At 47.0% G+C, this 57,671-nt stretch carries 47 protein-coding genes (2 of these 47 only partly in view); 6 read left to right on the top strand and 41 right to left on the bottom strand.

The window, feature by feature from the left end:
* The 3 genes in view from DFR60_RS11265 to DFR60_RS11275 are tightly spaced (at most 36 nt apart) and all read left to right on the top strand, a layout consistent with a single transcriptional unit that may run on beyond the window.
* Window positions 1-242, top strand: the end of a protein-coding gene (locus DFR60_RS11265) for a carbohydrate ABC transporter permease (RefSeq protein WP_110322993.1). 637 nt of this gene lie to the left of the window's left edge; only the last 242 of its 879 coding nucleotides appear in the window; its start codon lies beyond the left edge, outside the window; the stop codon is at window positions 240-242.
* Window positions 239-1,057, top strand: coding sequence for a carbohydrate ABC transporter permease (locus DFR60_RS11270; protein WP_110322994.1), 819 nt, complete (start codon window positions 239-241; stop codon window positions 1,055-1,057). The genes DFR60_RS11265 and DFR60_RS11270 overlap by 4 nt, the downstream gene beginning before the upstream one ends.
* Before the next feature lie 36 nt (window positions 1,058-1,093).
* Complete coding sequence (locus DFR60_RS11275; protein WP_110322995.1) at window positions 1,094-2,416, top strand: sulfatase family protein; 1,323 nt, start codon at window positions 1,094-1,096, stop codon at window positions 2,414-2,416.
* Between the two features lie 35 nt (window positions 2,417-2,451).
* On the opposite strand, the gene DFR60_RS11280 is transcribed toward DFR60_RS11275, so the two are convergent.
* The 6 genes from DFR60_RS11280 to DFR60_RS11305 all read right to left on the bottom strand — a co-directional run bounded on the left by DFR60_RS11280 (window position 2,452) and on the right by DFR60_RS11305 (window position 16,260).
* Entirely contained in the window at window positions 2,452-3,777 is a 1,326-nt protein-coding gene (locus DFR60_RS11280; protein WP_110322996.1) for an ABC transporter substrate-binding protein, read from the bottom strand.
* 18 nt (window positions 3,778-3,795) lie between these two features.
* Window positions 3,796-5,403 (bottom strand): response regulator transcription factor, encoded by a 1,608-nt coding sequence (locus DFR60_RS11285; protein ID WP_110322997.1) that lies wholly within the window; start codon window positions 5,401-5,403, stop codon window positions 3,796-3,798.
* Between the two features lie 48 nt (window positions 5,404-5,451).
* A complete protein-coding gene (locus DFR60_RS11290) occupies window positions 5,452-7,221 on the bottom strand; it encodes a sensor histidine kinase (protein ID WP_341457942.1) in 1,770 nt (589 codons plus the stop codon).
* Window positions 7,222-7,249: 28 nt separating this feature from the next.
* Window positions 7,250-8,284, bottom strand: coding sequence for a hypothetical protein (locus DFR60_RS11295; protein ID WP_110322999.1), 1,035 nt, complete (start codon window positions 8,282-8,284; stop codon window positions 7,250-7,252).
* A 13-nt stretch (window positions 8,285-8,297) separates the two neighbouring features.
* On the bottom strand, window positions 8,298-14,003 hold the full coding sequence (locus tag DFR60_RS11300) for an Ig-like domain-containing protein (RefSeq protein ID WP_110323000.1): 5,706 nt from the start codon (window positions 14,001-14,003) through the stop codon (window positions 8,298-8,300).
* Window positions 14,004-14,232: 229 nt separating this feature from the next.
* The gene (locus DFR60_RS11305) at window positions 14,233-16,260 is read right to left on the bottom strand and encodes a DUF2264 domain-containing protein (RefSeq protein WP_110323001.1); all 2,028 of its coding nucleotides are present in this window, start codon (window positions 16,258-16,260) and stop codon (window positions 14,233-14,235) included.
* Window positions 16,261-16,526: 266 nt separating this feature from the next.
* On the opposite strand from DFR60_RS11305, the gene DFR60_RS11310 reads away from it, so the two are divergent.
* Entirely contained in the window at window positions 16,527-17,444 is a 918-nt protein-coding gene (locus tag DFR60_RS11310) for a helix-turn-helix transcriptional regulator (protein ID WP_110323002.1), read from the top strand.
* Between the two features lie 79 nt (window positions 17,445-17,523).
* On the opposite strand, the gene DFR60_RS11315 is transcribed toward DFR60_RS11310, so the two are convergent.
* The 13 genes from DFR60_RS11315 to DFR60_RS11375 form a co-directional block, all read right to left on the bottom strand.
* Window positions 17,524-17,865, bottom strand: a complete 342-nt coding sequence (locus tag DFR60_RS11315) for a rubredoxin-like domain-containing protein (RefSeq protein WP_110323003.1) — start codon at window positions 17,863-17,865, stop codon at window positions 17,524-17,526.
* Entirely contained in the window at window positions 17,843-18,040 is a 198-nt protein-coding gene (locus DFR60_RS11320) for a hypothetical protein (RefSeq protein ID WP_110323004.1), read from the bottom strand. The genes DFR60_RS11315 and DFR60_RS11320 overlap by 23 nt, the downstream gene beginning before the upstream one ends.
* Window positions 18,041-18,216: 176 nt before the next feature.
* A complete protein-coding gene (locus DFR60_RS11325; protein WP_110323005.1) occupies window positions 18,217-19,233 on the bottom strand; it encodes a DUF7309 domain-containing protein in 1,017 nt (338 codons plus the stop codon).
* Window positions 19,234-19,427: 194 nt separating this feature from the next.
* Complete coding sequence (gene deoC / locus DFR60_RS11330; RefSeq protein WP_110323006.1) at window positions 19,428-20,081, bottom strand: deoxyribose-phosphate aldolase; 654 nt, start codon at window positions 20,079-20,081, stop codon at window positions 19,428-19,430.
* Entirely contained in the window at window positions 20,068-20,607 is a 540-nt protein-coding gene (locus DFR60_RS11335; RefSeq protein ID WP_110323007.1) for a nitroreductase family protein, read from the bottom strand. The genes deoC and DFR60_RS11335 overlap by 14 nt, the downstream gene beginning before the upstream one ends.
* Before the next feature lie 6 nt (window positions 20,608-20,613).
* A complete protein-coding gene (locus tag DFR60_RS11340) occupies window positions 20,614-21,081 on the bottom strand; it encodes a hypothetical protein (RefSeq protein WP_110323008.1) in 468 nt (155 codons plus the stop codon).
* 53 nt (window positions 21,082-21,134) lie between these two features.
* Window positions 21,135-22,460, bottom strand: coding sequence for an amidohydrolase family protein (locus tag DFR60_RS11345; RefSeq protein ID WP_110323009.1), 1,326 nt, complete (start codon window positions 22,458-22,460; stop codon window positions 21,135-21,137).
* A 15-nt stretch (window positions 22,461-22,475) separates the two neighbouring features.
* Window positions 22,476-23,411 (bottom strand): ribokinase, encoded by a 936-nt coding sequence (locus tag DFR60_RS11350; protein WP_110323010.1) that lies wholly within the window; start codon window positions 23,409-23,411, stop codon window positions 22,476-22,478.
* 13 nt (window positions 23,412-23,424) lie between these two features.
* Entirely contained in the window at window positions 23,425-24,315 is an 891-nt protein-coding gene (locus DFR60_RS11355) for a dihydrodipicolinate synthase family protein (protein ID WP_110323011.1), read from the bottom strand.
* A gap of 22 nt (window positions 24,316-24,337) precedes the next feature.
* Complete coding sequence (locus DFR60_RS11360) at window positions 24,338-25,483, bottom strand: BMP family protein (RefSeq protein WP_110323012.1); 1,146 nt, start codon at window positions 25,481-25,483, stop codon at window positions 24,338-24,340.
* Window positions 25,484-25,588: 105 nt separating this feature from the next.
* Window positions 25,589-26,524, bottom strand: coding sequence for an ABC transporter permease (locus tag DFR60_RS11365; RefSeq protein ID WP_110323013.1), 936 nt, complete (start codon window positions 26,522-26,524; stop codon window positions 25,589-25,591).
* Window positions 26,521-27,600 (bottom strand): ABC transporter permease, encoded by a 1,080-nt coding sequence (locus tag DFR60_RS11370; RefSeq protein WP_243005044.1) that lies wholly within the window; start codon window positions 27,598-27,600, stop codon window positions 26,521-26,523. Before DFR60_RS11370 ends, DFR60_RS11365 begins: the two co-directional genes overlap by 4 nt.
* Window positions 27,578-29,155 carry an ABC transporter ATP-binding protein gene (locus tag DFR60_RS11375; RefSeq protein ID WP_110323015.1) on the bottom strand — a complete coding sequence of 526 codons (1,578 nt, stop codon included), beginning with the start codon at window positions 29,153-29,155 and terminating at the stop codon, window positions 27,578-27,580. The genes DFR60_RS11370 and DFR60_RS11375 overlap by 23 nt, the downstream gene beginning before the upstream one ends.
* Before the next feature lie 314 nt (window positions 29,156-29,469).
* On the opposite strand from DFR60_RS11375, the gene DFR60_RS11380 reads away from it, so the two are divergent.
* Together DFR60_RS11380 and tnpB are read left to right on the top strand one after the other, a co-directional pair.
* Window positions 29,470-30,249 (top strand): DeoR/GlpR family DNA-binding transcription regulator, encoded by a 780-nt coding sequence (locus tag DFR60_RS11380; RefSeq protein WP_110323016.1) that lies wholly within the window; start codon window positions 29,470-29,472, stop codon window positions 30,247-30,249.
* Window positions 30,250-30,829: 580 nt separating this feature from the next.
* Window positions 30,830-31,186 carry an IS66 family insertion sequence element accessory protein TnpB gene (tnpB, locus tag DFR60_RS11390; protein WP_110323017.1) on the top strand — a complete coding sequence of 119 codons (357 nt, stop codon included), beginning with the start codon at window positions 30,830-30,832 and terminating at the stop codon, window positions 31,184-31,186.
* A gap of 387 nt (window positions 31,187-31,573) precedes the next feature.
* On the opposite strand, the gene DFR60_RS11395 is transcribed toward tnpB, so the two are convergent.
* The 22 genes from DFR60_RS11395 to DFR60_RS11500 form a co-directional block, all read right to left on the bottom strand.
* On the bottom strand, window positions 31,574-32,755 hold the full coding sequence (locus tag DFR60_RS11395; protein WP_110323018.1) for a DUF262 domain-containing protein: 1,182 nt from the start codon (window positions 32,753-32,755) through the stop codon (window positions 31,574-31,576).
* Window positions 32,755-33,372 (bottom strand): hypothetical protein, encoded by a 618-nt coding sequence (locus tag DFR60_RS11400; protein WP_110323019.1) that lies wholly within the window; start codon window positions 33,370-33,372, stop codon window positions 32,755-32,757. Before DFR60_RS11400 ends, DFR60_RS11395 begins: the two co-directional genes overlap by 1 nt.
* Window positions 33,373-33,401: 29 nt before the next feature.
* Entirely contained in the window at window positions 33,402-34,517 is a 1,116-nt protein-coding gene (locus DFR60_RS11405) for a DNA cytosine methyltransferase (protein ID WP_110323020.1), read from the bottom strand.
* A 106-nt stretch (window positions 34,518-34,623) separates the two neighbouring features.
* Complete coding sequence (locus DFR60_RS11410) at window positions 34,624-35,061, bottom strand: very short patch repair endonuclease (RefSeq protein WP_110323166.1); 438 nt, start codon at window positions 35,059-35,061, stop codon at window positions 34,624-34,626.
* Between the two features lie 188 nt (window positions 35,062-35,249).
* Complete coding sequence (locus DFR60_RS11415; RefSeq protein ID WP_110323021.1) at window positions 35,250-37,721, bottom strand: DEAD/DEAH box helicase family protein; 2,472 nt, start codon at window positions 37,719-37,721, stop codon at window positions 35,250-35,252.
* Window positions 37,685-38,311: a class I SAM-dependent methyltransferase gene (locus DFR60_RS11420; protein ID WP_243005045.1), complete on the bottom strand. Its 627-nt coding sequence runs from the start codon at window positions 38,309-38,311 to the stop codon at window positions 37,685-37,687. The genes DFR60_RS11415 and DFR60_RS11420 overlap by 37 nt, the downstream gene beginning before the upstream one ends.
* A 129-nt stretch (window positions 38,312-38,440) precedes the next feature.
* Complete coding sequence (locus DFR60_RS11425) at window positions 38,441-39,073, bottom strand: SMI1/KNR4 family protein (RefSeq protein WP_146218596.1); 633 nt, start codon at window positions 39,071-39,073, stop codon at window positions 38,441-38,443.
* Between the two features lie 63 nt (window positions 39,074-39,136).
* Entirely contained in the window at window positions 39,137-39,880 is a 744-nt protein-coding gene (locus tag DFR60_RS11430) for a metallophosphoesterase family protein (RefSeq protein WP_110323023.1), read from the bottom strand.
* Between the two features lie 286 nt (window positions 39,881-40,166).
* Entirely contained in the window at window positions 40,167-40,751 is a 585-nt protein-coding gene (locus DFR60_RS11435) for an RQC domain-containing protein (protein ID WP_207659524.1), read from the bottom strand.
* Between the two features lie 91 nt (window positions 40,752-40,842).
* Window positions 40,843-42,204, bottom strand: a complete 1,362-nt coding sequence (locus DFR60_RS30165; protein ID WP_146218597.1) for a YecA family protein — start codon at window positions 42,202-42,204, stop codon at window positions 40,843-40,845.
* A gap of 168 nt (window positions 42,205-42,372) precedes the next feature.
* Complete coding sequence (locus DFR60_RS11445) at window positions 42,373-43,233, bottom strand: MBL fold metallo-hydrolase (protein WP_110323025.1); 861 nt, start codon at window positions 43,231-43,233, stop codon at window positions 42,373-42,375.
* Window positions 43,234-43,262: 29 nt separating this feature from the next.
* On the bottom strand, window positions 43,263-44,222 hold the full coding sequence (locus DFR60_RS11450) for an ABC transporter permease (protein ID WP_110323026.1): 960 nt from the start codon (window positions 44,220-44,222) through the stop codon (window positions 43,263-43,265).
* Window positions 44,209-45,711, bottom strand: coding sequence for a sugar ABC transporter ATP-binding protein (locus DFR60_RS11455; RefSeq protein WP_110323027.1), 1,503 nt, complete (start codon window positions 45,709-45,711; stop codon window positions 44,209-44,211). Before DFR60_RS11455 ends, DFR60_RS11450 begins: the two co-directional genes overlap by 14 nt.
* A gap of 82 nt (window positions 45,712-45,793) precedes the next feature.
* A complete protein-coding gene (locus tag DFR60_RS11460; protein WP_110323028.1) occupies window positions 45,794-46,831 on the bottom strand; it encodes a sugar ABC transporter substrate-binding protein in 1,038 nt (345 codons plus the stop codon).
* Window positions 46,832-46,925: 94 nt separating this feature from the next.
* The gene (locus DFR60_RS11465; RefSeq protein ID WP_110323029.1) at window positions 46,926-47,834 is read right to left on the bottom strand and encodes an ABC transporter permease subunit; all 909 of its coding nucleotides are present in this window, start codon (window positions 47,832-47,834) and stop codon (window positions 46,926-46,928) included.
* Window positions 47,831-49,219: a sugar ABC transporter ATP-binding protein gene (locus DFR60_RS11470; RefSeq protein ID WP_110323030.1), complete on the bottom strand. Its 1,389-nt coding sequence runs from the start codon at window positions 49,217-49,219 to the stop codon at window positions 47,831-47,833. The genes DFR60_RS11465 and DFR60_RS11470 overlap by 4 nt, the downstream gene beginning before the upstream one ends.
* Window positions 49,216-50,064 (bottom strand): sensor histidine kinase, encoded by an 849-nt coding sequence (locus tag DFR60_RS11475; RefSeq protein WP_110323031.1) that lies wholly within the window; start codon window positions 50,062-50,064, stop codon window positions 49,216-49,218. The genes DFR60_RS11470 and DFR60_RS11475 overlap by 4 nt, the downstream gene beginning before the upstream one ends.
* 15 nt (window positions 50,065-50,079) lie before the next feature.
* Window positions 50,080-51,681: a response regulator transcription factor gene (locus DFR60_RS11480; protein WP_243005046.1), complete on the bottom strand. Its 1,602-nt coding sequence runs from the start codon at window positions 51,679-51,681 to the stop codon at window positions 50,080-50,082.
* A 57-nt stretch (window positions 51,682-51,738) separates the two neighbouring features.
* Window positions 51,739-55,116 (bottom strand): DEAD/DEAH box helicase, encoded by a 3,378-nt coding sequence (locus DFR60_RS11485; protein ID WP_110323033.1) that lies wholly within the window; start codon window positions 55,114-55,116, stop codon window positions 51,739-51,741.
* Between the two features lie 58 nt (window positions 55,117-55,174).
* Window positions 55,175-56,308 carry a Gfo/Idh/MocA family protein gene (locus tag DFR60_RS11490; protein ID WP_110323034.1) on the bottom strand — a complete coding sequence of 378 codons (1,134 nt, stop codon included), beginning with the start codon at window positions 56,306-56,308 and terminating at the stop codon, window positions 55,175-55,177.
* A 20-nt stretch (window positions 56,309-56,328) separates the two neighbouring features.
* Entirely contained in the window at window positions 56,329-57,123 is a 795-nt protein-coding gene (locus DFR60_RS11495; RefSeq protein ID WP_110323035.1) for a nucleotidyltransferase domain-containing protein, read from the bottom strand.
* Window positions 57,113-57,671, bottom strand: the 3' portion of a protein-coding gene (locus DFR60_RS11500) for a nucleotidyltransferase domain-containing protein (protein WP_110323036.1). The gene runs 479 nt beyond the window's last position; only the last 559 of its 1,038 coding nucleotides appear in the window; the start codon falls outside the window, past its right edge; it ends in the stop codon at window positions 57,113-57,115. Before DFR60_RS11500 ends, DFR60_RS11495 begins: the two co-directional genes overlap by 11 nt.

Below are 57,671 nucleotides of genomic sequence, written 5' to 3' on the forward strand. Positions count from 1 at the left end.
TAATTATCAGCGTGACCGTATTAAACATCACCTACGGCTTTCGCGTATTTGACTTAATCTACAGCCTGACCAACGGCGGTCCCGGCAATTCTACAGGCGTTATCAACACGGCGGTTTACAGCGAATTTTCCAAGGGCAATTACGCCATGGGCACCACGCTTTCCAGCCTTCTCTTTATATTTGTCATGATGATTTCCTATTTCATCTTAAAAGCAGTGGGCAACAAGGAGGTGGAACAATGAAAAAGAGACTCTGTACCGTACTGGCCAATCTGGCGGCATGGATCGCCAGCCTGATTGTCCTGGTACCCATGCTGGTAGTTTTGGTAAATTCCTTCAAATCACAGAAAGAATCCATGGTCATGACGCTGACTCTGCCGGAAAAATTCATGTTTGAGAACTATACCACCGTGATTGAACGCGGAAAACTGCTTTCATCCTTCTTTAACAGCGCTCTGTATGCAACCTTCAGCGTACTGCTGATTCTGGCTGTTGTCTCCGCGGCCTCCTATGTGCTGTCGCGGAACCGCAGCCGGCTGCACCGGGTTATTTACTATCTCATTGTGCTGGGAATCGCCATGCCGGTAAACAATGTGGCGCTCATGAAGATCATGAAGGCCACCGCGCTTATTAACACCCGGTACGGGCTTATCTTTCTCTATGTGGCCATGAATATTCCGCTGGCGCTGTTTCTCATGTTCGGCTTCGTGGAAACGCTTCCACGAGAGATTGACGAGGCGGCTGTCATCGATGGAGCCGGTCCCATGAGGCTGTTTTCCAGCGTTATCTTTCCGCTGATGAAACCAACCATCGTCACCGTGGGAATCTTAAATTTTATGGCGATCTGGAATGACTTTTCCATGCCGCTTTACTTTATGAACAATTCCGGGAAATGGCCCATGACACTGGCTGTATACAATTTCTTCGGCCAATTTGAGCAGAGCTGGAACCTGGTGAGTGCGGACATCACTCTGACCGCCCTGCCGGTTCTCATCATCTTCGTGTTCGGCCAGAAGTATATTGTAGGCGGTGTCTCAGCAGGAGCCGTCAAAGGCTGACAAAACGGAGGACAAAACATTTGAAAGGAGTATTCTGTGAAAAAAAACATTCTATACCTACATACCCATGACAGCGGCCGTTATTTAGAGCCGTTCGGCGCAGCTGTAAAGACGCCGAATCTGATGAAGCTTGCACAGGAAGGAACGCTGTTCCGTCAGGCCTACTGTGCCGCCCCCACCTGTTCTCCCAGCCGGGTTGGACTGCTATCAGGGCAGTCTCCTCACAGCACCAATATGCTGGGGCTGGCACAGAGAGGATTTCAGATGGATTGTTACGATACACATCTGTCAAATTTCCTCCGAAATCAGGGCTACCATACCTGCCTGTTCGGTGTTCAGCATGAGGCGCCAGAGCCTTCCATGCTGGGATATGACTACTGGTTTGACGAGGACTGCCACCACTCGGAGTTTATTCTCAGAGACACCGCCGCCAGTACTCATGCGGCTGACTATCTGCTGAATTATCAGGAAGACAAACCGTTTTTTATGTCCGTGGGATTTATCAATACTCACCGGCGGTATCCCAAAGCGCCCGATGATTTTGTGAATCCGGATTACGTGAAGCCTCCGATGACCATACCGGACACAAAAGAGAATCGGAAGGACATGGCCGACTTTATGTATTCCGCAAAAATCGCCGATGATTCGGTCGGTGTTGTGCTGGATGCACTGAAACGCTCCGGTCGTGAAGACAATACCATTATCATCTTCACCACTGACCATGGAATCGCATTTCCATTTATGAAATGCAATTGTTACGATACCGGGATCGGCGTGACGCTGATCATGAAATTCACAGGAAACCAGGCGGCGGGAAAAGTCAGCGATTCTCTGATCTCCCAGATCGATGTTTATCCCACACTCTGTGATATGCTTGAGATAAGAAAACCGGACTACCTTCAGGGACGTTCCTTTGTCGGGCTGTTTACGGACCCGGAGCAGGAGATCAACAGCGAGGTTTTTGCAGAAGTCACCTATCACGCGGCCTATGAGCCCATGCGCTGTATCCGTACCAGCCGATATAAGCTGATTCGGTATTTTGACTGCCACAACGGATACGTTCCGGCCAATATAGACGCCTCGCCCAGCAAGGATGACATGATAGACGCCGGACTGCTGCGTCAGACCCATGAACGTGAAATGCTGTTCGACCTGGCCTTAGATCCGCTGGAGCGGAAGAACCTGGTGAACAGCAATGACTGCAAAGATATATATGATGATCTGCGGCTGCGCCTGGAAAACTGGATGGAACGAACCGGTGATCCGCTTCTCCGTGTCGGATACCGGGTGCCGAAGCCGGAAGGTGCATGGGTGAACCGGCTCTCTGACCTGGATCCGGGTTGTACCATAAGCGAGTAATAGAGAGTCCGGTGAGCCGGACTCCCGCGGAGAGGCTATCTGCTTCTGGCCTCCTCCGCCCTTTCATTCATGTTGGCAATGCCAGTATCAATGTCTTCCTCCCCGATCATGATGGCGTCGTGCTCTTCCTCAATCACCTTGCGCACCGCTGCCATCTTCGCATCTACCGGGCGGTCGAACACAAAATTCTTCACGGAAAGAGCTGCCTTTCCGTCTTCCGGAAATCCCTCGATGGAAGCCAGACGGCTCACCACGCCCGGGGTGGTGATGGCAGGAAACACGCTGTTATCGGCCAGAACCTCGGCCCCCGCCTCGCTGGTGGCAAACCGGACGAATTCCCAGGCCTGGTCCGGCACATCGGATTTCGCATTGACGGCGATCGGGGTGACTGAGCCAACCGTGCTTCCTGCCGGTATTCCCGCCGAGTGCGGAATTCTCGTCACTCCCCAGTTAAAATCAAAATTTCCCGCCTTCCGGTCCTGAACCAACGTTGCAATAAACCAGGTTCCCATGGGAACCATGGCGCACTGCTGCTGTTCAAAGACACTGGTGTAATGGATATTGCTTACTTTCAGGCTGGCATAGTTCTGTATGACGCCCGCGTTCTGCATTCTAAGCGCCTGCTCATAATACGGCTTTAAGAAAGAGTAATCCCCGCTCATCAGCGTATGTTTCCCGTCCTGCACCGCCCAGTTGGAGACCAGTGCCATCCACGTATGATGGTGCGTTCCGTAGACTGCCTCTCCATCTTTGATAAATGTCATCTTTTCCGCCAGTTTCTCATACTCTTCCCAGGTCATATCATCCGCAGGATACGATATCCCCGCCGCGTCAAATAAGTCTTTATTATAGAACAGAACATACCAGTCCTGGCGAAACGGCAGCGTATACTGCTTCCCATCCATCTGAAGCTGTTCCGCCGCTCCGTTGTAAATGCTTAAATCCACGCCGTCTCTGGCAAGGTAGCTGGTCAGATCGAGAATCTGTCCCTTTTCTCTCATAGATATCTGTGTGTCCGCGTCCTTGATCATAATCACATCCGGGTCAGATTCATTTCCCGCCAGCAGTACAGTCAGCTTATTATTGTATTCATCCGACCGGATATCGACCAGTTCTACATCAATGTCCGGATTTTTCTCCATAAATGCCTCCGCCATAGCCTGAAACTGCGGAGAGTTGGCGTTATCCCAGACAGACACCGTTATTTTTACACGTCCCTCCTTCACTCCATCCGCCGCGCTCCTTCCCTCTGCAACAATGCCGCTGTCGGCCTCCATGTTTCTGCCAAGGCTGCATCCCGCGGCGCCTGCGGCCACGAATGCCAACAGAAATAGTGCTGACGCAATCCTGCTGATTTTCATAAGATTCCTCCCCAAAACTTACATAAGTGATTTTTTTACCACCAGATTCTCGTATTCCTTCGGCGTATACCCTGTTATCTTCTTAAAAACCGAGCTGAAGTAATACTGCGTATCAAAGCCCAGCATATCGGAGATCTCATACATCATGTACTGGTACGATTCGATCAATTCTTTCGCCTTCTCTATCTTCATTTCCGTCACATAATCAGAGAAATTCTTTCCCACCTGTTTCTTAAATGTACTGCTCAAATGTCCCTGGCTGACATTCAGAGCGGCCGCGGCCTGGCTCAGCGTAATCTTCTCCTGATAATGCTCCTTTACGTATTCAAGAGCCAGTTCCACCAGCTTATCCCTGCGTGCCTCCTGATGGTCCTCCAGCACCCTGACCACCTGGTCCCGGAAGCCCTCAAGCCAGGTGAGCACCGTACTTAAGTTGGCCATTCGGTTTAACTGGCCTACAATGTCCACCGCATAAGGAAAGTCCTGATCGCCCCAGTTTTCAATCAGAGAGGTGATAAAGTAATAGAGATTATTGCACGCGTTCACCGCCTGCTGTCTGGAAGGCCTGCACTCGGAAAACAGCTGGATCATCTGATTCATAATGGTTTTAAAGGCTTCGCAGTCATTCTGGCGAATCGACTCCGTAATGTTCTTCTTCAGAAAATTAATATTGAAATTACTGCTGTGGCTTATGTTATCCTCGCACATGGCCGAGTAGAACACCGCGCCGCCGGAATTGTCGTAAAAAGTCAGATTCATGGCGCTCATGGCCTGATACAGAAGATCCTGGATTTCCTCCACACCGCTTCCAGGCAGGCTCACCGCAATGGATATGGGCACCTCGAAGTAATCCTTCATGACCTGGCGGAATTTTACGCTCATGACGCCGGCCTTCTTCTTAAAATCATCGGTTCCTTCCGTCGAAAGCACCAGGACAAATCCGCTCTGCTCCCGCCGCAGAACGCAGCTGTTGTCAAAGAATCCCTTTACCATGCCATTTATAATATCTTCCGCGATGCCCATGACCTTTTTCTGGTCTGCCCTCGTAAACGCCTCAGAAAATCCCTCGAATCCATAATTAAAATTAATCAGCATCAGCGCCGGCCTGGGATACCGCTCCCGGATCAGGCCGGAAAGCTCGTCCTCCGCCTCCACGTCCGTGTTATAGATGAGAACCCGCCGGAAGTAGTTTAAAATCCGCTCGTCCACGGTCAGCGGTTCTTCCGCAAGGTGTGTCATGCGGTAATTCATGTTGCACCGATCTATGGCACACCCCAGAGCCTGAATCAAACTTTCTTCACTGAGTTCCAGCTTTACCAGATAGTCGATCGCCCCCAGATGAAGCGCCTCTTTTGCCAGGGAAAACTCTTCTAAATTCGTAAGAAGAATGAAACTTGCCGCACAGCCGTTTTTCATGGCTGTCTTCATAAAGGTAATTCCGTCCATGGCCGGCATTTTTATATCTGTAATTACGATATCCGGCCGGAGCGTATCCAGAAGGGCCAGAGCCTGCTGCCCGTTTGATGCTTTTCCCACGATCCGGCACTGATATTCCTCCCAGTTCAGAAGCGAAGCTATACCCGCCAGAATTAACGGTTCATCATCTACAATCATAATCCGGTACATAAGCGCTCTCCCCCCTTAAATTTCTGTCTTCCAGACTGGTATTCCCTATTAATATTCCAGAGGAATTGTGACGGTAATCTGTGTATACTCTCCCTCCCGGCTCTCCACAGAAAGTCCGTACACTTCCCCATAGATCAGTTTCAGCCGTCTGTCCACATTCGGCATCCCGATACTGCTCATCTGGTCGCCTTTTAACTTCTCCGAATGGTTCAGCAGTTCCGGTATCTTTTCTTCCGGGATCCCGATTCCATCGTCCCGCACATCAATGCAGAGACATTTATCCCTCTCATACGCGGAGATCTGAATGGTTCCGTTCTTTCCTCCCGGTTCGATTCCGCTGAAAATCGCATTCTCCACCAGCGGCTGCAGCGTCAGCTTCACGATTCGCGCATCGTACAGCGTCTCCTCCCGGATATCAATCTCCAGGTCAAACATTTCCACATATTTCAATTTCTCAATGGTTACGTAGTCGCGAACAAAATCCAGCTCCTCTCGCAGCGTAACACGCTGGTCCACCCCTTTTGCCATGTTCTTAAGCAGCTTCGACAGCGCGGTTACCGCCTTCACGATACCGCTGTTCTTCTGGATCACGGCAATCCATTTGATCGAGTCCAGGGTATTGTAGAGGAAGTGCGGGTTAATCTGCGCCTGCAGCATCCGGATTTCCAGACTGCTCTTCTCTTTTTCATCCTCTAACCGTTTGTCCATCAGCTGTTCGATCTGGCTGCTCATGGAATTCACGGCCTTTCCGATGAGTCCGATCTCATCCTGGCTTTCCAAAGATTCCTCCTGACTAAAATCCCCCTTTGCAATCCTGCCAACATGGTTTACCAGCCGGTCAATCGGCTTTCTTACTGCGTTAGTAAACAGAAATGACATGGAAATTCCCAGAAGCACACAGGAAAGGAAGATCAGACCGACAGTCTGCATAAGCATAAGGCTGTCATTTTTCAGGACCGCCATATTCATGATTTCAATCACTACAACTCCGCTTTGGGAATCTTTGTTAAAAGATACCAGACATGGTTCTCCATTCAGCCGGTATCGCTCGATTCCGCGGCTCTCCTCTCTTCTTATAACCGAATCAATCAAATGGCCGCTCTCCTCCTGCAGGTTCACAGGCTCCCGCAGCGTGGCAATCCGCTCTCCGCGATACGTGGTCACAAGCATTGTATTTCCGTTATCATCTTCCTTCAGACGGTCGAGATAGAGACGGGGAGACAGAAACAGCGCCGACCAGTCACTGTCTTTGTACCCGGAATTCTTACAGATAATGGGAATCGCCATCCCTACTTCCTTGTAAAACGGGGACTCCACCAGATCCAGTCTGTAGCTGTACATATCCTTTTTCAGTTCCCGGTCAAACCAGGGGGAATTCCGGATTCTTCTCCCGTCATCGACACTGCTCAGGGCCGTTCCGGCCGAAATGTGGACATCACTGTCATCAAATATGGACAGCCTGGTAATGTAATCCCCATATCCTGTAACGGCACAGAAATTGGCGGCCAGCTTTGCATAATCCAGCCCTTTTCGCTTTTCCTCTACGGTATTCAACTGACCCAGGGAGCTTAAATCAAACATCTCCCGCTCCGCACAATTGAGTACCAGGTTCACCATCTGCTCGTAGACCTCCTCATAGTATCTGGAGATGCTTTCCACGTGGTAGCCTACGGAATTCTGTGCCAGCTGGATGGTTTTTTTGTTCGCCGTCATATAATTTGTAACACTGAATATGATGCCGATGACGCAAATAATGCAGATGTTATATACCATGATCTTAAATTTTACTGTTCTGTTTTGTAATAACCTCTTCATCATTCTGCTCCATTTTCATCTGTTGTGTTTTTTACTTTACAATATCCTCATAGGTTATTGTCTCCCAGGCTTTCCCTCTTTTCACTTCCAGCCCGCTGATCCTGTCTGCAATATACTCCCTGGCTTTTTTCTTCCGAAGCAGGTATTCCACATAATCCTGCTCTGTATCGTAGCTGCCAAACGGAACATATTCCTTTGATTCTACCGCAATCACCGCGCTCATACCGTCTCTGTATTCTATGGCCGGCGTAACCTCTCCCGCTTCCACTTCTTTTACGGCCTGCACCACCCGGTCCAGAAGCAGATTTTCCTTGCCCAGTTCGAGGGTATCCACAGCCAGACTCTCCATATTTGCAGAAACTCCGGTTTCCTCAGCCAGAAGTACCGGCAGACCGTCTGTAATCCCATGAACCGCAATCCACTGCTCCACCGCCGCTTTCTGCTCCTCACCGGTGTCTTCAAAGATCACCAGGCTGAGTTGAGCTCTAAAATTCTTTTTTTCTTCCATTTGTTTCACAACAGGATAATATTCTTTCAGTTCTTCTTCCCCAATTATAACGATCTTCTGCTCTACGAATTCCTCCAGGGCCTGCTCCAGCTGGCTCTGGCGATAGGAATAGTACTGGCTGACGGTCAGCTCCAGAGGCCCATACAGAACCTTTCCCTCTTCCTTCATCTGCTTTCGCTGTTTATTTTCCTCCTGATACTGTTTCAAAAATGCTTCGTATCCGATCTCATCGATTATGCCGTTTTCCTTTGCCAGAATTTGAATTCCCTTCTGCTGAACAGCTTCCCCGTCTGTAAGCTCCCGTACCCGGTCCATCGGGGAGACGCCGTCCGTCTTCTTCTCCCAAAAGCCGGGAGCATTTACATCGATACCTTCTTTCGCCCCATATTCTCTGGCCGTTCTGGCAATATTGTCGTAAGCCAGCAGAGCGTACTCTTCCTTCGATATCTCATAGTCCCCTACTTCCATAAAACAGGAATAGCCTTGCCGGGCGCAGCCGGCAAGACATTCCAGAATCAGGAACCATATGAAAAACAACAATGCTGCTTTCTTTTTCACGGTTCACCTCATATTAACTTTCCCATACCCCATCCGGTCCTACACGATAACCACCGGGAGTTGTAGTATTTTGATATAACGAGCCTTTGGCCCCATCGGATACCGGATTAAAGTAATACCATTTACCGTCGATCAGCTGCCAGCCGGTCACCATAATTCCATCTTTGTCAAGATAATAGAGTTTTCCATCCTGATCTGAGAAAAATCCGGTGATCAGATTTCCGTTCTCATCAAAACGATACCAGTTCATACTACCATTATATTCCAGATAATACCATCCATTTTTTGAATAATCCCCATTGCCCAGAATGCATTTTCTATAGCCAATTCCCTGAACCCAGCTGTTTACTGTAACTGCCTGGCCGGAAGTAGACGAAGAATTTTTGTGCGGCTTATCGGGGGTATCCGGATTATCCGGGTTGTCTGGGTTTTCTGGGTTGTCTGGGTTGTCCGGGGTATCTGGATTATCCGGGTTGTCTGGGTTTTCTGGATTATCCGGGTTTTCTGGATTATCCGGGTTTTCTGGATTATCCGGGTTATCCGGGTTGTCTGGGTTATCCGGGTTGTCTGGATTATCCGGGTCTTCTGCTTTCATGGTAACGCCTGCGGAAACACTGCAGTAAAGCCCTTCTACATGTCCCCTTACCAGGAAAGTCCCTTTTCTGCCCAGCAGAGTCGGGCTGACAGCTTCCCAAACAACAGGTGCCTGTTCCTCCGTCCCGTCCACATAGTGAATCGTAATTGTATCCGGAAGATCCAGTGTTTCTCCTACATTGACATCTAAATTTACCGTTTCCAACTCTGTCACATACTGGTTTGATACGTAAAGCTTCGGTGCCTTTTCTTTTCCGGCCTCTTTACTGGCAAATTCCAGACCGGAGTTAGAGCCATTGGCATCAGCCTCCGGATTCTCTTCAATATCAAGAATAAAGGAAATTTTTCCGCCTTCAATAAAATCAATCGCATCGGATACGTCAATCGTAATGTAGCTTCCTACCTGGTCACGCTTGATTACGACATGTTCTTTTACCAGCTCTGCCTTATATCCGCTGGCCTGTGTGATGGAATCATACGTTGCCGTATTTTCCACCCAGCCTGGGGCGTTAGTATAGATGTTTAAATAGGTCTCTGTAACCTCTGCTTTATTATCCATCTTATTAAAATACAATCTCAGCGTCATCTCCGTTAAGTCTGAAGTGTCCATGGACTCAAAATCAAACCGTACCACTCCAATACGTTTAAAGGACCCTGTATAGTTCTTAATACGAATCACTTCATTATCACCGAATTTGCTGTCTGAGGGGCTTACCTGAATATAGGTATCGCCGTTTGTATCAATCACACCATCCATATATTCCAGTGGATCTGCCGGCGTAATCGTTATGGAAGCTGGAATCGTCGTTCCCGCAATATAACCATTTACCACATACGGATCGCTGCCCTGATACAGTTCCCTGCTGACGGTCTCCCATACCACAGGCGCCTCCGCTGCATTTGCTGCACGGCTGCGGCTCTTGCTTCCCTCCAGCTTTATGGTATATGGAAGCGCCGGATATTTGCCTGCCGGACTCTTCATTTCAGCCGGCTTTGCAGCGGCTTCGATGATTGTCACATTTGCAGCGGCTTTCTGATCCAGCCCCTCGCAGGTTCCATGAACTGTGAAAGTTCCGGCTTTCTGGTACTTTTCTTCCTCTGTCTCTTCCCATTCGACTCTGGCCGTTCCCTTGCTGCCGTCTGTATAGCTGACCGTAATGCTCTCAGGAAGTACCGGCATAAATCCTACATATCCGGTTATGCTGGCCGCCTCGGCATCAACCACTCCGGCGCTGGTTACAATAACCCTGATACTGCATCCTGCCTCAAAACCACTTACTTTTCCTTTCACTGTAAAGGTTCCCGGTTTTGCATACTGACTTTCAGTCACGGACTCCCATACAACGGGAACCTGTGCCTCAGAACTGTTAATATAAGTCACCTTTACGGTCTCCGGCAGAACCGGAGCTACCCCTGCCTGGGTTGTGACATCCTCTGCAAATGCCGCTGTAATAATTGTATCCGATACGGTCACATATGCGATAACCGGCAGGTTTCTTCCCTCGATATAACCGCATACGGTAAACTGCCCCTCTTTCTGATAGTTCCCAGCCGGAATCTCATCCCATTCCACCGCCGCTTTGGCAGTCGTATCATCACTGTAGGTTACGTTTACAGTCTCTGGTAAAACCGGCGCTGTTCCCACTGGAATTTTGACAAAGACATTTTCCACCGATTTTACAGATTCATTGTCAAATACAAGCTGCGGTTTATAATCCGTTTCTTTGGAGTGAATGTTTGTATAATTCTTTGATCCTATTTCTACGCCTTCAAAGATAATCGAAAGTCTCTGAGTTCCGGATTCCAGTAATGTTTCCATATAATCCGTGATGTCCAGTTCCTTCCAGCTTCCTCCATCTGCTATACTGGAAGTGAAATCCAGAATCTTTTCGCCTTTATCAGGCATGGTATTCCACGTTACTTCCTCCTCTTCCCAGTCATCACCTATCCTGGATACGGTAAAGGGGACGTTGTTTGCCTCTGTACTGTCAATATGGAATTTTAAGAGAACCTTTTTGTAATTCTCCGGTACGGAGGTCAGATCAAAGGACATCAATACGTTTCTGCTGTATCCGCCGCTGTCCAGCTTTACTGTCATGGATTCTTCTGTTCCGCTGTGAGTACCATCATCCCTTACTCTGGCATCTTTGTCCGCGATAACAGACTTTGAATTCTTTTCGTATACATGAATGATACACTCCGCTTTCGCCTCCGGATTATTTAAGCTGACCGCGCTAATAACGGTATCTCCCTTTGCCAGGGCTGTTACCTTGCCCGCCGCTGACACGCTTACTACCTCAGGGTCGGCCACGGACCATCCAATGCTGTCGTCAAGAACATCTTCCGGCAGTACGGAGGCATTTAACTGGGCGATGTCTTCTGCTACCATATAAAGCTCTGTCTTATCCAGAATTACTTTTTCTGCTTTATTTCCATCCTCATCCACAGGCCCCGGGTCATCATTAAACTCGTGAGCGCCAATATCTGGTAAATCCACGATTTTATTACCAAAAATATCCTCTGTCGCATCTGATTCCGGTATTACCACGCCTGCGTCAACCGCCGGTGAATTTTCCTGCAGTTTAAAGATCGCCATACGTTCCCTGAGCCCGGCAATAAAATCATCACCCTGTCCCATATTCTCATAAGTGAGCCCATACTCTTCACTGCTGTATTTCGTGCTCAGCTGCGGAGAAGAAAGTCTCGGGTTCACAAACAGATTGTCTTCCAGGACTGCGTCAGAAGGACCGTTTACGCTTGTAATAGAAGCCGGATAGATAATATTATTGGTCATAGCGCCCTTTGTCACACTTATGGAGCTGGTGCCGAACTTCGGAACGCTGCCGTGGGCCATAATAATATTATTTTTAAAGTAACCCACTGATCCGGTCTGGAAAATGGAGGTCGTGGTTCCTTTTCCAATGTACATGGTATTGTTATAGACCTTCGTCTTGCCGGTCTGACAGTGGAACAGCTCCTGGCTGGGCTTTCCATCGTTGGCGCTGATATTATAGCGGAAATGATAGGAAGCATTGTCATACATGGTCAGAAGCAGGCCGCCCTTGTTATGGTGACTGTAATTATATTCGTAGATAATATCCTTACATCCGATATCATAGTCAAACGCCTCACCATCGTTATAGCCGTACTCTCCGCCGAATACTTCATTATAGCGGAAAATGGAATCGTCACACTGCCACAGCCACGCGCCCGCATAGTTAGCAGTATCGTAGTTGCAATGATTCTTCACCACGTTGTTCTCTACCATACCGTTTTCGCCAACTTCTGCGAGTACGATGCCGTCACCGAAAATTTCTTCGATGTAGTTTCCACGGAAGGTAATATTGCGGAATGTCTTCGTATTGCGGAAGCCCACGCCCTCCGCACCTGTATTCTGGCCGCTGGAACGAATTCCTTCCTTGGCTACATTTTTTACATAGTTATTTTCAATCAAAACCTCGTCAAATCCGATATCGGAAGCCATTTCACCTTCCGGCTTCTGACCATCGATCCAGACGTCGGCGCCGATTACGAGAATTCCTCCGGTCATCTTGGAGTTGGCTACTTCTGCTGTCACATCGTGAACGTAGCAGTTCTGAACCGTCACATTCGACACCACGCCGGTCTGCCCTGTGGTAAACACCAGGATCCCAACATGATTGTAACTATCATCAGCGCTGTTTGTTACTTCTATTCCATCAATTACCCAGTTGCTTTGATCACTCAACAGGATGGTCGGACTGTATACATGGTCTTCTCTGACTTTATACTGTGAATCATAAGGGACTGATCCGTCTCCATTAATAATCGGATATCCGTCTCCGCCATACTTTCCAAGTGTCACAGGGGCGTTCTCGCTTCCCTCTCCCTTCGGATACAGATAGCCGTTCCAGATACAGCCAGCCTTTAACAGAACAGAATCTCCCGGGAGAAATGTGGTATTGTTGATCTTATCCAGACTCTTCCACGCGCTCTCCTCTGTAAGTCCGTCATTGCTGTCATTTCCATTTACAGCATCTACATAATAGGTCAGCCCGGAAATTACTGCAAAATCCTGAGGGCTGTATGTAACAAACTGATGGTCCTCATCAAGGCCGACCAGTAACTGTATCTGATCTTTATCAGCCGCCTCGACCTCATCAAATGTAACCACAGCTTTGCCGTCTTTTGCCTCAGCGGAACGGACAGTTACCGCCTCTTCCTTCTTTCCGTTTACAATTGCGCTTAAAGAAACCCTGTCCTCAATATCACCGGATAGGTCCGCTGATTCTGCTGTGAATTCAAGGGAATCTCTTCCCGTCATGGTGATGTCGGATATCACTGCGACATCCTCTTCTTCCAGATACGTGATAACCGGACACCATTTTACACGGTCGTTGTTGTACTCTTTATTTCCATTGGCCCGGAAATGGATGGCATCGCCTTCCCTTACCTGTAAATAAAACGGCTGGAAATTGACATCTGTCTTATTGTGTTCCGTTGATATCGTCCCTGTATCCGGCCAGATTAATGTTCCGTTCTGCTGTATGGACAGCAGGACTCCATCTCTGTCATCCCGGTTTGTTTCCATGAATATAGAGCCGTCATCCTCAGATATTTGAATGAGGCCGTCCGCGGGCGCTTTCCATTCCAGAATCACGTCGTCCCCCTTATTTCCCGGCATCATACCATCATTAAATATTCTCAGATATTTTTTCTTATTATCCATCCACCGTGGTGCAGCTGCGTCATACTCCTGAAGTTCTGATATTTCCCCGCTGTCTTTGTCTTCATACTTATAGTACCAGACCGGCCCCTGCGTATTGCTGAAATCATCTGACAGCGAAAATTCCGTTTTCTCAAAAAGCAGCTTCAGGGCATTCGACATTGTTGCATTTGACTCCGTCGCCTTTTTATCCGGTTTCCGGTCTGAACTGCCAGAATCCGCATTGGATGAAGTGGCCTTTGATGTATGCGTATGACCGCTTCCCGATCCGGCCGCATTGGAAGATGTGGCCTTTCCCGTCCCGGTTCCTCCGCCGCCATTTACGGCAGCGAAGCTGTAAGAGATACCGCTTCCAAAATTGCCTGCTGCAATAACAAATGACAGGTAAAGCGCCAGTCCCCTTTTCCAGCTTTTTTTCATAATGTCTCCTCCATTTTCTGCTGAAAGACCGGCGGCAGGCGCATTTTCCCGCTCAGTGATATCCCTGGCCTTCCCGCATATTTCCTTGTTATTATGATGGTTTCAATATAACATCGGGAATCTGAAAAGCAAATAAAGTTTCATACTGCCTTTTTACAAAATCTTCAGATCATAACCAGGGATATTTGTAATATTTTCATATTTTTGCACTATCTTAAGGTTTTTATCATTAAATCATCAGATGCCCTTCCAGCCCCTCATAATCCACGGCAGCCGTGCGCCCGTCCTTCATCAGGAGTGTAACCGGACCATAGCCGCCGCACTGTTCCTCATCCGTAAAAATGATCTCTCGGATTGGAAACAGTTCCTCCTCCGCCCATTCCCTGTCATCTCTCCTGCTTAGCACGGCGCTGATCATCACATAAGGCTCGTACCCATACATTTTTTCTCTGCGCAGCTTTCCATAAGCTAAAATGCTGTTCTCCGCGGCCGGATTGACACCTCTTCTCTCCTTTGTCTCAACCGATTCCCACGCTGTGTAGGCAACCAGCGCAAGCTGCCGGCCATCCTGTTTTAGAATTACCGCCTCCGCGCCATCGCAGGAGCGCCTGATCACCTGTGTTTTCTCTCCATCCTGGTATTCCGGGAAACCGTAGGCCCCCATGGTCAGCGTAAACAGTTTGTTGGGGATGCGCATTTTGTCCACACGGATGTGGCCGTATGCCACCGGAAAATCCGCCAGATCGATGGAGGCGCCGCCCTGAAAGTTATGGTAAAAATCAAAGTACTGTTTCCGGTAGAGAACCCCGTCATTTACGCCGCCGTACATGATGATATTCGGCACCAGCGCCTCCGCGGCCCCATCATAAGAGAGACTGTACTGCATGGCCTCCGCCCCCTGGCCGTCAAAGGCCTCCCACGGATAATGGCTGTGAAAAGCGAGGCGTATGTAATATCTGATGTACTCATCTCCCGGTTTAAAAAGCCCCTTCGCAGTCCGGAACTCACAGGCCCCGTTCCCGCCCAGATGCGCAGAGACAATTCCCGGGCCATTCATTATCGTTTCTACATAACCGGTTGCATCTCCCAGCTGCTCCCAATCGCCATTTTCCTCGACCGCGGACCAGAACGGATGCTCCTCTGGATACGTCAGCGCCACAAATGGATTTGCAATCCAAAACGGGCTTTCCGCGCAGCTGTAATCCTGTACCATCGGGAGAAACTGTCCGTAAAATCCCAAAGACGGCACTCCATTTACAAATACGTCCTCCCTTGTAATAAACTGAAGCAGCGCGCCGGAATTGATTCTTCTTGCCAGGCCCGGATTGACATTGGTATGATTGAGAAGATACGCGGAGGCAAAAGGAGAAGAGGCGGCATTGCGGTAGAGGCCGCTTCTCGCCCAAAGCGTCACATGGCCATCTTTATCGAACATGGAGAGAAATGAATCCGTAAGCGCGTTGGCATACTGCTCTATTTTCCCTGCGATCCACGGTTCTTCTGTATATCCATACCAACGGTTCCAGATCGGCCCATACACCTGGAATGCCCAGGGAGTGTAGTAATCAAAGCGATGGCCGTCGCGATACCATCCGTCTCCTGCATAGTACGACAGAATCGTCTGCGCATGGTCTCTCATCACGCCTCGGTCAATCTCATATCCCTCCTGATGCAGAAATCCCAGAATGAGCATGTTGAAAAGCCGCCAGTTGTGCGCCCCCGTCTTCCCATAGGCGAATTCCCGGATATAGGACGCAATCCTGTCTTTCTCCTCCGCCGTGTACGTATTCCAGAGGACCTCCCTGCACTGATCCAGGCCAATTACGAGTGAAGCACATTCGCAGGTATGCTGGAAGGTGTCCTCGCCCTCCTTTGCCATGGCGAGAAGTTCCTGCAAGCCGTACAGATAATTGGGATTTCCAGGCGTCACCGCCTCCAGTATCCGCGTTTTATAATACTCTCTCACCGATACGCCGCAGATCACAGCCTCCGGCCGGTTATGCAGCAGCGGCGCCGCGATCAGAAAGCTCCTGGCAAGCCCCTCAAACCGCTCCGCACTGGCCTTTGTCGGGGAGCTGTTCTTATTCGGATAACTCACCTCAAATTCTACCCTTCGGCTTACCGGCTGCCCCTCCATACTTTCAATCCCGGAAAAAATCCCCTCCAAAAGAAACTCGCACACCTCCAGCCAGTGTTCCTTCGTCATGCCTGTATACGGGCTCTTCCCGTAATCAGGATTTTTCACTTCAAATTTCATAAATGTTACCTCCTGTACAAGTACTGCTTGCTTTTTTTATTCCTTATCATATAATAAATTTCATGCAGGTTCTTTGCTCATTTTTGTCTTTTTATTGCGTTATGTGATTTTTATTGTTGCGAGCACTTGGTGCCTGCCTCTTAGGCGCTTACGTGCGATACATGAAAAATAATTGGTGAGGTCTTTTCGAACCTTACTATTTTTTATAGAAGAGAGGCGGCGGAAAACGACATTGCCGCAGGCGCCGGATTGGAGGCTGGAAAGCTATGACTTTTTTTACAGAACAGGATACGAATAGAAATGAAACAATACCATTATCACCAGAGCGCGTTGTATTGACAAACAATGGCTGCCGCCGGATTCATTTTCCAGAGATTATCCGGAGCCACCATATGCTCTCCACGAAGCCAATCAATGACGTATACCACATGCACGATTCCTACGAACTGCTGCTGTTTTTAGGCGGCTGCACGGACTGCTACATCGAGCACCACCGGTATCGGTTACAGCGGGGCGATTTGCTAATCATCAACAGCCAGGAGATTCACCGCGCAGTCTCCTATGAGGGCACTCCCTATGAGCGGATCGCTACCCACTTCTCTCCCGAGCTGGTTCGGAATTACTGCACGGAGCAGACCGATCTGCTCTCCTGTTTTGAGAAGCGGAAGAATGCGGACAGAAATTTACTCTCCCTGCCGCCCCAGTCTCTGGAACGCTATCTCTATCTGACAGACCATCTGCACACCGCCGTGGCCTCTGCAAGCTTCGGCCATGATATCCTGGCCTCCACCTATCTCCTGCAGCTCCTGGTCCTGGCCAACACCTGTTTTTACGAGTCCACATTGATTCCCGAAAACATCATGCCCCAGCTTTCCAGCCAGATCATGAGATATATCGACGAGCATCTGACAGAAGACTTATCCATCCAGGCTCTGGCGGACTGCCTTTACATGAACCGCTCTCATATGAGCCGCAAATTCCGTGAACAGGCGGGCTGTTCCATACAGGAATACCTGATTCTAAAACGGATTTCCCTCGCCAAAACGCTTCTAAAGCAGGGAAAAAGCGTCACTGACACCTGTGAATTATCCGGTTTTCATGACTACTCCAACTTTATCCGTACCTTTAAAAAATACGCCCAGGTATCGCCCGGGCATTATCGTGTGACAAATATGGAATCATAATATGATAATAATAAATTTTCTACGAAAGTAAAAAGCACCAGACAGACCGCCCTGTTCCAGGCGAATCCATCCGGTGCTCTCATTTATTCTTATTCTTAATCTTATTTTTATTCCTATTTTTGCCCGTAAATTCCCGGAACTGCCTTTTGGGCGCTCCGCACACCGGACACCGGTCAATCTCGTCAACCGCTGTCATAACACACCCGCATACCGAGCATACATACAGCATATCCACGGAAAACTCCTCCAGCTTCTCCGCCTTTGCAATCAGTTCCGCATGGGAGCGTTCCATCTTTGCTGCGTCGGCAAAGGCCTGCTTGGCCAGCATTCCGCCGATCCCCGCCGCGTAATCTGATACCATGGGATACAATCTCTCAAACTCAAAATTCTCGCTCTTTCTAAATCCGCTCAGTGCCTCCATAAACGGCACCGGCGATCAGAATAAAATCGTCCCGGGAAGCCAGTTCCAGCGCGTTGACATAGACACGCATCATTGTGGTTCCCAGTCCCTCGCAGCCCGGATCACCGATCAGGGAGATGGAGGAGACGTCACCGATTGGCAGAATTGGCGCAGTTACTTTTTGTATAAAATTCATATATAGTCCTCTCTATTGGTTTATGATGTTGCTGCGGCTAGATTGACTCTGTACAATTGGCCTCGTATGATTAGCATTGCACGATGGGCACTGCATGTTAATCCGATGTTCTTTCTATAATAATAGACCAGTGTTTCCGCCAGAACACCACTTTCCAGGCACAGCAATTATTTCCACTATCCCATCCTGTCCATCATATCCATCAGCATGTTGTCTACTTTTCCAAGGTCTGCCTTCTTCAGTTCAATTCCACAGTATTCACAGATATCAATTAAGGCTGCAAATACCCATGGACTTCTGGCCCTAATTTTTTTCATACGGCCATTTGACAGCACATACGGAACAAAAAAATTCAGAATAACATCAATCTCATAATCTTCCGGTTTCATCAATTCCATGTTAAGTATGATATCCCGTTTCCAATCCATGACAATCAGAACGCGCGGACAGAGAGGGCGGTCATACTCCTGATCCCTCACCTCCGTATGGAGATAGGCCAGTTCAATTGCCAGTTCCTGGTTTATCTGACGTTGTTCTTTCAATTTCTGCCTTAACTCCTGATCTTCCAGTTCTATCTCCGGATACTCCCGTTCACACAGAGGCAGCGGACCTGCAAACATATTCCACTCTTCCGTCTCTGTATTATAAAGTCTCCAGAGAATCTCTCCCTGTTCAAAATCTACTGATATCCGTTTCTCCTTAATTGCGCGCACCGCCATAAACAGACCTTTAAATGCCTCCGTCAATATGCCCGCTTCCCTTGCATCCAGGGTAAATGGCGTATAGCCTTTTTCAAAGGAAAGAAAATACTGCCACTGTCCTTTCCCCCTGAATTTAAGTCCCAGCTCCTTTATTACCTTTTTCTGCGCTTCCGGCACCTCATCCCGATCACCGGCATACCACGTAATACAGGACTGATCCATCATGGTATCATAAATCGAAGGGCCATCTTTACTGCCCGCATTTGCCACCATGTCAAAATCAGCCAGTCCGTCCATCCCCTCATACATACTCACACCGTAACAAGTCCCCAATCTGCCCATAACGCTCATAAACACAGGTTCTTCCATTCCCTGCAGCTTTATGGCAATCAGATCAGCGCTGTCCAAATACTGCCATGGCTCTAACTCTTTTAAATTCAAGGTTACATCGTATAGCTCTTTCCACTGGTCAAGGCTGGCTTCTTTTCTCATAGGATCTCCTTTGTACTTTTACTTTGAATGTTCCGACAGTTCGTCATGCTGTCTGTTTACAAAAACCTGTATGTTCTTAAATTATACATTTTTTTGCGTAAAAAGGCAAAAAGAGTATGCGTAAATTTCAAATACTATTTACGCGTACTCTTCTTTTAATGCTGTCCTTAATTCTCCCTAAAGCTTTCTCTTTCTTATACCGGTGTCTCCAGCACCTTCACCGCGGAACTCGTTCCCAGTCTGTCGCACCCAGCGTTTAAAAAATCAATGAAATCCTGGCGGCTGTGCATTCCCCCCGCTGCCTTGATCTTTACGTCCGGTCCGATTTCCTCCTTAAACAGGAAAATATCCGCCAGCACCGCCCCTTTCGTTCCAAATCCAGTAGAAGTCTTAATGTAATCGGCTCCCGACTCGGTGACCACGCGGCACAGCTCCCGCTTCTCCTCTTCCGTCAAATAACAGGTCTCAATAATGACCTTCAGAATCCGGCCCTCCGCCGTTTTCCGTATGGCTTTCAGTTCAGCGAGTATCTGGTCATACTCTTTGTTTTTTACATCTCCCAGATTGATTACCGTATCAATCTCGTCCGCGCCATCCCTGACCGCCAAAAGAGTCTCGCTCACCTTCACTTCCTTCGTGCTGTACCCCAGCGGAAACCCGATTACCGTACAGATTCTGAAGTCTTTCCCATAGTTTTCCCTGACCCGCTTTATATAGGACGGCGGAATACATACGGAAGCTGTCCGGTACTGTACGGCCTCATCGCACAATTTCTTAATCTCCTCCCAGGAAGCATACGCTTTTAACAGCGTATGATCTACGTGAGAGTATATTTCACTGTTGTTCATACTGATCTCCCGCCTCAATTCCATATTTATCCTTGAAAATCCGTTTTTTCTCAAACCTTGGCACTGCCTGCAGCGCATTGGCCGGATATCCGACAGCGATCACCGCAAACGGAACCACCCGCTCCGGAATACATGCAATTTCTCTTAATGCACGCATCCGCTCTCCCCTGGGATAGACGCCCAGCCATACGGCGCCGAGTCCTAATTCCACAGCCTGCAGCAGGATATTCTCCGCACAGGCGCTCATATCCTGTATCCACCATGGACTGTCGCCCCTCACTCGCGCTAAATCCGCAAGGAGGAGGAGCAGGCAGTCCGCACCATCTGCCGCCCGGTAATAGGGATTGATCTGTGCGATCTGCTCCTTCACCAAAGGGTCCCGGATCAGAATAAATTCCCAGGGCTGTTCATTCCGCGCCGACGGCGCCTGCATGCCCGCCTGAAAAAGCCTGAGCAGTTCTTCCTCCGGCACTTCTTTCTTCAAAAAACACCGGCAGGAACACCGCCTTAAGCATACATTCTCCAATGCCTCTCACTCCTTTGCCACAGCCCGTGTCTCTTCGTCCAGAAACACATGGTAAAACGGCATTTCCGGACACACTACTGTAAGACGGACCGGCTCATCCCCCTCAGCGACCGGCATAAAATGTGCTTTTCCAGGCGGCACAAGCACCTCTGTACCGGGAGTTACCCTAAGTACCCGGAAACTCCCGGCACAGACAGCGCAATCCCTCGTATCCGCCACAGGAAACAGGGCGTTTCCGGAGAGAAATACGAATTTTTCATAGTCATCATGGTATTCCAGTTTCTGAAACACCGGATCCCGGTGCCACGTCTTCATTATCCCGGTCGTAATCCGGTTCGTCTGAAAGCAGGCCGGAATCGAGCTACCCTTCCAGTAAAAATAGTCTTCCTGATATACGCTTCCCTCTTCCGGCATCTGCACAATCAGACCATAATCATTACCCGCCCTGATATCCTCAATCACCACCGTTTTCACGTTTCAGTCCCCCCCCTTTTCATGTCTCAGGTTCAATTTTCACGTCCCGCCAATCAGCCGTCTGCCCGCTGATATACCATTCGTCCGTCGATAAACTTCGCCTCTATATCCCTGTCATCCGACATCAGGATCAACCGCTCCGTCCGCTCATAGCTGCTTCTCTCACAGTAGTCACGGATTCTGGAATCATCCAGGACCACAGCATCAAAACTGTATCCTTCTTCGAAGCTTCCAACGCTGTCCCACAGGCCCTCTCCCCCATGGGTTGCCAGATAAAATGCTTCCGCCAGTGACAGGACATTCTTCTTTGCATGAGGATCGTTTCCCCGCTCCGTAAATGCCCAACGTGCCTTCGACACGTGAATGGCATCGGTAATCGCACGCAGCAGAGAAAGTGTATTACTGCCCGCCATATCGCTTCCAAGCCCCACCCGGATGCCCTCCGCCAGATAGCGTTTCACCGGGGCAATCCCTCCGGAGCTGCTGATATTGGACTGGGGGCAGTGAGCGACAATCAGCTTTTCCCGCTTCTTCATCAGAGCAATCTCCTCCTCTGAAGAATAGACACAGTGAGCCATTACCGTCGGAACTGCGTCTCCAAACATATGATACCTGTCGTAGCCCTCCCCATAAAATGAGATCTCCGGTTTCAGCTTACGTACCCATTCCATCTCGTCCAGCCCCTCGGACAGGTGAGACTGAACCGGAATTCCCTTCTCCACAGCCAGTTCTCCCAGTCCGCTCAGAAGTTCATCCGTACACGTCGGAATATAGCGGGGCGTAATCATGGGACGGCATTTCTTATACTGCTTCTTTTCCGCACAGTCGCTCAGCCACCGTTTCGTCTCTTCCAGGCTCTCCCCCGTGGTCTCCAGCAGGCCGGGAATCGAATTCCGGTCCATATTTACCTTGCCCACATAGGCCGCGATTCCCTTTTCCTCCAGCAGATCCATCAGAATCTCCGTGCTCTGCCGGTGAAGAGTCCCGAACATAACGCAACGGGTCGTCGTGGTTTTTAAAAGGTCGTCGGTCAGACGCTCATACGCTTTCTTTGCATATTCGCAGTCCTCATACCGTTTCTCATCTGGAAAAGCGTACTTCTCGAACCACATATCCCAGTCCGGATTCTCCAGATTCATCCCGAGTCCCCGAAACGCGTACTGAGGCGCATGCATGTGCAGATCGCACATTCCCGGGAAAATGATTTTGCCTGTATAATCACAGACTCTTATTCCCTTCAGCTCATCCGGCAGTTCCTTCCAGATCCCTTTCACCTTTTCATTTTCGCATACCAGGAAACTCTCTTCCGCGAATACGAATTTGTCCGGTACCGGTGTATAGGCAATCGTTCCTTTTAAAGCAAATATCGTATGATTCATCTCTATCCCCCGGTCCTAAATCGTCTTTTTAAATTCCGCCAGAAGCGTCTGCACCTCATCCATATGCGGGGCCGACTTAACTGCCCCCGCTTTCGTGGCTGTCAGAGCGCCCGCGCAGGAGGCAAACAGCACGGCCTCGTCCAGAGGCATTTCCACCGACAGGGCATAGATAAATGCGCCGGCGAACACATCGCCCGCCGTTGTTGTGTCCACAACCGTCACCTTCGGCGCCGGAAATGTTAAAATCCGGTCAGGCGTCACCAGAACCGAACCCATTTCCCCCAAAGTAATCAGGGCATTTTTGACTCCCTGTGCCAGAAACCATTTACCGGCTTCTATGGCAGACTCATAATCCGTCACTTCGATTCCCGTATAAAGGGTTGCCTCATGCTCGTTGGGTTTAATCCAGGTCAGATACGGATACAGCTCCGGATTAAACTTCGTCACGGGCGACGGATCTAAAAATACGGCCACATTCTTTTCATACGCTTTTTTAATGGCATACTCCACCATATCCAGATTCGTCTCAAACACAAAACTGGCCATAAATGCATCGTCAAACTCCTGGTCGGCCATATCGATATCTTCCTTCGTATAATGGCCGTGAGCCCCCGGAAAGACCATAATGGCGTTATTGCCATCCTTATCGATCATGATGGGAGCCAGTCCCGTCTTCTCTCCGTCCACCATCCGGACATAATCCAGAGAGAGTCCGTACCCTGCGAATTCCCTACAGGCCGTTTCTCCGCCCTCATCCCTGCCCAGCTTCTGAATCAAAACCACGTTTCCGCCAAGGATCGAGCAGGCGCAGGCATGATTGGAGCCTTTGCCGCCGCCCTCTGTAAAATAGTAATTTCCCGTCACCGTCTCACCCTTGTCCGGAATTCTGTCCCCAATCAAAAAATAATCCGTATGATAGCTTCCCAGCGTTATTAATTTCTTTGGCTTCATTTCCGCTCCTTTGTCAAATCATGCCCATTTTTGTCAGTTCTTCCCTGATATAGTTCTTCTGCTCCTCCGTAGCCTGCGACATTGGCTGCCTCGGATATCCCATCGGCAGTCCGATCAGTTCACCGGCATACCGATATCCGGAATCCATCGGAGCGTGCTTTAAAATCGTCCGCACTTTCTGTACCCGGAACTGAAGTGCCCTTGCACCCTCGATATCACCTTTAAAATACGCGTCGCACAGCTCCTCGATCAGTTCCGGGAACATGATGGACACCCAGGATATGATCCCGCATCCGCCCAGAGCCAGTGTTGCAAAAATTGTCGAATCACTGCCCGCGATGCATTCAAAATGGCGTTCTTTCGGAATCAGCTCCATGACACTCTGCAGATGAAGAATGTCCTGAACACTGTTTTTATAGCCTCTCACATTTTCATTTTCCTCCACCAGCCTTTTTACAAGCCTGGGTGAAAGAATGTTGTTGGTCTGAGGCGCGTTGTATACGTAAACCGGCAGTTTTGTCCTGCGGATCAGATTCGTATAATACTCGTAAATGGCATCTTCCTCATACGTGAAGGTATGAGGCTGCGCTATGCTGACCGCGTCCGCTCCCGCCTCCTCAAATGCTTTTATGGCTGTCAGAGCGTCCTCCGGCCGGTTCAGACAGATATTTCCCATAACCGGGACCTGACCGTTCACGGTTTTCACAGTTTCACGGAGCATTTCAATCTGCTCATCCACGCTGGTCACCATGCATTCCGTCAGCCCGCTCACAAAAATCGCATGAATCTTATGATCCAGCTGAAACTGCACCTGAGCCTTCAAAAGCTCATAGTCAATATTTCCCTCTTTGTCCATCGGAGCGATGGGTTCCGTCATCGCTCCGTAAAATAAATAATCGTTCATTTTCGTTTCCTTTTCTCAAAGTTTACTTCGTCGTTCTCTCCAGAATCTCCGGAACTTCGAATTCCCCGTTCACGATCTGCGCGGTCTTATCTTCAATTTTCTTAATTACATCTTCCGGAACGGCCGCATCGTATGGTGCCATGCCAATCGCCTCTTCCTTCAGTCCCATTCTCATGATTCCGCCCTTAAAGGTACCATCTGAAACGCTCTTTGCCGCCGCTAAATAGGCCTTGTCCGCATGGTCCAGGGCACTGGACAGTACGGTTCCGGGTGCCACTGCACTCTGATCCACAGAGGAACCGATTGCATACACGCCCTTTTCCTGTGCCGCCTGAATCGCTCCAAGCCCGGTCTTATCCGCAACATGGAAGATGACATCGGCGCCGTTTTCAATCTGTCCCAGAGCCGCTTCTTTTCCTTTTGCAATATCATCCCAGCTGCCTGCAAATACATCAAACACCTGAATATCCGGATTTATCTCTTTCGCGCCCAGCTTGTACGCCTCCGCGATTCGGATCATCGGAGGTAAGTCAGAACCAATGATGACTCCGATCTTGCCCGTCTTTGACATGGATGCCGCCAGCATGCCGGCCAGATATCCCGTCTCGTGCTCATTTAAGGAGATGGACGCCACATTGTCCGCTTCCACAGTTCCTGTATAGACCGCGTATTTTGTATCAGGATAATCCCCCGCAATCTTTGTCACAGACTCGCCATACTCCATGCTGTGTGCAAAGACCAGGTTGTATCCCTTGTTGGAAAAATCCCTCAATGCCGGTTCCGCATCGGGAAGAGACACATTTTCTGAGAAATTAATCTCCGCTCCCATTTCACTTTCAATCGCTTTCATGCCATTGTAGGCAGCCGCGTTCCATCCGGCGTCGTTGACCGATCCGGTTACAATAAGAGCCGCCTTGAACTGTCCGTCCCCGGTTTTGGCGCTGTCTCCAGCCTTTGCGTCGTCCTTCTTTACATCATCCGTCTTCGCGGTATCTCCGTCCACTGCCTCTGTCTTTTCCGCTTCCTTCTTTTCCGCTTCCTTCTCGCCAGCTTCCGTCTGTGCCGCCGTTGTGTCGCCTGCCGGCTGTTTTGCATTTCCGCCTGCGCATCCCCCCAGGAGCGCTGCAGTCAGTGCCGCTGCCATTACCAAACTCAGTTTCCTTTTCATTTCTTCTCCTCCTTGTCGTTAGAAAGACATTTATACTTTCAGCGATTCGCTGATAGTTTTTTCTGATAAGTTTTGTTAATAGGTTTTGTTAATTGACTTGTCCTGTCATCCTTCCTTGCTGTATGCTTTTCCCAATGCGGCTGGTCCTTTGCTCCTCCCCACGACTCCGGCCAGTGCCACCACGGTCAGCACATAGGGAAGCATAACCAGGAACTGATACGGAATCTGGAAGCCAAGTGACTGGAGCCTCAGCTGAAGAGCATCCGCAAATGCAAAGATAACGGAAGCAAACAGGACTCCCTTCGGATTCCATTTACCGAAGATAACGGCCGCCAAAGCGATAAAACCTCTACCTGCGGAAATATTGTCCATAAACATATTGAGCTGTCCGATGGTCAGACACGTCCCGGCCAGTCCGGTCAGCAGCCCACAGATGCACACCGCAGAATACCGCACGCCGTTCACGCTGACGCCCACGGTATCCACTGCCTTCGGGTTCTCCCCCACCGCCCGGATCTTCAGGCCAAAGCTGGTCTTGTACAGTATGATGGAAGACACCGGTACAAGAATAAATGCTGCATATACCAGAATATTGTGCTGAAACAGGATCTCTCCCAGAAATGGAATGTTTTTCAGCACCGGAATCTCCAGCACCGGCAGGCTCTTTGCCTGAGGCGGAATCGGAAGCACACCGAACATAACCCGGTAAAGGAAACTGGTAAGCCCCGCGGCCGCCATATTTAAGGCGATTCCGCTGATCATCTGGTTAATCTGCAGGGTAACGCTCAAGAATGCCGCGACCAGGCCGACAAGCAGGCCGGAAGCCGCTCCAAACAGCACACCCACAGCCGCGCTGTTAAAATAGTAGGAGCCCAGAAAAGCACAGAATGCGCTGATCAGCATAATCCCCTCCAGCCCGATATTTAAGATGCCCGCACGTTCCGAATACGTCTCCCCCAGCGCCGACAGAAGAATCGGGACCATCATGCGGACCGTGGCAGTCAAGAGACCCACAATAAATGTCATGCTTAAGATATTCATTCTGTCACCCCCCTGTCTTCCTTTTTCGATGTGAAAATATGGGGTTTCGGAAAGTGTTTCACTTCGCTGATCAGAACAAAGAACACGATCAATCCCTGAATCACACTGATTAAAGAGGTGGGAATGGCAGCGCTTCTCTGCATCTCATTAGCCCCCACCGTCATTGCTGCAAAGAAGAATCCCGACACGAATACAGCCAGCGGATTCAGATTGCCGAGCAGAGCCACAACAACCGCCGTAAAACCATAGCCCGGAGAAAATGAATTTAAAAGCCTGTGGTGCAGCCCCGAAATCTCCATCATCCCAGCCAAACCGGACAGACCGCCGCTGATGATCATCGTAGTAACCAGTGTCAGGGGAACGTTAATCCCCGATGCCCTCGCCACGGATAAACTGCTCCCCAGCAGTCTCACCTTGTAACCAAATGTACTCTTTTTAATGACAAAATACATGACGACAATTAAAATCAGCGTAAGGATCAGACCCGCGTGCAGCCTGGTCGCCTTTACCAGAATCGGAAGCTGTGCTCCTGCTCCCAGCTCCGCCGTCTGCGGATTGACCCCCGCCGGATCCTTTAACGGCCCTGTCACAAAATAGCTGACCACCCAGGTTGCTATGTAATTAAACATAATTGTGGTAATGATTTCATCGACTCCCAGCTTCGCTTTCATCATGCCCGGGATGCTGGCCCAGATACCGCCTGCTAAAACCGCGGCAAGCATGGTAACAGGAAGCAGAATGATCATGGGAAGATTTCCCAGCACGACGCCGATCCAAGCGGTAGCCAATGCCCCCATCATGATCTGTCCTTCCGCACCCACATTAAAAATCCCGGCTTTAAACGACAGCGCCACGCCAAGACCTGCCAGCCACAATGGAGACGCTTTCACCAGCACCTCCGTAAAATTATAAAAGCTTCCAAATGCCCCGGTCAGAAGCGATTTATATGCCGTGACAGGATTTGCCCCTGCATACAGAATCAAAACTGCGCCAACCATCAGTGCCGCCGCAATTGCTGCCACCGGTTTCAGTAACTGCGCCAAAATTTTTCTCTTATCGTTCTGTTTTATCTTCATTTTTCCGTTCTCCATCATGTACCCCGGCAATCATCAGGCCAATTTTCTCCACATCGTATTCCTCACGATTCATCACTCCCATGATTCTGCCCTGATGCATGACTGCCAGCCTGTCGCTGAGTGAAAGACATTCCTCCAGTTCCGTGGAAATCATCAGGATGGCAACACCGGAATCCCTCGATTCCAGCAGCTTCCTGTGAACAAATTCGACTGCCGAAATGTCAAGGCCTCTGGTAGGCTGTGCGGCAATCAGGATCTTCGGCTCTCTCGATACCTCTCTGGCCAGCACCACCTTCTGCTGGTTGCCGCCGGAGAGACTCCCCGCCGGCGCGGCATAGCCGGTGGCCTTCACATTGTATTTTTCAATCATTTCCCCGGTGTATTGATTGACCTTATCGTAATCGATCCATCCGCACCTGCTGAACTTCTTATCTCCATGGGTCTCCAGAATCATGTTGTCGGAAAGACTCATATCCAACGCCATTCCTTCCTTGTGCCGGTCCTGGGGAATATGGCCCATGCCTTCGCGGATTCTGTCCCGGACGGAGGTCCGGCTCATATCCCGGTTAAAGAACTCCACCTTCCCCTTCGTAATTTTACGAAGTCCAGTCACCGCTTCGACTACCTCAGACTGACCGTTCCCATCCACTCCGGCAACTGCAACGATTTCTCCTTCGTGTACAGTCAGGTTAATCTTGTCCAGAAGACGTTTCCCATCCTTTGCCGTCATGGAAAGGCCGCTGATCTTCAACGCTTCTCTTCCGGGTGCGTATTTCTTTCTCGGGAGGTCGGTGGCAATCGGATGCCCCACCATGAGCTGTGCCAGTTCCTCATTGCTCTTATCCCTGGCCGGTACAGTCACAATTGTCTTTCCGTTCCTTAAAATTGTGATTTTGTGGGCCAGATCCCTGGCCTCCATCAGCTTATGCGTGATAAAAATAACTGTTTTTCCCTGTTCCGCCAGTGTCCTGATGACAGTCCCCAGATGCTCCGCTTCCTGCGGGGCAAGTACAGCGGTCGGTTCATCCAGAATCAGGACATTGGCCCCGCGGTACAGTGCCTTGATGATCTCCACCCTCTGCTGGCTTCCAACCGGAAGGTCGCACACCTTTGCCTTTGGATCCACATCCAGTCCGTACGTTTCGGATAATCTGCGGATTTCCTCCGACGCTTCTTCCAGATCGAGAAACGGCTCTCTCCGTGAACGTCTCCCCAGAACCAGATTCTCCACAACGCTCAGCTCCGGTATCAGCATAAAATGCTGGTGAACCATGCCGATGCCGAGATGAATCGCTTCCTTCGGAGAATGGATTGCCACCTGCCTGCCGTCGAAGAAGATTTCCCCTGAAGTGGGCTGATACAGGCCGTAAATGATATTCATCAGAGTCGATTTGCCGGCTCCGTTCTCCCCCAGCAGAGCCCGGATCTCCCCCTTGCCCACGCTTAAGTTGATACGATCATTTGCGACTACATTTCCGAACTTTTTGGTTATATTTTGTAATTTTAAAAGCTCCTCCACGTCGTCCTCCCTAATAATGTTATTATTTTTTAACATTTTCTGCCTTTTGGTTAGTTTTATGATAACTTTTTTTACATTTAAAGTCAATATTCGAAAAAATGTTTGTGAATACTCACATTTTGTTACTGTATAATTGTTAATTTTGACGTTTTTGGTAGGACAAATAGGGTTTTGTAGGGAATCCGTTTACATTTCGATACAAAAATGTTAATATCGAGTTAAGAAATGTTAGAGTTAAAAATATTAAATTTGGCGAAGTTAGAGTCGTTGAAGTTGGAATTGGCAAGGTTTGATTTGGTAAAGATTAGAATTGGTAAAAATTAGAATCAGCAAAATAAGGGAGGTCAATCATGAATAAAAAAGAGACCCGTTTAAATAATATCATACACTTTTTAAAGATAAGAAACAGCATCACCGTAAAGGAGATGGCGAATCATCTAAATGTATCCGAAATGACTGTTCGCCGGGATATCAAAGAACTGACAGCAGACCATACAATTAATTTTGAAAACGGAAAAATCATGTTTAATCCCCAGAGCAGTCTGTCGGAGGCTTCCCCTTCCTACTCTCTGGAATCAGAAAAAGAAAAACGCAACCTGCAAAAAGAGCTGATTGGCAAATTTGCGGCGACTCTGGTGGAACCCAATGACACTGTCATCATTGACAGCGGCTCCACCACCGAGCATCTGGCCCATTACATTCCGGGCGGCATGCCCATAACAGCCCTGTGCTACAGCATGAATATCTTAAACGAGCTGATCACCAAAGAAGACATCAGCCTGATCTTTCCCGGCGGCTTCTACCACCCCAACGCCCAGATGTTCGAATCCCAGCAGGGAATCGAGCTGATCAATCAGATCCGCGCCAATAAGGTCTTCCTCTCCGCCGCAGGCATTCACCGGGAACTCGGTATTACATGTATGCATAACTATGAGATATCTACAATGCAGGCAGTTATAAAATCTTCCGTCACCAAGATTCTGCTGGCCGATTCCAGCAAGTTTGACCAGATCCGGCCAGCGTATTTTGCCTCGCTGGAATGTATTGATATTATTGTGACCGATCATTATCTGGCGGAGGAGTGGCAGGAGTATATCCGGGGGGTGGGGATTGAGTTGTATTTGGTGTAGATATATCTTTATTGATAGAGAGCAGTTAAGCACAAAGTAATCTTACAATTAACAAAGCAATCATAAGCAGCAAATAATAAGTAAACCTCTAAATATTGGGTGTATTGTAAATCAGATTCAATTCCTCCATAATGGTAGTCAGGTAGTTTTTCACTATATTTTCATTTTGGAGAACGATCATGGCCATATACAATTCCCGCCATTCTCAGCAGAAATGACTTCAGCTCATTATTTAATGCCGCTAGAACGGCATGGCTGATAACGCCTGGTGTGAGCAGCACAATATCCCACTAAGCAACTTTTATAATGCGGTTACCAGACTTAGGGAGAAGGCCTGTGCTATTCCGGAGTCAACGGTACCATCTGATAACTCATATACCCTAGACTTCACCTCACACCAAGATGTGATCAGGGTTGATATAGACCCGGTTCCATAAGCAGTTGAAGAATACATGGCTGCATCGGATCCAGGCACTCAACGTATGATTAAACTTATAAGGGGTGACATTCGGATAAAAATCAGTAATTCAGTTGATCCAGGTCTGCTTGCAATGATATTCCAGCTGTTGAAGAAGCAACCATGCTAGCCGACATTTCTAGTGTAAGCGCGGTCTATATCGTCTGCAGCAGAACCGATATGCGTAAATCCATCGATGGACTCTGCCCGATCATACAGAAGCAGTTCTCCAAGGACATCGGCCATGCACTCTTCCTCTTTTGCTGTCGCAGGCGTGACCGTATCAAAGCCATTCTGAAAAAGCCGGATGGTATCGTCCTGATTTACAAGCGGCGAACTGCCCAGGGATGCTACCACTGGCCAAGGGATAAGTCTGAGGTGAGAAATCTTACGTGGAAGGAATTTGACTGGATGAGGTTTGGGATTGATATTGCCAGCAAAAGGCAATCCGTCTATCATGAAAACTGCCTTCCAAGATAGGAAGTAAACGCTCAATAGCCAGTACTTTGACAATTATGGAGCTGCTGTTATGCGCGGCCCGTTGAGTCCTGCTTTTTGGGTTTTGGTATGTACTCCGATAGTTTCTCTGACCACGTAAACAGATCTTCCAGAAAACTTCTGTCAAGGCCATCTGTGTGCTCTGACAGCTCGGTCAGAAGATACTCAAAATAATCAATTAAAACCTTATGGTTACTTTGAATATTTACTGACATAGCCCCTGAAACATGTGTGCAAGAGAAGCAGAGACTTTATAAAAGAGCTGCTGCCATGGTCACCGAAACTGCCGGAATTCATCCATAAGCCAGAAAAATAATGCCGTGCTGTGAAAACGGATCTTAGCATGTCGAGGTACTGAGTATGAAGCGCTTAAACATTATCCACTATATCATCACTATCAAACGCTTCAAAACTCACATCACTTAGTTTTTGCTGTTCATATGTAACCGTTAGAGATCGAAGGCATTCTTTTACTTCTCCTGGCATACTTACACAAATTTCAAATAAAGTTTGTAAACGTATAGCCCTATTTCTAAATTTATTAATTCCTTCCGAAGATGCAAGTTTATATTTTTTAATGTGCTCATTTAATTCCTGCAAATTAGACTCACTAAAACTTAAGTTATATTCATTTCTAAATAGATTATACGTTATCACAAATAATTTAAAACGCTCAAATATCTCAGAATTAAATTGAATTTCATCATCCATAAGCTTAAAGACCAAGCTAAATAAAGTATACATTTGAGCTTTTTTGGATATAAAAGATAATGTCACCTTATCACATAGTTTTATAATAACATCCATCGCCGATTCTATCTTTTTGGTTAATATTTCATTATTATCAAACGATTCAGCAAAATCATCGTAATAATCATTTATTTTTTTATCATTTGTTTGATCTACTATTCCTTCATTAGCTAAAATATATATCGAACAACAATACTCAACATCCTTCATTCGTCTTGCATCAGCCGAACTAAATACCCGGCATTTTTTCCAAAAATCTAATTCTGATAGTGCCTCTGCCATATCGCCAAAGTAACTTTCTTTACTATTTCGTCTCTCTTGAGGATTAAGGCTGTAATTAGTCAGATTAAGTCTATAAAACATTTCAGTTATAGCTTTTTTGTTAAACGAAGGGTCAATATCCACAACAGACAGTTTATATAACCAAACTTTATTTTTATATTCTGAAGGCAGATCATCAAACTTCCTTTTACCACAATATTCTTTAATTGTATCATTTAATAAATATTTAGAATCTAAGCTGAAATCACCATGAATAAATTCTACAATTGAAGTTATTCGTTGTTGACCATCAACTATGTGTATTACCATTTCCCCAGTATCTACATCAATATCAGCTGGCCAAAAAAAGACCTCCGGTATTATTAACTCAAGTAATACTGTTTCTATTAGACGAACCTTATCTTGTAACAACCACACCTTTCTTCTTTGATAAGATAAATCTACAATTAACTTTCCTCTACTAAAATCATCGTATACATCTTTGATAGTTTTTGTATTCCTATTAAACATTAAAGCCATTATATTTCACCTCTTTTAATTTTATTAATAGATTGAACATGATAATCTTCAAAGTCTTCCCAACTTCTATACAACCTATATGTAATTTCATTTTTTATAAAAAGTGTCGTACTCAATGTTTTTTTCGACATTAGAGCATGTTCATTCCACTCTTTTCTGCAGCCTTCTATATCAACTAAATGTCTTTCATTAATATAACCTCTATATATTTCATTAGGTATATGCTGATATTGTGCAATATATTTATATCTATAAGAAGTTCTTAACAACTCCCAGTATTTATTAAATAATTGATCTGAAACTATTGCAACATCAATATCTGATATTTTTCTAACACTTTCATCATTATTAAATTGTTTGTACAGTTTGTTTCTTGTCGGAGCCAAACTATATCCAATCTTCCCGCTTCCAACCATAACAATACAATTAAAATTTACTTTTAATTGATCACTTATAATTGATTTAAAATCGTCTAGTACACATATAATATCACTTTTTGCAACACCTAATATGTTTTCAAAATACCAATTATCTGATCTCAAAAAATGTTTTAAATAAAATTGTTTAGCTGGAAGACTTTGTATATCCAGTTTTATCTCATCAAGTGTATAAGACATAAAATCACTCCATTTTATCTTTTGCAAATTCACTTAATACTAACTTCTAAATACTCTTGTAAGGAATCTGCTATTGCTTTAGATAGTAAAAAAGGAACGCCATTACCTATTGTTTTAAACATATCAGAAAGACTCATATCTATTGGTAATATAAATTCTTTAGGTAACGATTGTATAGCTAGTGCTTCTGATGCAGATAATCTTCTACATTTATAAGGATGCAGATGAACTTCATTATTTCCGTATGCCGCGGTAGGGGAGTAACGCCATCGATGAAGCCGCTTATAACACTTTTTACTAACATCACCTTCGCTTATTGTTTGCATTTTCACTAACCCTTTTCTAGGAACAAAATGTTTTTCTGAATCCGGATGGTTTGTAACATCATTTTTTTCAAACCAATACTCAACTGTTAACTCTTTTATTACATTAACGGGGCAAGGTAATATACCATCTTGAATAAATATATCATTTGTTGGCCAATTAATTCCTTTTACTTGTTCCATAGTATAATTTCTTTTTTGAGTCCAAGGAAAATTAACTAACTCATTACCATTAACTTTATTACATAGTAATTTACTATTTTTAATTCCTATTAATAAAATTCTTTCTCTATCTTGTGGAACTCCAAACTCCAAGGCATTAGTCAATCTTTCACTTGTACAATATCCTGCTGTATGCAATTTTCGTTTAAGTTCCTCGTAAAATTCTCGATGTCGTGCCGTTTTCCATAGTCCTTTTACATTTTCAAATAAAAAGAAGTCAGGTTTCATATCAATTATCAAATTTATGTACGAAGAAGATAGTCGCCCGTTATCACCGTGTTTTCCTCTATTCTTTCCTGCAACAGAAAAATCAGGACATGGAGGTCCTCCAATAAAACCAATTAGGCTGCCATCTTGCTTGGCATCTAAAATATATTTTTTCAGTTCACCCCTTCTCGTTACTAAATAATCATTTATATCCGTTGCCCAATAACCATACATAGGTTTTTTCATATTCATTTGTGAACGAGAATAGACATATGCATTAAGAAATGTACTTGAGAATTCATTTACAAACTCAATATTGTATCCTGCCTTCTCAAACCCCAAATCAAGAAAACCACTGCCTGAGAAAAAAGAAAAAATTTTTAATCGCTTCATTTTTTATTCCTATCTTTATATTTTATGTCCTGATTATACCACATTTAAATTAATTTAAATTAAAATACTTTAATATTTCTATTACTTTCTAAGAATATATGTTATATCACAAATCATTTTCCATAATATATGCAAATATTGCCTCCTTAATTACCTTAACACACATATCAGAATTTTTGTTAATATCTTTACCCCAAAAGCGGATAACTTTCCAGCCTAAATTTCTTAACTGTAGATCTATATTTCGATCTCTTTCCATATTTTTTTCTATTTTATTAATCCAATAGTCTGCCCGATCCCCTTTAGATAACCTTTTTCTCAATCCTTCCCAATCTTTTCCATGAAAAAACTCGCCATCACAAAATATCGCTATCTTATACTTTGTTATAGCTATATCCGGCTTTCCAGGCAGTTTTTTATAATTCTTTCTATATCTAATCCCACTTTTCCAAAGAGCTTTCCTTAAACACAATTCAATTGAAGTATTAGAGCTCTTTATATTTTTCATGTTTTTACTTCTTTGTTCAGAGTTTAAAACATCCATCCCAGCACCCAAGATAATTATATCGAACACTTGTTTCTATTGCAATACCAAAATTCTCCAATAGGAAATAATCTTATATAGCTTTTACTGTATAATAGCTTCAGTAAAAAAGGAAATAACACAAAGTACTTTAATTCTCCAAATATTTTTCAAACCGCACGATAGACATGGAATTTAATATAATACTGTCACCCTTTCCCTTCCGCAAAATACCTCACCGACCTCCACTCCACCGCATCCATCACATGCCTTACAAACGCCTCATTCCCCACAACCTCTTCCATACCTTCCACAAGTCCAATCACCCCATCATCAACTTTTCTAAAACAATTCGGGTGTTTATCTAACATAAATTTCACAGGATTTATGACTGCCAGTTTCACCCACTCCTTCTTCCCCCACGTCATAAACCCGGCCGATGACTGGTCCTTGATCATATCCACCTTATAACCGCCCCGCTCATAATACGCCTTAAAGCTATAATAAATATCATCTTTATCCGCAACCATCTTAAACTTCCCATCACGGCAAAACGACAGAAGCAGCGGCATCTTATACGATTTCTGCATCCTCGTCGTCTCCACCATATTAATAAATTCCGCCCCTTTTCCATTAAGAAGCTTCTTTTCATCCTCGGTAAGCAAGTCTCGCTCTGCAAGAAAATTTAGATAATTGGGAACTGGCGCATATTTCATATTTCTTTTCAGCGCTTCCTGAACATCAGTATCCATATAGGTAAATAAATCGACCCTGGTCGGCACCGAACGCTGGAATTCACAGGATACAAGCTGGCGAACCTTCTCGAACTGTTCATTTACCTTGTCTTTGATCGACATTTCCTGTTCCGCCTGTCTCTTAAACAAGTCAACAATTTGAAAATCCAGATCAATCATGCAGTCATCCGGCATCTCGTAATCCGTCAGTGAATAGCTTCTTGCAATCTGTTTCTGATACTTCTCCCCACTTAGTAAAAACGGGAGCAAATTTGCTTTTTTATAATTACCGATAAAGTCCAGAACCGTTAAATAGCTTTTTCCTTCCGCAGTTCTGAGCCCGCGTCCCAACTGCTGCAAAAATACGGTAGGCGACTGTGTCGGCCGCAAAAACAGCACCATATCAATGTTTTTTACATCCAGTCCTTCGTTAAACATGTCAACTGAGAAAATAATCTGCAGCCTGCCATCCTTAAGTTCTTCCAGTGCTTCCCTTCTGTCCAGATTATACTCCCCGTCTGTTCCACTATACACAGCGGCCGCCTTTACTCCTCTGTTCTGGAAAAACTCCGCCATATATTCTGCATGTTTTTTCGTAGAACAGAATGCAAGGGCACGCTTACAATTATACTTGGAATAATTATGGTAAACCAGATCACCCCTTTGTGGAATCATCAGTTCCTTTTCCAGTTCTTCCTCATCGTACTTGCCATGCACATATGAAATGTTATCATAATTAACCGTACAGTCATAAATCCCGTAATAACGAAACGGCACCAGCCAGCCTTTATTCACAGCCGCCTTCAAGCGGACATCGTAAACCACGTTAAAATCGCATATCTCATAAATATTTTTATCATCCAAGCGATCAGGTGTTGCAGTAAGTCCCAGAAGAAATTCGGGTGTAAAATATCGGATAATCCGCTTGTAGGTATCTGCCGCTGCGTGATGGAACTCATCTACAACAATATAGTCAAAATAATCTTTCGGAAACCATTTATCGCATAAATACTCTGCTTTCCCCAAAGTCTGCACCGTTGCAAATAAAACCTCGCAGTCGTCGTCCTTCTTATCCCCATAGAAGAAGCCGTACTTCCCGCTGCCTCTTACTTTCCGAAATGCCTCCTCCGCCTGAATCAGGATTTCTTCTCTGTGCGCAACAAACAGCACTCTTTTATAATTTTTTGAATCAAACGCTGCAAGAATAGTCTTTCCCACGCCCGTTGGTATTACCGTAATCCCCTTATCCCAGCCTTCTTTACGGCTTTTCTCCAGATGGTACAGCGCTTCGATCTGTGCTCCCCTGGGCTGGATGGTCTCCGGATCTTCCCTGCCGTCTGCTGCATCATACGCCTCCAGATCCTTCTGCACATTTGGCTTCTTCCATTTCCGGGAATACTCCTTTAACACATCATCTGTTATTTCATAAGCGTAATTCTCATACAAATCTTCAAACGTATTATAAAAATGTTCAAAATCCTCCGGATGTATTTTACTGTCAAAACAGTAATTCCATTCAATTCCCGTTGTTAATGCGCTGAATGATACATTGGAAGAACCAATATATATTTCACCCTTATCTTCATAATGGAATATGTATGCTTTGGGATGAAAGGACTTATTCGTTACATTATAAAATCGTACCGATACCGTATCCCCCAGTTCTCTTCTCAGCATATATAAAGCGGCCGGCTGGGTTATATTTAAGTAATTACCTGTCAAAATCCGTACCCTGGCCCCGCGTTCCACAGCGGATTTTATGTCCTTTACCAGCAGCTTTACACCTGATTCCATTAAGAAGGAAACTATAATATCAATTCTCTGAGCTCTATAAAAACACGGCTTCAAACGAGAATACAAATAATTCCCATCACCCGTTATTGCATTTCCCTGAAACTCAATATCAGAAGTTACTCCTTCTTTGTTCTTAAAAGTAAATTCAGCCATTTTTCTTCACTTCTTCCCGGTCGTACATCTGATGTCCGCCACATTTTTTCTATTTTAAAGGTCTTCAGCCTTTTCAGCAGTAATTTCATCTTCTCTTCTGTCATATCATTAAAATACCGTCCGTTGCGAAACCCTTCACACTCTCCATATTTAAATGAAGTATACAAAATGCCTGAGGGTTTCAGCGCCCCATCAATTCGTTTCATTACCGCCTCTAAATCTGTCATATTCAAATGCAGCATCGACGCACATGCCCAGATGCCGTCATATAAATTTTCTGCCTCCAGCTCCTGAAATTTACAGCATTTCACTTCCTTGCCAATACATTCAGAGGCCAGCCGGCATAATTCTTCCGATCCATCTATCGCTTCCACATCATATCCCTTAAGTAAAAACGCCTTGCTATCCCGTCCAGAGCCGCATCCGAAATCTAAAATACTGGCCTTCGGCGGAAGACATTTAAGAAAAATATCCTGATGTTCCGAAAAAGCTGCATTTTGAGTTCCGGAACAAAAAGCTTCCGCGTTGACATTATAATAATTCAACGTAATATCCACATATTCCCTCTCTTTTGTCTTATTTGTTTCCATAATCAGCTTCCGCGCCTCTATTTCTAATTATAATTTCCATACTTTTCTAATTGGCAAATGGAGTTCTGCATTTTCGCCCTATTTGTTGTCATTATACCGCCTCTGTTCCAGAGAATCAAACAAATTCCCTTAGTACGCCTCCAGCCCAAGTCCCCTCATAAACTCTACCATCTCCCGAAATCTCTCCCCATCTTCCGCCCCAAACGTCATATCATAATCCCCATTCTCCGTCATCAGGATCACCTCATCATCAAAATTCCCATAAAAACTCATCCGGAGCCACTGGTGCAGTTCATATTTTCTTTTCATGTATTTCTTCCGAATTTTTTCCGCCTGTTCTTCCGTAATCGAGTAAATCTCATCGTCGCAATGAGTCATTCCCCAGCTTCCCGCCTGAAACAGTGCCATCGCATTTAAAAAGTCAGTAAGCGTACTGCTTTCCAGTACCATTTCATCATTATAATTTCTACAGTAAACCGCCGGATTGTCCTCGCCCAAGTCCTCCTTATGAATACACCAGTCAACACAGTCCTGATTCTCTATGTAAAACACCAGATACTCTCCCCTTTCAAACAATTCATCTGGCCTGCGCAGGAAATTCTGCGTCCGGTTCAGCCGCTCATGCGCTCCCAACTGACGGTAATACTCCTTAAGCACTGCCGGCAGCGCTCCCCACTTGTTTTCTGCTCTCTTAATCTCATCTGTATGGAACCCTATATTCCCCTCAATATGGAATAAGTTCCTTATTTCTAAAAAATTCATATCGGCCACACCAGACACCTCTCTTCTTCAACAACATTACCTGCACATACTCTGCCTCCGGTCTCACACAATCCTCACTATCTGCTCATACAAAACCACAAATTTCTTCCCAACATTTCTGTTCTCATGATAATGCCCGAATATCCATTTTTTAAACTCACATCGGTTCATTATCATTTCAAAATACTCAGTCAGTGTATCGCACTCGCACCGATCCCCGCAGATTTCCTTTTGAACGGAAGATGCACAGCAATGGCTGACAATCATATCCACCTTCCAGCCGCACTGGTTCAGACTGCGAAGCCCCTCTTCCAATTCACTCTTTTCCGGCATTTCCTCTTTCCACCAGGACAAATGATTAATTCGGTATGGTTCAAAGCCATGGTCCAATTCCTTCTTTTTTCGTTTAAAATCCGGATCATCCAGCTCCAGAATTCCACCTGAGATGTCATGACTTCTGGCTCCTCCAAATGTAAAGAATCGAATTCCGTCAATATCAAATATCTGTCCGCGCATCAGATGTATAATGTCTGGCGTAATAAATTGTACCTTGCCGCCTTTCCATCGTTCCACCGGATACGTCTTCAAAAGATCATAGTTTTCATGATTTCCATCTACCCACAGCGTAGTAAATGACTTCCCCGACAACCACTTTCTCCAGTACTTTTGTTCCCCGGATTCATCCCAGAGACCAAAATCACCACAAACAATCACGAAATCATCCTTTGTCATCTCTTTTTGCTCTATAAATATATCCGTACGAAAGCGGCGGTAATCTCCGTGACAATCGCCTGTTATAAAAATCATATACAGTCTCCCCCTTCCGATTTCGTATCAGTTTACTTTTTCATTGCTCTAATTCAATTACATTCCGGTTTCAATAACAATCCCAGCCAATCAACCGTTAATCCCTCTTTATTTTTGACACAACCGCTCTCGCAAACATACGTTCCCTCACTATGTTTATAGAATACCATATCCCTTACTGAAAATCCAGAAAAAAACTTTCCTTATTTAATGAGCCTCCAAATTACTCCCAACAAAAAATAGCGTCCTTCTCCGCTATTTTCTGGATTTGGACACCGTTTTCTCTTCACTCTTCCCTATTCTCCAAAACCGTAATCACCCCCTCTAACTTCTGTCTCACCTTGCGTACCTCGCCTTTCTGCCACGTCTTCAAAACTGGAATATATCTTTTATCTCCGATCTCTTTTATCTTATCCAGCATCGCAAAAACCACCTGTCGGTTGACTATTTTCAACTCCTCAAACATATCCAGACGCAACACCTTCGATTCAACAACCTCCTTAAAACGGCAAACCCATTCACTTGTATACGTTTCGCATTCCATTTCCCAGCCCTTATCTGTAAATACCAGCATAGGAAGACGGCCGCTGTACTCGATCCTCAAATACCTTTTTACAATCATATAGTCTACCCGTTTTCCGATTTCCTCCATCGTCAGATCATGATAGTAACCGTATGAGGGGCACTCGTCCAACTTATACTCCAGCACTTTTTTGTCTTTTGATCCCTTCAATACCTTAACCAGCATGCTTCGCCCCGCCGTGGCAATCATTTCATCCGCAGCTCTCAATATCACCCGGATTTCTTCCGGCTGAAGTTTCGTAATCTCTCCGGTATTCAACTCATATCGAATCCTCTGTCTTCTGGCCATAATAAACCTCGCATTCCTTTGCCAATATACCACCTCAAACCGCTTATATCTTACAACTTATATCTTACAACTTACTTCTTACATTTTATTTCTACTTCTTCCCCCTGCCACAGCACTGCCTGTATTTCTTCCCGCTTCCGCAGGGACAAGGGGAATTCGGATCAGGATTCTCCTCTTTAAACGTCATACTGGCAAGATTCCAGTCAATCTTTGCCAATGAACCGCATTCTCCCCGCGCCTTCATCTCTACATTTGTAAAACCGCGGTTATTCCATTTACGCACCTGATCTTCCCAATTTCGGAAAATCTGCTCAAACTCTTTTAAATCTCCGCCAGAGGAAAACGTGCAGTCGTATCTTTCCAATATCTCCGGAACCGCAAATAATCCGCCTACCTCTTCCACAACTTCCACAGAAAGTTCTTCCAGAAGCTTCTCCAGTGTCTCGGTATTGTATATTTTCTTACCCAGATATCCTTTTAACAAATGATATTCTTTAGAACGTTTATCAACATAATTCTCCCGGTAAAAGATAATATCCTTTTCGGCGGGTTCATAATAAAGCTTGTTTCTCACTGTATCAATACGCTTCTTGTAATCCTCGTCATCACCCAATTCTGAAGCGTAAAGGTAATCTTCATTTATCTCAAATACTCCGGATTCTTTCTGTATTCTGCTCAGCTGCTCTTTCAGCAGTTCTATCAGCTTATCCGTCTCCGGCAGTTCTGCTATGCCGGCTCTTTTCTCTTCTGATGCTTTCTCTATTGACGCTTTTTCTTCCGGTTCTTTTTCTTTTGATCCTTTTTCTTTTGATCCTTTTTCCTCTGATCCTTTTTCTTCCGTTCCTTTTTCCTCTGCCTCAGCCCCGCTCTCCTCCGCTGCACTGTGTTTTTCAATTACCGTAAACAACCAGTTTTTATCAAATACTCCATATAATCTTAAAAGCGTATAGATATAGCGGCGGAACACCTCACAGCAGCCCATGCGGACGATCAACTCCCGATCCTTAAAAATCTCCTTAAGCTTTTCCACAATTTCAACTGGAACCACAGGAATTGTATCCTGTTTATCATTGTCAATATAGTAAAATACCCAGCCTCTTCCCAACAGGCTGAATCCATTTGCCGCATCTGCTATATCTTCTTCCCCTTCAGCCAGTGTCATCAGCATCTTTACATCATCTATACTCATTACCTCAATCCGGCGAGGCAGCTCCTCTATAATTCTTTTTTCCAACATTTGCAGCTGTTTCTTACGTCCCTTTCCATTCCCCAGCTTCAGATTATACTCTTCTGCTATTGTATCCTGAAGAGACTTTGGGCACCTCAAAAGGGACGTTCCGAGATGGGGATCCGGTTCGCCCTTTATGAAAAATGAATTTATTAACGGATCTTCTATAAGATCGAATAATCCATCTAATTCCATGTCTAAATCGTCATAAAAATATTCGCTCATCGTTCCTCCCTGTATTCGTTAATTCAACAAATATACTCAAATCAATCATCCTGTAATCACAATCATTGTATCAAACTTATACAATACTGTAAATTAATCAGACAAAAAAGACATGCTGATTTTTCATACATTGAAAATATCAGCATGTCTTTCCATCATCTTAACTCCCTAAACCTCATCAATCCTTCCATCTATATAAGAAACCTGTACCTTTCCATACTCCGCCGCCACCTTTGGCGGATTATCCAGGAACAGGCTGTCCGGTACTTCCACAAACTTTGCAGTCCCATCCAGAAGACTCCCATAGCACCCCGCCGCATCTTCCAGCGCCTCCGCGTACAGCGTCTGGCCAAATCCCCGGAAATCATGATGTGCATTATAGAAGCGCTCATACTGGCCCCTCATGGCAATCAGGCGCTCCAGGCCTTCCCTGGCAATCCGGATTTCATCTCTGGGATTCTTTCCAAATCCCCTGCCCAGCAATAGATTGCAGTTACACGCATCCCCCAGCAACAGCGTCTTCGTCAAGTCATCGATAAAAACCATCTCTCCAGCCGTATGTCCCGGACAGTGATATGCAGTCACCCGGCGGCCGCCGAGATCAAAGACCTGTCCGTCTGTCATCTTCTTAAGCTTCGGAGCCTTCTCCCACGGCCGGATATCCGTTTCTACATCATAATCATAATTTTTATTTTCTCTCCGCCTGATGATTCCCGCGTAATCTTTCCGAAATTCAACACTGGGCGCCGTGGCGCCGGTCCAGTCCATATCGGCCGCATGAATCCACACCTCATCAAAGAATCCGGCTCCGCCTGTATGATCCCCATGATTGTGAGTCAGTACCACATCATACGGTTTATCCGTGATTTTCTCTTCAATTATCCACTTCAGGTCCCCAATTCCAGTCCCTGTATCCACAACCAAAGCCCGTTTTTCCCCCACGATAACAAACACACTCACACAGTCAAACTCGTCGATCTCATAAATCCCATCCTCTATCTCATAAAATGGAAGCTTCCTGCTTAGCATATAAAACCACCCCTTTCTTTACGCCCTTCTCACGCCTTTTTCTTATTCTTTGCCTCATAACAGTCAATCGCCACTGCCAGCAGAAGTATAATTCCCTTTACTACACTCTGGAAATTAGAATTAACGCCCATCAGTACCAGCCCGTTATCCAGCACACCGATAATAATAACACCAATGACTGCTCCTGATATTTTACCCTCGCCGCCTGCAATACTGATTCCTCCCAGACAGGCTGCGGTCATACAGTCAAACGGATAGGAACTTCCGGCTCCGGGCTGTGAAGCATTGGTTCTGGCTACCATAATAAGTGCCGCAATACTTGCCGCAAATCCCGCAAATGCATATACCATAATAGTCAGCTTATCCACATTTATCCCCGCCAGTCTGGCCGCCTCTTTGTTCCCTCCCAGCGCGTAGATCATACGGCCCAGATACGTCTTATTCATCACAATCCAGCCAAAAAGAATAAACAGCACAAATATGATAACAGGAATCGGAATGGGCCCGATATATCCCTGGCCCAGCATCAAAAACGGCTTCGGCATACCGGTAATCGGATAGCCGCCCGTGATCAGATAGGCAACCCCCTGCAGAATCAGCATCGTGGAAAGCGTAACAATAATCGGCATAATTTTTAACTTAATGGCTACAATTCCATTAACCGTACCAAACGCAATTCCTGTCAGTATCCCAATCAGCGCCGTCACCGGAATCGGCAGTTTTAACTTAACCAGCAGAAAACCTACTACCATCCCCACGACCGCCATCTGTCCGCCAACCGATAAATCCATTCCACCGCCGATCATAACCATGGTGACTCCAATTACCACAATTCCAAACATGGATACCTGACGCAGAATATTGATTAAATTGGATGCTGACAGAAAATTGGGGGCCGCCACAGAAAAGAAGGCGCATACCACCACTAAAAAAATGTAGATTCCGTATTTCTTGTATAAATCTATCCAGCTTGTCTTAGTTTTTTCCATTTTCTTCTCCTCCTGAAGCTAAATCCAATATATAATTCTGGTCAAATTTCTCTTTCGACACCTCCCCCGTCCTGCGGCCCTCGTAGATGACCACGATCCGGTCGGACATGCCGAGAAGCTCCGGCATATCAGAAGATACCATGATGATAGAGTGCCCGGCTTCCGCCAGCTCGTTCATCAGCTTGTAGATCTCATGCTTGGCGCCCACATCAATTCCCCTCGTCGGTTCATCGAAAATAATAATTTTACTGTTAGCCGCCAGTGTCTTCGCAATAACCACCTTCTGCTGGTTTCCTCCCGATAAGTTCCCAACCAGCTGATCCAGATTTGGAGTCTTGATCTTGAATTTATCCTGATATTCCTCCGCTGCCTTAGCCTCGCGTTTCTTATCTACAAAAAGGCCGTTGGAATACCCCTTTAAATTGTTGGCCACCGTATTCCATTTGATGGACATTCTTAAAAATACACCGTGATTCTTCCGGTCCTCCGGGATATAACCGATTCCACACCGTATCGCATCCTGGCAGGATTTTATCTTTTCTTCCTTTCCATTGACAATGATACGGCCCTCCTCTTTCGGATTTGCCCCGTAGATGACTCTCATAAGCTCTGTCCGCCCTGCACCCACAAGACCTGCAAACCCCAGAATTTCCCCTCTCCGAAGGCTGAAGGAAATGTCCGTATCCCCATTTCCAGTCAAATGTTCCACCCGCAGTACTTCTTCCCCAATTTCACATTTCTTTTCAGGATAGCTCTCGTTCAGCTCCCGGCCTGCCATCATGGAAATCAGCTGCTTTCTGTCGATCCCCGCAATGTCCTTTGTATCCACAAAACAGCCATCCCTCATGACCGTGACACGATCCGCGATCTCGAAGAGTTCTTCCAGCCGGTGAGAGATGTAAATAATGGTGACTCCCTGGCTCTTTAAGTCCTTAATGATGCGGAACAGCGTCTCCACCTCGCTGACCGTAAGAGGAGCCGTGGGTTCGTCCATAATCAGAATCTTCACCTGTTTGCTGACGGTCTTCGCGATCTCCACCAGCTGCTGGTGGGCCGGAGACAGATTTTTCACCGGTTTCGATACATCAATGTCCACGTTTAACCGTTCAAACAGTTCCTTTGCCCTCTTCTCCCTCTCCTTAATATCTACGAATAATCCCGGTTTCGTCTTCTCACCGAGAAATACGTTCTCCGCCGCGCTGATTCCCGGAACCAGCGTGAATTCCTGGTAGATAACCTCGATTCCCTGCTCCTTTGCAAGCTTCGGAGTCATGGAAGCAAACTCTTTCCCGCATACGCAGACAGTTCCCTCATCCGGGGTAATGGCCCCCGACAGGGTCTTGATCAGCGTGGATTTTCCTGCTCCATTTTCTCCGATCAGAGCGTGAACCTCTCCCTCTCTTACGTCCATGGAAAAATGGTTAATCGCGATCACACCAGGATAAGTCTTTACAATGTTCTTGACGCTTAATATAGTATTCTCCGGCATTTGACCATTCCTCTCTTCCTCTGCCACAATCGTCCTTTCAGTAAATACAAAGGAGTTCCGTTTCCAGAACTCCTTACGCCTCCTACTCCGCTGTGTAAAATTCTGAAACGTTGGAAGAAGTGATCTGCTGTGTTGGGAAATCAATGGGTTCAGGGAATGTCTCGCCTGCCAGCAGCTTTTCGCTGTATTCGGCCATGATCGGTCCCATTTCCTCGAATTTGATGGTTCCATGCATTGGATCGTTCTCTGCAATTCCCTTTAACGCCTGATTCGTTCCATCGCAGGAGAAAATGCCAAAGGTGTCCCCGCTTTTCCCCGCGGCTTTGGCAGCCTCTGAGGATTCCACCGCTGCCGCGTCGCCATAGGCCGCGATACAGTTGAGTTCTGGATACTTCTGAAGCATGGTCTCTGTGGTTGTCGTTCCGGAACCGACCACGTCTTTTCCAATATCAACGACCTCCAGAATTTCCGCATCCGGGGCAGCTTCCTTTAAGCCGTCCTGAATTCCGTTTCCGCGGTTCTGCATATCCGTATTCTGGAAGGTGGTATAAACCACTACTTTTCCTTTTCCATCCAGTGTGCTGTTAATCCATTCCCCAGCCATGGTTCCAATCTCTTTGCCAATCATATACTGGTCGGTATTTAAGCAAACATCAAATACCTCTGTCTGCACGCCGCATTCAATGATTTTAACTCCTGCTTCCTGCGCCTTTTTCAAAGCATCGTCACATGATTCATCTGAAACCATGGCCACGATCACGTCACATTTTCCGGTAACCATGTTTTCAATAGAAGTAACTGCTGTCGCGGAATCGTTGTCAAAGCTGACCGCCACATAGTCCCAGCCTCTGGCCTCGCATTCCTTCTTTAAACCGTCGTCTATGTTGATAAAAAACTCGGTTTGAAGGGTTGGGGCCAAAAGACCAATTTTAGCCTTCTCTGACACTGCCTTTGAACCTTCACTTTCCATGCCATTCGCTCCGCTTGTACCTGCATCGTCCGATTTTGCCGCGGTGGTTGTCTCCGTTTTCCCCTGAACGGGTGAATTCATGGTACAGCCGTTTAAGACTGCCGTCAAAAGCATGGTTCCGCATAGTAATGCTGCTAACTGTTTTTTCATTTTTGCTGCCTCCCTGAGATTTTTGATGTCTTTATGATACCCTGTTGTGCCCGATCTCTCAATGAGGGGATTTTCAGATTTAAGGGGACTATTTTCAGTTGTTTGCAGGATGAACTGCCAAAAGAATGGAAATGATGATAATCAGACCTTCCAGAATCGCCTCCAGGCTGCTCTGGATACCCAGAATCACAATGATGTGCATGAACATGACGGCGCTCACAGTTCCTGCCCAGGCGCCGGATACCCTTCCTCTGCCGTTTAAAAAGCTGATTCCGCCCATACAGGCTGCCGCTATGACCGGGTAGAGATAATGACTGCCGTTTGATGAGCTGCCCGATGAAGTGATAAACAGCAGAACCATGGCCGCAATTCCATAAAAAACAGAGGCCGCCATACTGATTATCATCCGGATAGCCGTATGATTCAGTCCGCTCTCCCTGACAGCGGCCGGATTTTCTCCCAGCATCCGAAGATATTTACCATAATAGGTCCGTTTGAGAAAAAAACACAAAAAGAGACTGGAAACCATGGACAGGACAGAGAGAGACAGCCAGAAGGCATGGCTCGCATACACATCCTTTCGGTTGAAAATAACCATGTGGTCACCGGTAAACAGACCTGATAAATTACTCACTATGATCTGAAGCGCCAGGGTGATGATGACCGGATTGACGCGCAGACCGGCTACCAAAAATCCTTTTAAAGCTCCCAGTCCCAGATGGAACACAAGCACCACAGCCATCGCCGGCACGAGAGGCATCCCTGTGCGCAGCAAACAGGCACCGATACAGGTCGATGCCGATATTTCAGCGGCAAATGACAAATCCAGCACGCCGCTTATCATCTGAATCATAAGGCCAAATGTCATGAAAATCATGGTCAAAAGCTGCCGTGTGACGGACCAGTACACATTATTGGACATACCGGCCGCCCACATGATAAAAAACACGGCCCATACCACGATATTCAGAACATTCATCCGTATAATCTTTCGTATCTTCATACCTTATCCACCGTCCATACTCTGTCGGAGAAGCCGGAACAGAATGCCGCCTCATTTTCCAGCAGGATCACGGCAGTCCCCCTCTCCGCCATCTCAATCAGCCGCTTTTTAATCCAGTCCCGCTCCCATAGATCCGCCGCCGTAATACAGTTATGAACGATTAAAACACGCGGATTAAAAAGCTTCCACCGGTAAAAAACCAGCTTCCACCCATTTTTTTCCAGATCAATATCATCTAAGGCTTCTCCAGCCTCAAACAGAAAGTTATCTCTTAAGATATACGAGGAAGCTTTGCGGTAAAATCCCAGTCTGCCGCTGATCTTTCGATAAGAAGGCATCAGGATGTTATCCTCTTTTGACATATTTTCCATTACTCCCATGCGTGATATCTCATAGCTCATCATTCCCACCCTGTTTTTGACCAGATCGGCCATTGTATGGGACGAAACCTTTTTTCCGTCAATGAAGAACTCCAGACCGCAGTCTGAAGGCCGCCGGCACTGATCCCAAAGACTGTCTATCGGAGCGGCCTCGCGGGAAACCAATACAATCTCTCCTCTGCAGGCCTCTATGGAAACCGTCCGTTCTCCTGCTTTCAATCCTCTAATACAGATGGAAGGTATATCTGTCTTCTTTTCCTTCTGGCTTCCCTCCCCGGCTTTTGTACCGCGGAGAATGATTTCTGTTGCCAGCGGAAACTGCTCCGGATCGTAAATCTTCTTTGCGATCTTCCTGTGTTTGAAAATAATGAGGCGGTCTGCCACACAGTAAAATGCCTGGGGATTATTATCTGAAATCAGAATTCCGATCCCTTCCTCCTTAAGCCTTTCAATCAGGGAAGTGAGACGCACCATTTCTTTCTGGGAAAATGCCCCCGACGTATCGGAAAGTACGATCAACCGCCCGCCCTGAGATACGCTTCTGATAATTCCGATGATAATCTTATCCGCATTGCTTAAAGTCTCAGAAGCCGCATCCGGATTAAGCTCTATCTTATATTTTTCAAAATAATATTCCGTCTGGTTTCGGATCGCACGCTCATTGATTACGACCTTCTTCAGGCTGTTCCTTCTGAGGAGAAAGATATTTTCACCGATATTCAAAGTATTCATATACGGTGTACTCCTGCTGATGACAAATACCTTATGTTTCTCCAGAGTCTTCCTGTCTGCACGGGTCAGTTCCGTTCCCTTAAGCCTCACACTTCCGGAAATCCGTTTTCCCAATCCCTGCATATACTCTACAAGAACTTCCTTCTGATGCACCGCACTGACGAGGCAGAAGCACTCCGATTCCCGCAGGAGCAAATCCACATCGTACAGCCTGTTGCCGCTGTCTGCACCCTCGATTGTCACTTTTTTTAATAACAGCAGTTCTCTCTTCATAGCAAAGATTTATCCGTCATAATCGGCAGAATGATTTCCACATCCGTGCCGATTCCTTTCGTACTGTATAGGTTCAGCCCGTAATCATCTCCGAAAATCAGCTTGATTCGCTGGCTGACATTGGTAAGCGCAATCCCGTTGCCCCGTTCTCCCGATGTTTTGCGCTCCTTATCTGTCTCTTTCTTCGAGTTCTTCAGCGAATCCCGCATCCGCTCCAGTTCCTCTCTCCCGATTCCCACGCCATCATCCGATACAATAATAATCACATTCTTTTCCGTCATCTCTACCCGGATCGTAACCTTTCCCTTGTCCGGTTTCGTCTCCAGACCGTGAAAAATAGCATTCTCCACAATCGGCTGCAGGGACAGCTTGGGAATCAGGCAGGAATACGCCTCCCGATCCTCCGGCGCGGCCAGTATCTCAAACGAGAATTTGTCGTCAAACCGGTAGCTCTGAATCAGGAAATAATTTTCAATATTATTGAATTCCTCCCGGAGCGTCACGATATTCTCCTTTTTGCTGATACTGTAGCGGAAAAAGGACGCCAGTGCCTTGGCCATTCTGGCAATACTGTCACAATCATAGAGAAGTGCCTCACTCCGGATGCACTCCAGCGTATTATACAAAAAATGGGGGTTGATCTGACTCTGGAGCGCGGAAAGCTTAGCCTGCTTGTCCACCATGCGGACTGAATACTCATCCTGAAGTTTTTCCTCCAGCTCAGACAACTGGCGTTCCCGTCCGGCTTCCACCTTTTTTATTTTGTTTTTTAAATAAAGGCAGTACAGCCCCAGCAGCATACAGGCTGCTGACGCCACCACTGCCGCCGCAACAGCGATTTTCATTACGCTTCTCCATCCTTAATAATAAAGCTTCCGGTATTCCATAGGCTTGATTCCAACTGTCTTCACAAACTGCTGGCTGAAGAATTTTGAATCCTTATAGCCAACAGCCTCAGCCACCTCATAGACAGGCATATCCGTATCCCTAAGAAGCTTTTTAGCCTCCTCCATCCGGACATCTGTCACGTAGGCGGTAAATGTCTTTCCCGTCTCTTTCTTAAACAATTCAGAGAAGTAATTCATGTTAAAGCCGCCCTGCTCTGCGACCTCTTCCAGGGAAATCTTCTGGCTGTAATTCTTTTTGATATACTCTGCCGCATTTAAGACGGGTTTCCGCTCTCTCTCCCGGCTCGTCTCCACACGTTTAGCAAGATCAGCGATAATCTGCTCTGTCACATATTCCGTTAAAACCATAACAGAATTACAGTTTCCCGCTCCTTCATGCCACCGCTCCTTCAGTTCCCCAGTCTCAGCCGGACTTTTAAATGGATTATGCTCCAGATAACACTGAAACAGAAGCCCCGCCAGTTCATAGTATTCACTGGCAAATGCCCTGCGCTTCCTGGCTTCGTGAAACGCCAGGCCAATCACATACTTCATATCGTCATACCTTGCCGTCTCCACGGCTCCCGCCAGCTTCTCCTCCAGTTCCCCGCAGATCGCCTCCGCGCAGACCGTGGAATCCCGATCAATGACCCATTCGTCAATCCGTCTCCCGGCCCCGCCCAGAATCCGGCATGCCACAGCTTCTCTGGCCATTTCTGCGGCCACATGAAGCCTTCCAAACTCCCCGCATTCCGCGCTCAGTCCCATGGTCAGCTCGTAGTGTTCAAATCCGCTTAAGTAGTCCATCTGCGACTGAAACAGTCTGTCAATCCGCTGTTCCACCTCATCTCTCCATTCAGCCATATAGTTGATGACCGCCGTGACGGCAGAATTTTTCTGATAGGTAATGGCGATGTCGCGTACACACCCCTGAAACGCCTGCTCCACCAGTGCTCCTGTCTTTTTTAAGATCAGGTTTATCTGCTGATCATTCTTCTCCACACGGTTGTCGCCGTCCAGTTTACAACAGATAACCCGAAACAGACCGTCTCCAAAATTTAAGCCATAATTCTTGTTGACCTCCTCCAGATTCATCTCCCCGTCTCCGGATATGGAATTTAAAAATTCCCTGTGAAGGATATAACGGCTGTCGTGAAGTTTCTTCGCCATTGTATCCACACTGCGGCTCTCTTTCTCCCGGCTCGTCTCTGTGTCCGCAATCTTCTTTAAGATCTGGTTTAGCTCCACCTCATCAATCGGCTTCAGCAGATAGTCCTCCACCCCATATTTTATGGCCTGCTGGGCGTATTCGAAATATTTATATCCGCTGATTACAATAAAATGAACGCTGCGCCCCTCATCAATTACCTTCTTGATCAATTCCAGTCCGCTTAAAACAGGCATTCGGATGTCCGTAATCACAATATCCGGTTCACACTGGCATATCTTCTCGTACGCTGTCATCCCATCCTGCACAAGCCCGGCAAACTCCAGATTCAGCTTCTCCCATTCAATTAATTTTTTGACTAAAAATCCTACCTTATATTCATCGTCTGCAATTAATACTTTAAGCATGTATTCCCTCATCCCCCGTATCTTTCATCTGCTCGTTACTTTCTGCCCTGCCGCCATTTACTGACTGCCCGCCGATTCTTTCGCCGCCCCGCGCAGAATCTCCATAAACTCCTCTCTCGTACCAATCACCTCGCTGATGCTGCCATCCGCCATAATCTCCTCAGACAGCCCCGCCTTCTTCTCCTGCATTTCCAGAATCTTCTCTTCCAGCGTGTCCTTCATAATAAGCTTATACACCGTAACCACCTGCTGCTGGCCGATTCTGTGGGCGCGGTCGGTGGCCTGGTTCTGGGCCGCCTGATTCCACCACGGGTCAAAATGGATTACGATGCTGGCGGCGGTCAGATTAAGGCCAGTTCCTCCCGCCTTTAAAGAAATCAGGAATACCGGCGTGCCGTCCTCATTAAACGCCCGCACCAGCTCATTCCGCTTCTCCTTGGAGGTAGCCCCCGTCAGAATGTAATATCCGATGCCGTTCTCATCAAGACGTTTCTGAATGATATCCAGCATGGAGGTAAACTGTGAAAACAGCAGTATCTTATTTCCTGCTTCCACCGCATTCCTCACCAGTTCCACACACGTATCCACCTTGGCCGCCCCGCCGTTATAGTTTTCATACACCAGCGACGGATCACAGCACAGCTGGCGCAGATGGGTGAGTTCTGCCAGAATCCGCAGCTTTCCGACCCGGTACTCCTCCTGGCTCTGCCTCGCAAGAGAATCCAGCAGCTTCTGCACCCTGGCCTCATAAATCTCTCTCTGTGCATCCTCCATTTGGGAATAAATCACCTCTTCCAGCTTATCCGGAAGCTCCCTTAAGACCTCCTTCTTCAACCGTCTCAAAATAAACGGCCGGATCATCCGGCGCAGCCGTTCCGCCGCCACCTCATCCTGTCTGATCGTAACAGGCTGCTCATACTTCTCCTTAAAATGCTTATAGCCCCCTAAAAATCCGGGCATCAGGAAATCAAAAATACTCCACAGCTCACTCAGCGCATTTTCTATTGGTGTTCCGGTCAGCGCAAAACGTCTGGCACAGCTGAGGGCCTTCACTGCCTTTGCCGCCTGTGTTCCATGGTTCTTAATATTCTGCGCCTCATCGATGAAAACCGTATCAAACAATGTTTCCTGGTACGCCTCCGCATCCCGTTTCAATAAATCATAAGATGTAAGCAGAATGTCTGCCCTGCTCTCCCGTATCTTTTCCTTCCTGCTCCCAGCCCCTCCCACAACCGTCTCCACAGTCAGTCCGGGCGTGAACCGGTGTATTTCACTCTCCCAATTATAGACGAGCGAAGCCGGACAGATGATAAGGCTGTGCCGGTGCATCTCCCCCTCACAGTTTTCCTTCACCGCCGCCAGATACGCGATCGCCTGTACCGTCTTCCCAAGCCCCATGTCATCGGCCAGAATTCCACCGAATCCCATCGCCCCCAGAGTCATGAGCCATCGGAATCCAAACTTCTGATACGGCCTTAGTTCCGCGTTCAATCCGGCCGGAACTTCATAGTCGCTGTCCTCCACATTTTTCATGGACCGCAGAAATGCTTTGTAGGATGAACTGCGTTTTACTTCTACTATCCCTTCATTCTCCCGCAGAACCTGGTCTAAATAAAAGGATCGGTATTCCGGTACCCGGATATGGCCTTCCTCCAGTTCCTCCGCACTCAGTTCCAGCCCCTCGGCCAGTTCTGCCACGGCCGACAGTCCATTGTCCTCCAGCTCCAGAAAATCCCCATTCTTTAAGCGGTAATATTTTCTCCTCCTCCGGTAGCTGGACAGCAGTCCCTCCAGCTCTCCCGGCTCTAACCGCTCAGTCTGAAGCGTAATATCCAGCAATCCGCTGTTACGGGTAATCCCCATTGTAATTTTAGGTGCCTTTAAAACTCTCAGCCGTTTTAATGAGTCGGAAATATATACCTCACCAATCTGCTGAAACTGCGCAATTCCAGTACTGAGCAGACGGTACTGCGCCTCCTCGTCCTCCTCCGGAATGTACAACTGCTGTTTCTTCTCATCCACACAGTTGAAATACCCGGCCGCCAGCTTAGCCGTATACTGCTCCTTTTCCATATCACGGTATAAATCCTTGACTTCCAGTCCCTCAATCAGATTATATCGCGCTTCTCCATATTGACTGTAAATAGATGCAGTCAGAGTCCGGTCCACATAATCCAGATACACGATTATCTCACACGGCTTCGGCAGATAGCGCTCCAGCGAATCCGGCTTTTTAAGGATTGCAAACTCCTCCAGTGACGGCAGTACCGAAGCACAGAGAACCGGCAGATCTTCCTCATTGATATGATATTCCTGCTTCTTATAGGGCTCCATCAGACTGCATACACCACCCATACGCTCTTTGAATTCCTGACTGCACAGGTAGATGGTGTCTCCCTCCAGGACACACAGCCCGCTCTTGCCTGCAAACGCTTCCCCTTTAGGAACCGAAAGGAGACAGCTTCCACCGCTCCGTTCCGCAATGAAAAAACCAAGAACCGGATCCTTTTCCACAATCCTGATCCGGGTCAGGTCTGAGAATCTGGATTCCAGAGCGATCACTCCCGGCCCCACTGCCTGCAAAAAGCGCACCATCTTGTCACCGGACAGAACCAGATTCCGTCCGGTGGCTATTGTGGGCAGATAACTGCGGCGAATCATATACAGTTCCGTAATAAAGTCCTGCTCCTGATTCACACAGTCTTCCAAAAAGTCCGCCAGTCTGCGGCTTTCCGGGGTAAATGCGCTCTTTACATGGTAAAAAGCCAGTTTCTGTCCATAGTGTACATACTTTTCTTCCTTTAGAGCATTTACCATTGCGGTAATATCCTTTAATACGTACAGATGGTCTGAACCGATTTTAAACTCAACCGTCCACCCCTCCGCATTGCGGTGCAGGGCAGGAACCAGCCTGATATTTCCATTTAAATTCGGCTGAAAGTAGTGGGCATTTTCCCGCATGGTGCTGGAAAAAATCAGTTTTTTAACCGCGGTATCCGTCGGCGGCTGCCTGATCTTGGCGGCAGCGGCCGACGCGTTGGCCGACGCCCTGTCTGACACTGTACGCGAAGCAGCATCTGTTTTACTCTCCATGCGGTCGGCTGCTCCACCTTTCGAAGCACGTGATTCCTCTTCCTCCGCTTCCCGCTCCATCATCTCCAGCGCAACCGCGACACAGTGCTTGCACATCCCGTCATACGATTGGTAGGCCGGACATTCACAGTAGTACTGTACAAATGTATCACGCTTCAGATCATACGTCATCTCCACCTGGTAGCGGTTATCATAAGACCCCTCCACCCATGCGCTTGCCTCCAGCCTCCCTTTGCTTTTCTGAAAATCCAGGTCTTCCACCTTCCCACTCCTGTACAGCTGGTTTCCTCTCGTAAAAGACTGGGGACTGGTTTCCACTCTGATTGCCTTTAACTGTATCATACTGTCTCTTTACTCCGTTTCTCTGTCTGAACCTGTCTTCCCTGCAGTTGTCCTGATCCTATTTTTCCGCCCATATCTGGGTTTCCGACCGTATCGGCCGCCCCGGACTTTTCAGTGCTTCATTGATCAGAATCAGCGCATAGGCGTCCTGAAGCCCTTCCGCCAGAGGATAACACTCCAGCCCCTCTTCGATATACCGTCTCATTCCCATCATGAGAACGGCAATGGCGGTCTCGTCCTGAGGCAGAACCTGTTTCAGTCCCATATGCACAAATGGGTTTACATAAAGCTGTTCCTCTCCCAGAGAAATCCGGATAATGCCGCTGCCGGACGCGTTACGTTCCACGCTCATTGTCTGTTCCATCGGCAGAAAACGCCCTCCCGAAGGCTGTACCTCTTCCTTCACATACCGCACTGTCCAGTCATTTAATTCCCCCGTCATCCCCTGAACGTTCAAATGTCTGCTCCGGATATAAGAATGGTACTGCACACTGCTGAAATCGTAAAAAGCCGTTTTCCCGTCTTCAAATTCAAATGTAATCCGCCGTCTCGTCCGCTCCGACATGCGGCCGTCTGTGATAGCCCCATCTCTGGAGTCTGTCTCCATCAGCGTAAACGGGTATTCCTTCCCGTAAATGGTCATATTCTGAAGTCCTGTCCCCAGCATACGGCGGATGACGCTGGCGCCATGGTAGTCGTGAACAGCTGACAGCGTCATCATGGAGGCCTCTCCTAAAAATCCGCGCCTGACCACTTCCGTGGCTGCGGCAAAGGAAGGGTAGAGAAAATACTGCTCTGCCACCTGTATTTTCGCGCCTTCTTCCATCTTCATACGCCAGAGTTCCTTAAGCTCATCCAGTTCCAGCGCCGCCGGAGTCTCGCAGAGCACCGGAAAGCCCTTCCCGGCCCATTGCTTCGTTACCGAAAAGATCGACGTCCTGTTCACCGCCACCACCACGAAATCCGGCTTCATGGCCTCGCAGGCGGCCTCCGATGTAACGGCAGGAACGCCGTACTGTATCCTCATGTGACCGGCCTTCTCCTCCGTCCTGCAGAGCATCGCCTCCATGGTAAACAATTCCGGATACGCACAGGCAATTCTCCAGTAAAACAGAGAACGCCAGCCGGAACCGATCACCACAAAGCGAAGCGGCTTTTTCTCCAGTGCAGTCCTGTCTATCGTCATTTTCATAAGAATCTCCTTTCCGGTTATCACACCTTCAGACTTTCCAGGAACAGCCGGTCCAGCACGTCCCAGTTCTCTCTCCTGTCGTCCTTTTTTTTGTCCAGCAGCGATTTATAGTAATCCAACTGTTCTTCAATAAACTGGTTCAAAACTTCGATCCGTTCTCCCGCTCCGCTTTCCGGCGTCAGCGCCTTAATCTCCAGCAGCTTCTCGATGGCCGCCAGAACTTTTGCCAGATCATCGCAGCCGCGGACCGCTTCCATCAGCTCTGAAAAAAGCACCGGCGGCGGGCACGCGTGTTCCTCAATCCACTTACACGCCAGAACCGGACGGATCACATAGAAATATTTCTTATATTTCACAGTGTCCCCCTGCAGAAACTCCAGGAAGTTGCTTTTCGCCGTTCCGTAATAATGGTACATGGCCGCCTTTTCGGAAAAGTACACGGACGCAGCCTGGTGTATCTGCCGCCATTCCTCTGTCGTGCGGTAGACGACCGGCGAGTTCGCCCACTCAAACAGAGTGGAGTTGGATCGGTGATACTGCCGCAGCGCCTTCTGCAAATCCCAGCCATTGATATCGAGCGTTTCGTCCAGCTCCCACTCGATCACATCGCGGGCGGGTTCCAGCTTTAAGTAATCCTCCCGCCTGCGCACATAGATAAACCGAACGTCGAAATCGCTGTCCGGGGATGCAAATCCCCAGGAACGGCTTCCGGATTCCACTGCGTGAAGAATCCGCACGTGTTCCTTTTCCTCTATCTCCTGAAGCTTCTGTTCCACCAGTTCCTCCAGCGTTCCTTCAAAATCCTTATATCTCATCTCTTACCACCCTTTCATTGACGCTCATGACGAATTCCTGCACGCGCTCATAATCCGGTTCTTCCGGAAGTGATGTGTTCGCAGCCGCCTCATGCAGCCGCTTTTCGTAGTCCGCCAGAATCTCATAAAATTCCGCCCGGTAGGTACCGTCCTCCTTCTGAAATTCTCCCCGCCGGATTTTCATCAGAAGCTCATGCTCGTCCTTCCGATACGTAATAATATCTTCCTTCTCCAGAATATCGATCGCCATCATAAACAGGCGGATCAAATGCATGGCATGCTTGTTCAAATGATTGTCGTCCTTCTTCCGGTTCCGTTTTCCAATCTTATCATACTCTTTTACAATGTTATTCATCTCACCCCATATGTTCCGGTAATCCCTGAGCGGATAGTGAGAAAGCCGGGCATCCAGAAAAATCTCCGTATCCATCTCCGGATTCTCCGCCTCATCAATATAGATTTTCAGAGAACCGTAATCGTTGATCCGGTAGCGCTCTTTAAATTCATACATGGCGTTCTTCACGGAATTAAAGATATGTCTTTCCCGC

The sequence above is a fragment of the Hungatella effluvii genome, from assembly GCF_003201875.1.
In the GTDB taxonomy this organism is placed as follows: Bacteria; Bacillota; Clostridia; order Lachnospirales; family Lachnospiraceae; genus Hungatella; species Hungatella effluvii.

What these genes read in the sequence shown, in the direction of transcription:
- DFR60_RS11270 (WP_110322994.1), top strand. Translation starts at nt 239, where the DNA reads ATGAAAAAGAGACTCTGTACCGTACTGGCCAATCTGGCGGCATGGATC.
- DFR60_RS11280 (WP_110322996.1), bottom strand. Translation starts at nt 3,777, where the DNA reads ATGAAAATCAGCAGGATTGCGTCAGCACTATTTCTGTTGGCATTCGTG.
- DFR60_RS11285 (WP_110322997.1), bottom strand. Translation starts at nt 5,403, where the DNA reads ATGTACCGGATTATGATTGTAGATGATGAACCGTTAATTCTGGCGGGT.
- DFR60_RS11290 (WP_341457942.1), bottom strand. Translation starts at nt 7,221, where the DNA reads ATGATGAAGAGGTTATTACAAAACAGAACAGTAAAATTTAAGATCATG.
- DFR60_RS11300 (WP_110323000.1), bottom strand. Translation starts at nt 14,003, where the DNA reads ATGAAAAAAAGCTGGAAAAGGGGACTGGCGCTTTACCTGTCATTTGTT.
- DFR60_RS11305 (WP_110323001.1), bottom strand. Translation starts at nt 16,260, where the DNA reads ATGAAATTTGAAGTGAAAAATCCTGATTACGGGAAGAGCCCGTATACA.
- DFR60_RS11310 (WP_110323002.1), top strand. Translation starts at nt 16,527, where the DNA reads ATGACTTTTTTTACAGAACAGGATACGAATAGAAATGAAACAATACCA.
- DFR60_RS11315 (WP_110323003.1), bottom strand. Translation starts at nt 17,865, where the DNA reads ATGGAGGCACTGAGCGGATTTAGAAAGAGCGAGAATTTTGAGTTTGAG.
- DFR60_RS11320 (WP_110323004.1), bottom strand. Translation starts at nt 18,040, where the DNA reads ATGAATTTTATACAAAAAGTAACTGCGCCAATTCTGCCAATCGGTGAC.
- DFR60_RS11325 (WP_110323005.1), bottom strand. Translation starts at nt 19,233, where the DNA reads ATGAGAAAAGAAGCCAGCCTTGACCAGTGGAAAGAGCTATACGATGTA.
- deoC (WP_110323006.1), bottom strand. Translation starts at nt 20,081, where the DNA reads ATGAACAACAGTGAAATATACTCTCACGTAGATCATACGCTGTTAAAA.
- DFR60_RS11345 (WP_110323009.1), bottom strand. Translation starts at nt 22,460, where the DNA reads ATGAATCATACGATATTTGCTTTAAAAGGAACGATTGCCTATACACCG.
- DFR60_RS11350 (WP_110323010.1), bottom strand. Translation starts at nt 23,411, where the DNA reads ATGAAGCCAAAGAAATTAATAACGCTGGGAAGCTATCATACGGATTAT.
- DFR60_RS11355 (WP_110323011.1), bottom strand. Translation starts at nt 24,315, where the DNA reads ATGAACGATTATTTATTTTACGGAGCGATGACGGAACCCATCGCTCCG.
- DFR60_RS11360 (WP_110323012.1), bottom strand. Translation starts at nt 25,483, where the DNA reads ATGAAAAGGAAACTGAGTTTGGTAATGGCAGCGGCACTGACTGCAGCG.
- DFR60_RS11365 (WP_110323013.1), bottom strand. Translation starts at nt 26,524, where the DNA reads ATGAATATCTTAAGCATGACATTTATTGTGGGTCTCTTGACTGCCACG.
- DFR60_RS11370 (WP_243005044.1), bottom strand. Translation starts at nt 27,600, where the DNA reads ATGAAGATAAAACAGAACGATAAGAGAAAAATTTTGGCGCAGTTACTG.
- DFR60_RS11375 (WP_110323015.1), bottom strand. Translation starts at nt 29,155, where the DNA reads ATGTTAAAAAATAATAACATTATTAGGGAGGACGACGTGGAGGAGCTT.
- DFR60_RS11380 (WP_110323016.1), top strand. Translation starts at nt 29,470, where the DNA reads ATGAATAAAAAAGAGACCCGTTTAAATAATATCATACACTTTTTAAAG.
- tnpB (WP_110323017.1), top strand. Translation starts at nt 30,830, where the DNA reads ATGCTAGCCGACATTTCTAGTGTAAGCGCGGTCTATATCGTCTGCAGC.
- DFR60_RS11395 (WP_110323018.1), bottom strand. Translation starts at nt 32,755, where the DNA reads ATGGCTTTAATGTTTAATAGGAATACAAAAACTATCAAAGATGTATAC.
- DFR60_RS11400 (WP_110323019.1), bottom strand. Translation starts at nt 33,372, where the DNA reads ATGTCTTATACACTTGATGAGATAAAACTGGATATACAAAGTCTTCCA.
- DFR60_RS11405 (WP_110323020.1), bottom strand. Translation starts at nt 34,517, where the DNA reads ATGAAGCGATTAAAAATTTTTTCTTTTTTCTCAGGCAGTGGTTTTCTT.
- DFR60_RS11410 (WP_110323166.1), bottom strand. Translation starts at nt 35,061, where the DNA reads ATGGATGTTTTAAACTCTGAACAAAGAAGTAAAAACATGAAAAATATA.
- DFR60_RS11415 (WP_110323021.1), bottom strand. Translation starts at nt 37,721, where the DNA reads ATGGCTGAATTTACTTTTAAGAACAAAGAAGGAGTAACTTCTGATATT.
- DFR60_RS11420 (WP_243005045.1), bottom strand. Translation starts at nt 38,311, where the DNA reads ATGGAAACAAATAAGACAAAAGAGAGGGAATATGTGGATATTACGTTG.
- DFR60_RS11425 (WP_146218596.1), bottom strand. Translation starts at nt 39,073, where the DNA reads ATGAATTTTTTAGAAATAAGGAACTTATTCCATATTGAGGGGAATATA.
- DFR60_RS11430 (WP_110323023.1), bottom strand. Translation starts at nt 39,880, where the DNA reads ATGATTTTTATAACAGGCGATTGTCACGGAGATTACCGCCGCTTTCGT.
- DFR60_RS11435 (WP_207659524.1), bottom strand. Translation starts at nt 40,751, where the DNA reads ATGGCCAGAAGACAGAGGATTCGATATGAGTTGAATACCGGAGAGATT.
- DFR60_RS30165 (WP_146218597.1), bottom strand. Translation starts at nt 42,204, where the DNA reads ATGAGCGAATATTTTTATGACGATTTAGACATGGAATTAGATGGATTA.
- DFR60_RS11445 (WP_110323025.1), bottom strand. Translation starts at nt 43,233, where the DNA reads ATGCTAAGCAGGAAGCTTCCATTTTATGAGATAGAGGATGGGATTTAT.
- DFR60_RS11450 (WP_110323026.1), bottom strand. Translation starts at nt 44,222, where the DNA reads ATGGAAAAAACTAAGACAAGCTGGATAGATTTATACAAGAAATACGGA.
- DFR60_RS11455 (WP_110323027.1), bottom strand. Translation starts at nt 45,711, where the DNA reads ATGCCGGAGAATACTATATTAAGCGTCAAGAACATTGTAAAGACTTAT.
- DFR60_RS11460 (WP_110323028.1), bottom strand. Translation starts at nt 46,831, where the DNA reads ATGAAAAAACAGTTAGCAGCATTACTATGCGGAACCATGCTTTTGACG.
- DFR60_RS11465 (WP_110323029.1), bottom strand. Translation starts at nt 47,834, where the DNA reads ATGAAGATACGAAAGATTATACGGATGAATGTTCTGAATATCGTGGTA.
- DFR60_RS11470 (WP_110323030.1), bottom strand. Translation starts at nt 49,219, where the DNA reads ATGAAGAGAGAACTGCTGTTATTAAAAAAAGTGACAATCGAGGGTGCA.
- DFR60_RS11475 (WP_110323031.1), bottom strand. Translation starts at nt 50,064, where the DNA reads ATGAAAATCGCTGTTGCGGCGGCAGTGGTGGCGTCAGCAGCCTGTATG.
- DFR60_RS11480 (WP_243005046.1), bottom strand. Translation starts at nt 51,681, where the DNA reads ATGCTTAAAGTATTAATTGCAGACGATGAATATAAGGTAGGATTTTTA.
- DFR60_RS11485 (WP_110323033.1), bottom strand. Translation starts at nt 55,116, where the DNA reads ATGATACAGTTAAAGGCAATCAGAGTGGAAACCAGTCCCCAGTCTTTT.
- DFR60_RS11490 (WP_110323034.1), bottom strand. Translation starts at nt 56,308, where the DNA reads ATGAAAATGACGATAGACAGGACTGCACTGGAGAAAAAGCCGCTTCGC.
- DFR60_RS11495 (WP_110323035.1), bottom strand. Translation starts at nt 57,123, where the DNA reads ATGAGATATAAGGATTTTGAAGGAACGCTGGAGGAACTGGTGGAACAG.